We start from the raw sequence: 57,671 nt of genomic DNA, 5'->3' as shown, positions 1-57,671 counted from the left end.
ACAAGCAAAAGCATTTAATGTGATTCCTTGCTCCTTTGCAAGGTAAAATGGAGCAAGAGCTGTACCATATCGAGCTGTTGCAATACCACCTGCGTTACAATGTGTAAGAAGGGTATCTCCATCTTCAAATAAAGCTAAGCCATGTTCGCCAATCGCTCTACATACAGCTTCATCTTCTTCCTGTATAAGCTTTGCTTCATTTAATAGTAGTTGCTTTGCCTCTGATACAGTGCTGGCTGATTTAGTTACCTTAACAACCCGTCTAATAGCCCAAAATAAATTGACAGCAGTTGGTCTTGCTGATTCTAAGTAGGTGGCCTGTTCTTGGAGTGAAGCTAAATAGGTCTGGAAGTCATCTCCTTCAAATGCTTGAGACCATAAACATAACCCATAGGCAGCAGAAATACCAATGGCTGGAGCACCTCTTACTTTTAATTCAAAGATAGCATCCCAAATATCTTGTATCGCTGTTAACGTTAAAAATACGGTTTGCTGTGGTAATAGTCGTTGGTCTAGCAGTTTAACATGATTGTTATTCCATTCAACCGAACGAATCGGTTCTACTGCTTTTGTCATTGTGTCACAACCTTCTTTAGTTCATTAATGGATGTTATTTGTGATCGGTTCATAATAAGTGTTTTCCCTAATGTAATAGCAGAGCGTTTAACGTTCAAGCGTAATTCCTCATTTTCAATAGCTTCAACGTCTTCAACACCAGCTAATCCAATCATTCGACGAATCATTTTACAACCAGCAAAGCCAAGAGTATCTTGAAAAATTTGTTTAAGTACATCATCTAAGTAACCATCTACTTTCATAAATGAATCTTGACTATTGTCCTGCCATAATGCACCGAATTCTACATCAAATATGTTCCATGTTTCTATTAATACACTTAGTAAATAGTCTTGATACTCATTTCTTGTCTGATCATTTTCAATATGACCCTCTTGAGATAGATAGCTTAGTAGAATATTGGCAATAAAGGCGCCGATATCAAAACCCATTGGGCCGAAGTAAGCAAACTCAGGATCAATGACAACTGTTTCCTCAGTTGAAGCAAATATACTACCAGTATGAAGGTCTCCGTGAATGAGCGCTTCTCCTTTTGTTAAGAAAAGGTGTTTCAAAGAAGCAACTTCTCTTTTTAATGTCTTATCTGACCAAAGCGTTGTTTCGACAAACTCTCTTAATTTGCTCGGAATATTATTTGTGTCATGGTCAAAGAATGGGTCTGTAAAGACAAGATCTTCTGTAATTTTACAAAGCTCAGGGTTGTTGAAATGTAACGTTAATTTCTTCTTCTCTTGTTGATTCATCCCAAAATCAGAATGATAAAATAAAGTATGCGCTAAAAAAGTCCCGATATCCCGTGCAAGACGAGGATAAACTTTTCCTTCAATTAATCCTTTTCGTACTATTTGTAGATGAGATAAGTCATCCATGACAGTGACAGCCAATGTATGATCAGAATGATAAACGCGAGGCGTAAACTCTGGTACAACTTCATAGGCGTGTTTTAATGCTTCGCTTTCGATACGCGCACGATCAAGTGTTAATGGCCAACTAGAACCGACCACCTTTGCGTATGGTAAGGCTTGCTTCAATATAATTGATTTATTCGTTTCTTTATTTTGGATGCGAAAAACAAGATTGAGATTACCATCCCCAATTTCCTCAGCTTCTAAAACATCATTTTGTGTAAATAGACCGATTTGTTTACTATAGGCTATTGCCGTTTCAATTGTAAAAGGTTCATATCTAACAGTATCTATAGTCATCATCTTTCCTCCCTTTCGCTCATTCAAATGAAAAATCCTCTTGATTTATCAAGAGGATTGAAACAGAACTGTTCGTTCCTCTCATCTTTCAGAATGGATTTCATTCTGTTGGAAGTAGCACCTTCGCGTAATGCAGGTTGCCGGGCGTCATCGGTCCAAATCCCTCAGCCTTCTCATGATAAGAGTGTTATTCATAGTCATTTAATATACGGTCATGTTACACTTTTTCAATATAGTTTGTCAATTCAGATTGTTTGAAAAGTAAAAAGATTGACGAAAAAATAGAATACTGTCATAATTTTTAATTAATGAACGAATACATATCTGTTGATATATAGGTGGTGGCAAATATGGGTGAGGTACTAGCAACCTACCTAATAGATGGAACAACGAATATTGAAAAAAAAGCCGATTCGATTGCGGTTGGATTAACGGTTGGATCATGGACAAACCTTCCTTCAGTCGAACAAGAACAATTAAAAAAGCATAAAGGGCGAGTTGTTAAAACAGAAATCTTAGATGAAAAATCAGTCATAACGATTGGGTACCCAAGTTTGAATTTCACGAATGATATTCCGGCTATTTTGACAACGGTATTTGGAAAGCTCTCTTTGGATGGTAAAGTAAAATTAGTGGATCTTTCCTTTAGTGAAAATTTAAAGAAAGAATATCCTGGACCAAAAGTAGGGCTAGAAGGGATTCGTAAGCTTTCTGGAGCTTATGATCGTCCATTGTTGATGAGCATTTTCAAAGGGGTAATCGGCCGAGATTTATCTTCTTTGAAGGAACAGATGAAAGGTCAAGCACTTGGTGGTGTTGATATCGTCAAAGACGATGAAATACTGTTTGAAAATGAACGGACACCTTTAACTGAGCGAATTAGAGTCTGCAAAGAAGCACTCACGGAAAGTGAAGTGGAAACAGGAAAAAGAACACTATATGCAGCAAATATTACAGGCCGTACGTTTCAGTTGAAGGAGCAAGCAAAACGGGCTGTAGATGCAGGCGCAGATTTACTTCTATTCAACGTCTTTTCATATGGGTTAGACGTGCTACAAGAATTAACAGAGGACCCGGACATTCCACTGCCTATAATGGCACATCCTGCATTTTCAGGTGCGATGATTTCATCAACGGATTACGGTTTATCACCTTCTCTTCTTCTTGGAAAACTTTCGCGTATGGCTGGTGCGGATCTTGTCTTATTCCCATCTCCTTATGGATCTGTCGCGATGGCCAAGGAAGAAACGATTAAAATTGCTCGTGAATTGACCGATAAAGATCTGTTTCATCGGGCCTTTCCCGTGCCATCTGCTGGTATTCATCCTGGTCTAACACCGAAGTTATACGAAGACTTTGGGATCGATAGTGTGATTAATGCTGGCGGAGGAATTCATGGTCACCCTGGAGGGGCACCTGCTGGTGGAAAAGCATTTCGACAAGCAATTAATGCGGTTATGCAAGGTCAATCATTAAAGGATGCAGCCTTACATTCAGCGGAACTCCGTCAAGCAATTGAGCTTTGGGGAGGAGCGTAAAAAGAATGAAGCCTGTTATTTTTTGTGACTTTGATGGGACGATTACAACGAACGATAATATTATTGCAATTATGAAAGAATTTGCTCCTCCTGAGTGGAATGAAATCAAGGATCAAATTTTAGAAGAGACAATCTCGATCCAGCAAGGTGTCGGGCAGCTCTTCCGCTTACTACCATCTTCTTCGAAGCAACAGCTGATCGATTTTATTTTAGCTGATGCAAAGATTCGCGAAGGCTTTGACGATTTTGTCGCTTATACAAAGGAGCAAGGAATAGAATTGATCATTGTAAGTGGTGGCATTGATTTCTTTGTTTATCCTTTATTAAAGGCATATGAATTACCGGTTTATTGTAATTCGGCAAGCTTTGATGAGGAGACAATCAAAATTGAATGGCCTCATGAATGTGACGCTTTTTGTGAGAATGATTGCGGTTGCTGCAAGCCTTCTATTATTCGTAAGGAAGCAAAAGGTAGAGATATTATTGTCATTGGCGATTCGATAACCGATTTACAAGCGGCAAAACAAGCTGATTTCGTTTTAGCACGAGATTTATTATTAGAAAAATGTCAACAATTGAATCTGAAACATGCACCATTTGTTACGTTTCATGATTGTATAGAAATGTTGAACGAAAGGGGGCTCGAATCTTGATTCTGCATTGGAATGAACTTGCAAGTATTAAAAGAGAACTAGCAGTAAGAGATTGGTTTCCAGGAACGAGTGGAAATTTATCAATTAAAGTACAGGATGAGCCACTTCAATGTTTAGTAACGGTAAGTGGCAAGGATAAGTACAAAGAAACAAATGAGGATTTTGTTCTAGTTAATGAAGATGCGGAGCCTTTAACCGATGAAGGTAAGCCATCGGCTGAAACCGTCATACATTTAGAAGTGTATAAAAAGACAGATGCTGGTTGCAGCCTGCACGTACATACGCTAGATAATAACTTAATATCTGAGCTCTATTTTGAACAAGGATTTATTACATTCAAAGGAGTCGAGCTTATTAAAGCATTTGGAATTTGGGCGGAAGATGGTCAATTAACGATCCCTATCGTTGAAAATTATAGTGACCTTCCTACGCTGGGTAAGGCTATTAGTCACGTGATTGAACCCGACACAAAGGCCGTCCTGATTCGTAATCATGGTATTACTGTGTGGGGACGTAATGCGTTTGAGGCCAAGCGTCATCTAGAGGCTTGTGAATTTTTATTTTCATATCAAATGAAGCTGCTTCATGCAAAAGCAGCAAATTTAAAGGAGGTTATTAAAAATGGCAGTTATTAAAATTCGTAACACGAATGAAGTGATTCAAGGAACAGAAGAGGTGAAAGCATTTCTCGAAAGTCAAGAAGTATTGTATGAAAAATGGGATATGTCTAAGCTACCAGATCATTTAAAGGAACGCTTTGATTTATCAGATGAAGATAAGCAGGAAATTTTAAATAACTTTGATGACGATATTCGCTCATTAGGTGAACGTAGAGGCTATGTGAACTGGGATGTCATTTCGTTATCTGAAAGTACTCCTAATTTAGAGGAACTTTTGAAAAAGTTTGAGAACGTTCATACTCATACTGATGATGAAGTTCGTGCTATTACAGCAGGTCATGGTATTTTCATTGTAAAAGGTGAAAATGGTTATTTTGACATTGAACTAGAAGCTGGTGATGTGATTTCTGTTCCAGAGTACACACCTCACTTTTTCACGTTAATGGATGATCGTCAAGTTGTTGCTGTTCGTCTATTTATTGATACTGAAGGTTGGGTTGCTCATCCTTATGAGGAAAAAGAATATAAGCTTTAATCAGACCGTAGAATAAAACGCCTTTGAGAAAAAATCTCAAAGGCGTTTTTACCTATGACCATGCAGAAAAGATTTGTAGTGATGTAACCTTTATCGAGTTCTATTCGTTTTATGATCAAATGACGCTTTCGATGAAGAAGGGAAGATGCACATGTGTGGTTTTGTTGTTCGAATTAGTGGACAAGCTGAAAAAGGCTCCTATAAAAAGATGATGGGGTGTAATCGCTATATTCATCATCGTGGTCCAGATCAGGTTGGTTACTTAAAAGGAGATTATATGGAGATGGCTTTTTCAAGATTGAGCATTATTGATGTAGAAGGGGGAAATCAACCACTCACTTATGAGGATCACCGCTATTCAATTGTATTTAATGGTGAGATCTATAATTATATTGAGTTACGTGACGAATTAAAGGAAAAAGGAAAAGAATTTCAAACATCTTCAGATACCGAGGTTATACTTGCTCTCTATAGTGAGATTGGAATGCAGTTTGTGGAGAAGCTAAGAGGTATGTTCGCATTTGTTATTTGGGATAAGATGAAGAATCAGGCGATTATTAGCCGAGATCGTTTTGGTATCAAGCCGCTCTATTATCATGAAGATGAAAAGAGCATTATTTTTTCTTCAGAAAAAAAATGTATAACTCAACGAATTAAGGATGGCAACCTTAATAAACAAGCTCTTCATCATTATTTTTCATTCCAATATGTACCAGAGCCTTATACGATGACTGACTCGATTCTACGTGTAGAGCCTGGTATGGTTGCGATAAAAGAAATTGGTAAACCTTTGCAAAAAGAGTTTTATTGGAAACCTATTTTGACTACGTCATATAAAACGGAAGATGACTGGATAAAAGATATAAAAAATGTTGTTTGTGATTCAGTTGAGAAGCATATGAGAAGTGATGTAGCAGTAGGATGTTTTTTATCTGGTGGAATTGATTCTACGATTATCACAACTTTGGCAAGTGAACATCACCCTGGTATTAAAGCTTTCTCAATAGGTTTTGAAGAAGATGGTTATAGTGAAGTGGATGTAGCAGAAAAAACAGCAAAGGAGCTTGATATCGAACATCACGTTTCATATTTATCAGCACATTCCTATAAAGAGGAGCTTCCAAAACTTCTTTGGCATTTAGATGATCCGTTTGCTGATCCTGCTGCTGTTCCGCTATACTTTGTTGCGAAAGAGGCAAGTCAACATGTCAAAGTGGTCCTTTCTGGTGAAGGAGCGGATGAACTATTTGGAGGATATACGATTTACAGGGAACCAATTAGTCTATCTCCATTTAACAAGGTTCCAACAGCTTTGAAGCCTGTATTGGCCAAATTGGCTTACCTAATACCAGAAGGAGTAAAAGGGAAAAGTTGGATAGAACGAGGGATTACTCCGTTAGAGAATCGTTATATTGGTAATGCGTTTATTTTTAAAGAAACAGAAAAAATGAAATTATTAAAATCATATAACTCAATATATACAAATGGAAGGATAACAGATGCTATTTACCAAGAAAGTGTTGGAGAAGACCCGATACAAAGAATGCAGCATATAGATTTAATGACTTGGTTACGTGGTGATATTCTAATGAAAGCTGATAAAATGACGATGGCCCATTCATTGGAATTGAGAGTACCCTTTCTTGATTCATATGTATTTGAGGTAGCCTCGCAATTGCCACCCGAAGCTAAAACAGCTAAAGGTACAACGAAGTATCTGTTACGAAAGGCATTTGCTGATCGTATTCCTGCACATGTAGTTGCTCGTAGAAAGCTTGGCTTTCCTGTTCCTTTACGTGTGTGGTTACGCAATGAGTGGTTTGATTGGGTAGAGGAACTCATTCGAGAAAGTGAGGCATCTTATTTACTTAATAAATCGTTTGTTCGAGAACTTCTTTATGAACACGCTCGTGAAGAGGCTGATCATAGTCGAAAATTATGGACCGTTATTTGTTTTATTATTTGGCATCAAGTTTTCATAGAAAAGAAATATGACATTGAAAAGTGGTTAACAGATGTTAAGGATGAAGATCAGCAACCATTTTGTAGTATTAGTTAAAAAGGAAGGGTAAAGAAGGTGAATGCAACCTTTTTTATTCTTCTTTTTTTTAAAAGGTAAAAATAAAAAAGTTCTAAGAAGATTAATCAAAATGGGTGTAAGTCGATTCAGGGGGGATAGGCTCCGTACGTAATTGCGTTTAGAAATGAAGATTAACAATTTAATGTATGTTCTTAAAATAATTTTATCATACTAACATTACTATTTAATTGATCGAAGGTAAGGGGGAACTGTATGTGCTAACAGAAGGAGAAAAGAAACAGTATAAAAAAAACATAACATTATACCAGCCTAAAAAGCACGTTTTAAAAAATGGATTAAAAGCATTCATTATAGGCGGTCTCATTTGTACATTTGGTCAATGGTTGAGTAAGGTTTACATGACTTATTTACCTTTTACAGAAGAAGAGGCAATGAGTTCCATGCTGGCAACGTTAATATTATTAGCTGCACTCGCAACAGGGGTAGGTGTGTATGATCGTTTAGGGCAATTTGCCGGTGCAGGCTCACTTGTTCCAGTTACTGGATTTTCTAATGCGATGACAAGTTCAGCACTTGAACACAAAAGTGAAGGCCTCGTATTCGGGATTGGGGCAAATATGTTTAAACTAACCGGTGCTGTTATAGCATTTGGAGTAGTTTCAGCGTATGTGGTTGCCTTAACAAGGTTGTTGGTTTCAATGTTGATTAATTCGTAAGGAGCGTGTTTACTTGCAAAGAAAAGGGAAAAATACGTGGTTATTTAATGCTCCTGTTTATGTTCAGTCTACTGGTACAGCAGTAGGACCCCAAGAAGGTAAAGGACCCATTCAAGATAGCTTTGACAAAGTGTATGAAAACTTGTATGCCGGTCAAGATAATTGGGAATTAGCTGAAAGACAACTTATGAAAGATGCGATTGACTATGCATTAAAAAAAGCAGAAAAGAAAAAAGAAGATATTGACTATTTTTTAGCCGGAGATTTACTGAATCAAATTGTTACTTCTAATTATATTGCTCGTGAATTAGAGATTCCTTACTTCGGGTTGTTTTCAGCGTGTGCAACGGTAGCTGAAGCGATTGCGTTGGGAGCATTGTTTGTGGATACGAACGTAGCTGACAGAGTACTAGTCGCTGTCAGTAGTCATAATGCTACAGCTGAGAGACAATTTAGAAACCCTACTGAATTCGGTGGGCAACGTCCTGATACAGCTACTTTTACTGTAACAGGAGCTGGTGCGATGGTCATCGGTTCAGTTAAAAGTCAAATTCGAATTACGAGTGCGACAGTTGGAGAAGTTGTTGATTTAGGTATGAAAAACCCATATGATTTGGGATCTGCTATGGCTCCGGCAGCGGCCAACACTATTCTTAAGCATTCTAAGGAAATGAAGCGTGATCCATCTTATTACGATGTTATTGTAACAGGTGATTTATCACGAGTAGGAAGTGGAATTTTGCACAGACTATTGGAAGAAGATCATATTTCACTAAATAACCATGAAGATTGTGGCATTATGATATTTGATCAAGAGCAGCCTGTTTTTTCTGGTGGTAGTGGAGCAGCGTGTGCAGCAGTTGTTACGTTTGGTCATTTACTCAGTGAAATGAAACGAGGTGCGATTAGAAAAATGCTTGTTGTGGCAACAGGTGCATTATTAAGTCCGCTTATGATGCAGCAAAGTGAGTCCATACCTAGTATTGCACATGCTGTCTCCTTTGAATGGGAGGATTGACATGTTTGAGTATGTTGCTGCATTTCTTGTCGGTGGAACGATATGTTTTATTGGTCAAATGTTAATGGATATAGGAAAACTTTCACCAACACACACATTGAGCACGTTAGTAGTAGCAGGAGCTTTGTTGGATGGTTATCATCTATATGATCGATTGATTGACTTTGCAGGTGCTGGAGCGACAGTACCGATTACAAGCTTTGGGCACTCACTCGTACATGGAGCTATGTCTGAAGGAGGACGATATGGATTCTTCGGAGTTGGGATGGGCGTTTTTGAAGTAACGTCGGTCGGGATTTCTTCAACTATTCTATTTAGTTTTTTAGTCGCTCTTTTCTTTAAACCGAGAGGATGAATGGACATGGTATTGAAGCGGAAAGTCATCTTTATTACTGATGGGGATGAAGCAGCTCGTAAAGCGGTTGAGTGTGTCGCTTCAGATTTAGGTGGGCGCTGTATTAGTCGATCAGCAGGAAATCCGAGCACGCTTAATGGTGAGCAATTGCTTTCCTACATATTTGAAACGCCAGTTGACCCTGTTTTGGTCATGTTTGATGATTGCGGTTATCGAGAATTAGGACCGGGAGAGAAAGCGATGAAAGCTGTTGCCGAGCACCCAAACATTGAAGTCATTGGAGCAATTGCGGTAGCTTCATCGACACATTGTTCAGAGTGGTCAGACGTAAATGTGAGCATAGATCGGTTTGGCTATTTAACAGAGTTCGGAGTAGATAAGGAGGGTCTCCCTGATTTAGAAAAAGGAAGAATAAATGGAGATACCGTATATGTGTTGGATCAATTAAATATTCCGATTATTATCGGTATCGGTGATATAGGAAAGATGGCTGGACGTGATTCAGTTGAAAAAGGAGCACCTATAACAAAGAAAGCAGTAGAGATTATTTTAGAACGGAGCGGATATCATGAGTCAAACAAAGGAAAAGCAAACACCGATATCACCCGAAATTAGGAAAAATGAAGAACTACTAAAGCAACGTCTAGGTTTTGATCAATCATTTGATGTAGGTGTTAGGAAGCTTACTGTATTTGATAAAGAGTTGCAAATCTATTTTGTCAATGGTCTTTGTGATAACCTGTTCATTATTGAAATTTTACGTGAGCTAATGCTACTCGATTCACGTGGGAAAAAATCTGATGTTATAGATTATAAGCAAACAGTTATTAATCATTTGCCTCATGTTCAAGTTGAATTTGTCGATACACTTGAAGATGCGGCAACACAAATGTTATCAGGTTTAATTTCTATTTTAGTTGAAGGTGAAAAGCAAGCGATCGTAATAGATGTCCGTGATTATCCAGGTCGTGGTCCTGAAGAACCTGATACTGAACGAGTTGTACGTGGAGCGCGAGATGGCTATACGGAAAATATCATCTTGAATACAGGTTTAACAAGAAGAAGAATTCGTGATGAGCGCTTACGAAATGAAATTTTGAAGGTTGGAACTCGTTCAAAGACGGATGTGTGTATATCCTATATAGAGGGCATCGCTGATCCAAAAATGGTTAAAATAGTAAAAAAAGAACTTGAGGCTATCCAAATTGATGGCATTTCAATGGCAGATAAGATTGTTGAAGAATATATGGTTAAGCAGGGGATGAACCCATTTCCTCTTGTGCGGTATACAGAGAGACCAGATGTTGCAGCTGACCATTTATTGGAGGGGCATATCATTATATTGGTTGATACGTCCCCAAGTGTTATTATAACTCCAACTACTTTATTTCATCATGTACAACATGCAGAAGAGTATCGTCAAGCACCTATGATCGGAACGGTATTGAGGTGGGTCCGATTTATTGGAATTATGTTTTCGTTACTTATTTTGCCTTTCTGGTTATTATTGGTTATGCAGCCGTCGCTTTTGCCTGCTGGTTTAGACTTTATTGGGCCTGAAGAAATGAATAATATACCGGTTGTTGTACAAATCTTATTTGCAGAATTAGGAATCGAGCTTTTAAGAATGGCTGCGGTTCATACACCATCACCATTGGCGACTGCACTTGGGTTAGTTGCTGCCATACTAATAGGGGAATTAGCTGTTGAGGTCGGTTATTTTACACCAGAAGTTATACTCTACATTGCTTTAGGCGCGATTGGGATGTTTGCAACGCCAAGCTATGAATTGGGGATTGCTTTTAGAATGGTTAGAGTGTTACTTATTCTAATAGTTGCGTTCTTTAAGTTGCCAGGGTTTGTCATTGGTTTAACGGTCTTTATGATAGCATTAACGATCATTAAGACATTTAATAAACCATATTTATGGCCATTTCTCCCATTCGATCCACCTGCGATGTGGCACATTCTAGTCAGGTCATCTGTACCAACATTACGCTTTAGACCGTCAATTGTTCATCCACAGAATGTTGTGAAGCAACGGTCGGAATGAAGTACTTCAATTAGTTTACTCACGCAGGAAGAGAATCACTAAAGGGGCATGCCTTCTTTAGTGATGTTTTTTTGCTTAGACATTACTAATTGAGTAGAAGCATAATCAAGTTGAGTCTAAGCGAATTAAGAGAAGTGCGGCAACTTCGTAAGTTACATGATTGGTTGTGTACTAAGTACTTTCATCTAACCTTAAAACTATTGTAGCGACTGCGAATGAAACTTTTGCGGAAAGATTGCTAATGATTCTTTCTTATTTGAATATTCTACTTTTCTGTGATAAAGTTGAGGTCGATATTTCGATCGTTTTTGATAATAAGGAGAGAACTGTATGTATAGACATGGTACGAGTCAAGTGAATGAAAAAGGTCATTTAGAAGTCGGTGGCGTCGATATGGTTGATTTAGCTGATGAATATGGAACACCGTTGTTTGTCTATGATGTTGCTCTTATTCGTGAACGGGCTCATCAGTTTCAGGAGGCTTTTCGTCAAGCCAATATTCCGTATCAAGTTGCTTATGCTAGTAAAGCGTTTAGTTCAATTGCAATGTTCGAATTGGCTAATCATTTAGGCTTGAGCTTGGATGTCGTTTCAGGTGGTGAGTTATATACAGCAATTGAAGCTGAATTCCCAATGGAACGTGTCCATTTTCATGGCAATAATAAAAGTATAGAAGAATTAGAAATGGCAGTTGAGGCTAAAATTGGTTGTGTGGTCGTTGATAACTTTTATGAATTGGAGGAGTTAAGTCGAATTTGTAAGCTTCGAAAAGCACACATGCAAATTTTACTAAGAATTACTCCAGGTGTTGAGGCACATACTCATGATTATATTTCAACTGGTCAGGAAGATTCTAAATTCGGTTTTGATCTTACTAGTGGGCAAATTCATGAAGCGGTTAAACGTTCTCAAGACGATGAATCTCTAACATTACTAGGGTTGCATAGTCATATTGGTTCGCAAATTTTCGAAACATCAGGATTTGTCATGGCTGTTGAGAAAATGTTTGATTTACTAGAAGATTTAAAGGAGCAGTATAATTTTGTTCCTTCGGTTATGAATGTTGGAGGTGGGTTTGGCATTCGCTATGTGGATGGTGACAAACCATTACCACCCGGAAGTTATGTAAAAGAAATGGCTACTATTGTGAAGGAAAAAGCTAAAAATGCTGGTATGGTGATCCCGGAAATATGGATTGAGCCAGGACGTTCATTAGTCGGTGATGCTGGTACTACTTTATATTCAATTGGTTCACAAAAACAAATTCCAAACGTTCGACACTATTTAGCTGTAGATGGTGGAATGAGTGATAATTTACGACCTGCGCTATACCAAGCTGAGTATGAAGGTGTGTTAGCTAATCGAGCAAATGAAGACGCGACTGATACTTTTTCAATTGCTGGTAAATGCTGTGAGAGTGGTGATATGCTCATTTGGGATTTACCACTGCCTAAAGCAAAGCATGAAGACATTTTAGCTGTTTTTTGTACAGGTGCCTATGGTTATTCGATGGCTAACAATTATAATCGTATCCCACGACCTGCTGTTGTATTTGTTGAGAATGGAGAAGCGGTAGAAGTTATTGAGCGAGAAAGTTATCCAGATCTTGTGAGGAATGACCTTTCGTTACCTAATCATATGTTGAAATAGTGAATTTAAAAATGAAGGAGATGAAAAAGAATGACGTTTTCACCTCCTTTTCTCTTTAATAGGTCAAATACTGATTAGTCGCTTTTCTTATTTAAATCATGTAAAATAAGATGAACAATATTTGAGGAGGATTTTACATATGAAAAAAGGAAGTATTACTTTTGAGAATGGCGAAAAAATTGTCATTGAATTTTACGATAATGAAGCGCCAAAAACGGTTGAAAACTTTGAAAAGCTTGCGAATGAAGGATATTATAATGGATTAACCTTTCATAGAGTCATTCCTGGTTTTGTGGCACAAGGAGGCTGTCCAACTGGAAATGGAACGGGTGGTCCAGGATATACAATTAAATGTGAAACAGAAGGAAACCCTCATAAACACGTGGCAGGCTCGTTATCTATGGCACATGCGGGGAAAGATACGGGTGGTAGTCAGTTTTTTATCGTTCATGAGCCTCAGCCTCACTTAGACGGAGTACATACTGTGTTCGGACAAGTTGTAGAAGGTTTAGAGTCTGTTTATCGCATTAAACAAGGTGATGTAATGGCAGAAGTTAAAGTGTGGGAAGAATAATTTAGTTTAGGTTTGTTTCATATGATCGATCTCGATCGTATGGAACAAACCTTTTTTTGTTGGGCAAAATGTATATGATAAAACTGTAGCCTAACCTATTGAGGTGAAAACGTATCCCATCACGTAGGAGAGTACTGAAAAAGTATATGACGTAATAGTTACTTATGGTTTATCTTTATAATGGAAATACTTCTTATATGCTGATTTTAAGGAGTGATGGCAATCATATGTTTGATGTTATGATTATTGGAGGGGGTCCGAGTGGACTTTCAGCTGCTCTAGTTTTAGGCAGAGCTAAACGTTCTGTTTTAGTTATAGATAATGAACAAGCACGAAATTTAGTCGTTCAATCGTCACATGGTTTTTTAACACGAGATGCTATTTCACCAAAAGAATTACGCCAATTAGCTAAAAAAGAATTGAAGAAATACAAGACAGTCCAATTCTGTTACGGAACGGCTATTAACCTACAGCAAAGCCATTCAACTTTTACAATTGAGGTCGGAAGTCTTCAGTTTAGTGCAAAGAAGGTAATTGTAGCAAGCGGTTTAAAGGAGCAGCTTCCTAACATTAATGGGTTAAAGGATTTGTATGGAAAATATGTGTTTTCATGTCCGTATTGTGATGGATGGGAGCTTAGAGACCAGAAATTAACGGTTATAGGTAACGGGGATAAATTAATTGAGTATGTAAAATTAATCCGGCAATGGAGTAACGAAATTGAAATATTAACTGGCGGGCCAAGAACCTTCACTAATAAAGATTATGATGAGCTTAAACATAGACGAATACCGATCATGGAGGAGGAGATTTCGGGATTTTTTAGAGAACGAAATGAATTGCAAATAGCTCTTTCAAACGGAGTGGTGATTACTTGTGATGCGGCGTTTTTGCTGAAAACCAACGCAAAACAGCAGATGATCCTTCCCGAACATCTACAAGTTAAATTGAAGAAAAATGGCTCCTATGAGACGAGCCTGCACGGACAAACGATACAAAGAGGTCTTTATATCATTGGTGATGCTGCCAAACGTTTTACCGGTTTAGTTGGTGCAGCGAGTGAAGGCTATGAAGCTGGCGTGCATTTAAATAAAGAGCTCGTAGAAGAAGAGTGGTAGTCTTCAAGCCCACTTTAGTCACCAAATATTTGTAATATTCATTGAACGTTTATTTAGTCGAACCTGTTTATCATTTATGCATATGCTAGTATGAGCAGAAAAATCAATACACCTTAAATTGGTTTTCTGACATTCAATTTAGGAGGAGATTCGAATGGGTTACGGCTATGATTGCTATGGCTATGGTGCGCCAGTTGCTGGAACATCTCATGGTAAAGGCAGTGGATTTGTATTAATCGTTGTCTTGTTCATCTTGCTAATTATTGTTGGTTCAGCATGGTGCTAATGAATGATAACGTGTGCTTGGCGTTTATCGCCAAGCACTTTTTTGAATGGTCAAAAAATAGTGTGATTTAATTGTTATTCATTATTTTAGTTATGAGATGAAAGTTAATTCTATAATGGATTCTCGAATAAGATACCCATTATTTGGAGAGTATAGATTTAACTTAACATTTAAGGAATGATGAATGATGTGTGGATTTGTTGGTGTAATAGGGACAAACCTCCCTACGGATGAACAATTAAAGAAAATGGCAACTGTGATCACACATCGTGGTCCAGATGAAGTCGGCTATTATCGAGATCAATATATTAAATTAGGCTTTAGACGCTTAAGCATCATTGACTTAGAAAAAGGGCAACAGCCACTTACATTTGAAAATGGTCGTTACACGATAGTGTTTAATGGTGAAATTTATAATCATATAGAAATACGAAACGATTTAAAGCAACAGGGCATTACGTTTAGAACGGATTCTGATACTGAAACAATTGTAGCTTTATATAGTTTAAAAGAAGAAGAGGCTGTAAAAGAGCTACGAGGTATGTTTTCCTTTGTTATTTGGGATAAAGTAAAAAAAGAAATGTTTGCTGCGCGTGACCATTTTGGTATTAAGCCTTTTTTTTATTTAGAGAATCAAGGAAACATATATATGGCTTCTGAAATGAAATCTATAGTAGAAGTTTTTAAGGATGTTCAAGTACACACGCAGTCATTACAGCATTATTTAACCTTTCAGTACTCACCTGAGCCGCACACTTTAATTAAGAACATCATGAAATTAGAACCTGGTCACTACATGAAAAAGACATGGCAAGGAAAAGTAGATGTACAAGCGTATTGGAAACCTACCTTTGCACCCTCTAATGACTCGTATGAAAAGCAAAAGAAAAAAGTATTGGATGTGTTAAGGGAATCTGTACAATTTCATATGCGTAGTGATGTCCCAGTAGGATCTTTTTTATCTGGAGGCATTGATTCGACTGCAATCGTTGCATTAGCTAAGGAAGTGAATCCGTTCATTAAAACATTTAGTGTCGGTTTTGAAATTGAAGGTTTTAGTGAGGTTCATGTGGCAAAGAAAACGGCTGAAGCATTAAATGTAGAAAATATTGATTATGTGATTACTCCTGAAGAATATTTACAGCAATTGCCTAAGATTTTATGGCATATGGATGAGCCTGTTGCTGATCCAGCTGCTGTACCTCTTTACTTTGTTGCTAGAGAAGCAAGTAAGCATGTGAAGGTGGTACTTTCAGGTGAAGGAGCTGATGAATTATTTGCTGGCTACAATATATACAGAGAACCAGAATCATTGAAGCTGTTTTCATATATTCCTAAGAAGGGCAAGCTGTTATTACAGCAAATCGCGAAAATGCTACCAGAAGGGGTAAAGGGACGCGGTTTTATTGAACGTGGAACAACAGAATTAGAGCGTCGCTTCTTAGGAAATGCACATATTATGAGTGAATCTGAGAAAAAAGCCGTATTACGTTCTTATCAGAGAGAGAACGAATCGATTGATCATATTCAACCGATTTATGAACGGGCACATCACTATGATGAGGTGGCAAAAATGCAATACGTTGACCTTCATACTTGGTTAAGAGGCGATATTTTAGTGAAGGCTGATAAGATGACAATGGCTCATTCAGTAGAGTTAAGAGTACCATTTTTAGATAAGCAAGTGTTTGATGTGGCAAGACAAATTCAAACGAAGTATAAAATCTCTAATCATACGACGAAATACATTCTTCGTGATGCGATGAAGGAGATCATTCCAGAGCACATATTTATGCGTAGGAAATTAGGCTTTCCTGTACCGATTCGGTATTGGCTAAAAAATGAATGGTACGGTTGGGTATTACATCTAGTTAAGAAAAGTGAGACGGATTACTTGTTTGAAAAGGATGTTATTATTCGAATGCTTGAACTACATAGAAAGGGTGAGGGAGATTTCAGTCGAAAGCTGTGGGCTGTGATCGTGTTCATGGTTTGGCATCAATTGTATGTTGAAGGAGTAGAAGCATTTTCTGATGTGAGCATGAGTGATTCAGAAGAAGCACTTTTCTTATAAAGGAGAGATAAGCGCACTGAGCAGAGAGAATGTCCCAGGCAGTGCGCTTTTTTCATACCTTATGTTATTGATGGAGAAATTTCACACAAACAGGATTTGGTGCTTTCACCTGAACATTAGCTGACGTTAGTGAACCAGTTTGGTCATTAATATTGAAAAGGACAATATTACTCGTATCTCTATTCGCTGCTAAGAGGTATCTACCGCTTGGGTCAATGGTAAAGTCTCGAGGGTGTTCTCCACCTGTTGATGTAATCGCATTTCTTTTAACCTTACCTGTATGTTCATCAATCGTAAAGTGAGCAATACTATCGTGTCCACGGTTGGAAGCATAAATGAAACGGCCATTTTTTGATAAATGAATAGCTCCTCCTGTATTTTCACCGGTAAAGCCTTCAGGTAATGTGGATACGGTTTGGATTTCTTCTAGTAACCCTTGCTCGCTATCGTATGAAAATACAATGAGCTCTGAGCTTAACTCAGCATTTACGTATGCAAATTTTCCATCGTTTGAGAAACGAATGTGTCTAGGTCCAGATCCAGGTTTAACACTCATTTCTTTATGTAATTCTAACGTTTGGTTACGTAATTTGTATAAAGCAATTGTATCTGTTCCTAAGTCAACGACGGTGACATATTTTCCATCAGGAGTTAAACCAGCAAAATGAGCATGTGCCTTTTCTTGTCTAGCTTCGTTAGGTCCGTGACCTTCATGAGTTACTGTAGAATAGGAAGGCTGTAAAGAACCATCTGATAGAATAGGGTAAACATCTGCTTGTCCTTTATGATAATTTGCAGAAAATAATAAGTCATCTTTTTCATTTAATTGAACATGACAAGGAGAGCTCCCAACACTTAACTGTCGGTTCAACTCTGTTAATGAATGATCCTCATTAATCGAATATGCTACAACTCCGCCTTGTTCTCCTTCTTTTCCAACTGCATATAGATGTGAATTCGTTGAACTTAGCGTTAAGTATGTTGGGCCTTCTATTTCAGCAGCAACTTGTAAATTTTGAATAGTTGCTTCCTTAGGATTAAGCGATAAGCGATAAATTCCTTTGCTCTCTCCATTTGTGTATGTACCAACGTATGCTACAAAGGTTGTCTCGTTTGACACAATATCATCCTCCTTAGAAATTCTACTTTTACTATACCATTTACAACTTGAATTTGCCTAATAATTGATCCTATTCTACAATAAATGTATCTGTTGTAGATAACAATTGGAATGTGGAGGTTTAACATGGCAGAGAAGGCTGAGAAAGAAGTAAATATTAAATTAATTGCAATTGATATGGATGGAACACTATTGAATAAGGAGCATCAAATCTCTAATGAAAACCGAAATGCAATCAAGGCTGCGCAAGATCAAGGGATTCATGTAGTCATTAGTACAGGAAGAACGAGAATGACTCTGGATCCATTAATTGAAAATTTATCATTAAATTCTTATTTAATTACGGTTAATGGAAGTGAGGTTTGGGACGATTCACTTGAGCTCATTGAACGAAAAACCCTCGATTCAGATTTAGTTGAATATATGTGGCGTTTAAAGGAGAAGCACCAAACATATTGTTGGGCCGCTTCAGTGGATAATGTGTGGCGCGAGGTATTTCCGGCAGAAGATATTCATTCCCATGAATGGATGAAATTTGGGTTTGACATTGAAGATGATAGAATCAGAGAACTAATATATGAAGATTTATCAAAATTAGGTACGCTAGAAATTACAAATTCCAGCCCGACTAATTTAGAAATTAATGCAATCGGTGTTAACAAGGCAAAGGCTATAGAATTTGTGTGTCATAAGTTAGGGTTCACTTTGGAAAATGTTATGGCAATAGGTGATAGTATTAATGATTTAGCGATGATTCAAGAGGCTAGAATGGGTGTGGCTATGGGAAATGCACAAGAGGTAGTAAAGGAAGCTGCAAATTGGATTTCATCAAGTCATGAAGAAGATGGTGTTGCGAAAGCGATTCAAACGTGGTGCTTGTAGAAAAGTTTAAAAAAGTTTAGTAATAGAAAAGCCAACCTTATTCTTCACTTAAAATATGAAAAAGGTAAAGGCACTTAAAAAGGTTAAAACCAAACTTTTTCAGTGCCTTTACGCTTGTATTTTGACTTTTAACTATTCTTTTAAAAAATGATGAATATGATTAGTGAATGGTTCTTTTGGATAGGCTTGATAAAGCGCCGAAGCGAGTCGTATAGGGTCTCCAAAAAAGTACCTTTCATATTGCGTTTGTCTTGAACCAAAGGCACTCATCGTTAAGTCCCACGCTAATCTTGAAAGCTGAACCTTCTTTTTTCCATCCGATGTTTGAGAACGTAAATAATGCTCAAGGGATAACGTTGGATCTAGTTCGAAATCAGCCTCAGTAGGAAGAGAAATCAGTCCGCTTGCTCCTATTTGCTGGAGGAAGTCAGTCATTTTAGGGTACATTTTTTGATAAAATGTTGAAGCGGTCATAAGTGGAGTTGCTAATGGTACCATCATGCCATAAGCATTAGGCGATGCTTTTTGTTCAGCACGAAAGAGTAGAGCTTTCATGATTTCTAACGTTACAATTATTTCGCTTATTTTTTCTTGGATATGCTGGTATTGGGTAATGGCTATAGACGAAGCTAGTGCTTCACTGATTCCTAGTAAAAATTCAGTTTTAATAATTTGTCGAGATACTGCTTGGAAAAGAAGCATCATATTGAGATCCGTTTGTTGAAAAACTGTTTTAGCTCGTTCGCAATCATTGTAAAAGAATATACGATCCCAAGGGATCAGAACATGATCAAAGACAACGACCGTATCAATTTCATCAAACCTTGAGCTAAGTGGATAGTTATATGAATTGTTATTTGTTGAAGTCGAGTAAGGCTCTCGACAATAAAAACGCACGCCTTTTGTGTTGGAAGAAATGGTGAACGCAAATGCATACCACGGTTCCATTATTGTACTTGCTGCAGGGAGTACGAGAATCTCATCCGTTATACCACCCTGTGTTGCAAGCAATCTAGCTCCATGAATGATAATCCCTTCCTCTGTTTCATGCAGCATTCGAGCTGCAACAATCTCTTCCTCTTTTAAATCATTTAAGTATTCAGTATAGTGTGTTGATCTATTTGTTTGTGGATTTACGAATGAATGAGTATATGATAGGTCATTTTCGATTGCACGTTCTAATGCAGAAGAAAGGTTTTTTTGAAATCGAGTATCAAAGAAAGACTTGGACTGACTTAATGTCATAATAGCAGTGTGAATATAATCAGGAGAACGGCCGATCGTTCCTCCATTTGTTCGAGCGATTAATTGAGTTGCTTGCCTTCTTTTTTGTAAATCGTCAATCGTTTTTGGTGTCTGAAAAGATATTTTATTGTATATACCATTGTTGAAGTAGGTCAATTTCGCCTGGTACGCTTCATCGTGATACATATTATAGATGTGTTCTTTAGTTCCTAAAATTCCTTTAAATGCTGGATGTTCTGAGATTTTCCCTAGGATTCTTTCACCTGCAACCCAAACGTCATTATTCATTTGATCTAAGCGGTTAATAAATTGTTTACCTGATAAGAGAGTCATTTTACCCACACCTTTACTTTTGATGTGCTTTATTATATTTAGACAAAAAGGATTCAGCTATTTATATGTTGTTAACCACTAACACATGCAATCAATTTCCTTGAAATGACCCATGTTTCCATAGTTAAGTTGAAAATTTGTTAATTTAATTAGGTTAATACTAAAGTTTTTATAGTTCGAAAACCCTTTAAATTGATTATAATAATTTGTACATATTTTTTTATGATTACTCTTCACTTGCAAACGATTACATTTGAAGAAATTGTCACTAAATAGTTAAGAAAATGATAAAACCTCTTAAGGAGCCTTGCTTCATAGGAGGTTTTGCTTCCATTTAAGGAAACTGGATGCTGTAACATTATTTATGGAATCGTTTTCAATCAGCCTGAAAAGTAATACAATAGAGACATAGTTGTTTTAAGTCTTCCTGCGTGAAAGGGGTCAAAAAAATGCTAAATAAAGTAATTTTAGTAGATGATGAACAGTTTGTAAGAATTGGTTTAAAGAACCTTATTAATTGGGAGGACTGTGGGTATGAAGTATGTGCAGAAGCAGATAATGGTGAAGGAGCACTACAAAAAATAGAAGAATACGAACCAGATGTTGTTATAACAGATATAAGAATGCCTGTTTTGGATGGATTAGAATTGATACGATCAGTTATCGAAGAAAAACGATTAAATACAAAATTTATTATACTAAGTGGATATAGTGATTTTAAATATGCACAAAAAGCAGTTCGGTATGGGGTATATGATTTCATTTTAAAACCAATAGAAAAGGAAGAATTAGAAGATACATTAAAGCAGCTAGCAACAACACTAAAAGAAGAGAAAGTGATGAAACAAAATAATGAAAAAGTACAAATTTCAACGAAATTAGAAGAATTAATAAGTGGAAAAAGCGAATATGTCCATGACTTTCATGATATTTTACAGTCACAAAAAGCAAGTTGTTTTTATTATTTAATTGTAGAAGTAAATACAGCATCGCTTGAAGAGGAAGAAGATATATGGTTTCAAAATGAACAAATTAAAATCGAGCATGTCATAGGAGAGCTATTATCAGATAAGATACCTTTACCTATAAGGAATCATCAACGTCATAGCTATGGAATGGTGATTTCTGATGCTTTATTTTATCGTTGCATGAACTCACTCGATATTTTTATTGAAAAATTACAAGAATTATTGGAACGACGTTTAGAGAAAGCGATATCACTTTATATTGGACAACGAGTAGAAAATCTTGAAAATGTATCGATTTCATTTGAAACAGCCAATGTTACGATGCAATATAAATATACGATATTAAATCATCGTCCACTTTTTTTCAAAGACATAGAAGAGAAAGCGATTAATCATACTGAAATGGAGACGTCGATTTATCACACTCTATTGGCAGCAATTGAGGAGAACAATCAAGGTGAGGCTCTATCAGCGGTCGATATCATGTTTGAAGAGTTTCAGTCAAAGTTATTTGCTCCAGAAGCGATTAAGACATCGATTAATAGATGTATTCATAGTGTGATAAAAACAATTCGAAGCATGGAAGGTGATGAGAGTGAATTAACAAAATTACCATTCATGTTAAGGTGGCATCACTACTCACTTACTTTTGAACAACTAAAGGAAATGTTTATTCATTTTGTCGTAGAAACATCCAATTATTTAATAGAGTTAAGAAAGCAGAATGGAAAGGGCGATATTCAAAAGGTCAAAAAATACATTGAAGCCAATTTCCATAAAAATATTAGTTTAAAAAGTATAGCGACTCAGTTTTTTATGAATCCAGTTTATATGGGACAATTATTTAAGAAAGCTTACGGAATGTATTTCAAGGAATATTTACTAGAAGTGAGGATAGAGGAAGCAAAGAGGCTATTACGACAAACGAATTTACGGGTGTATGAAATTGCTGAGAAGGTTGGTTTCCAAAGTCCAGATTATTTTGTAACACAGTTTGAGAAAATTAAGAAAATGACACCTACTGAATATCGAAATCAAATTCTTAAAGAAAGTGATACGAAATAAAAGAGGGTTATCCATGAAGAAATTTCATCTGAATAATATTAACTTAAAAAATAAATTGTTAATCATTTATTTTTTCTCCGTTTTTATTCCGATATTATTAACGAATATTATTTTTTATCATGTGACAATTAGTAATGTGAAGAAGCAAAAGGAGGCAGATTTAACATTAGCAGTAGAGCATATGGCTGATAGCTTTGAACGAGTTGTGAATGATGCTATAGGTATTTCGTCGACATTATATACGGATAAGCTATTACATGACTTCCTTGAAAAAGATTATGAATCGATCGTTGAGTATGTTCAGGATTATGATAATGTCTGGCGGAATTATAAGTACAGTGCTCTATATAATTCCATCCAGAATATATTATTATATACTGATAATCCAACGGTTTTGTATGCAGGTGGTGTACGGAACGTAACTGAAAGTGCTGCTACTAAGGAATGGATTCATGACGTGTTACAGTCGACATCTTATATGCCTAGAGTTATACGAACAGTTGACGAAAATAGCCCTGAAACGAATGTTTTTAGTATTGTAAGGATACTTAATCACTTTCACAGTAATACAAAAGTCAAAATTGTTAAAATAGACTTAAATACAGAAATGATCAGAAAAGCGTTTGAAAATGCAACGTTTCAAGGAGACGTGTATTTAGTTAATAAGCAAAATGAAATCCTTTACAGTACGGAGTTAAATGAAATTGAAACAGACAATCGTATTTTCTCGGAAAAGTATGTTTCAGCGGATTCGTTGCTTTTTTCTGAAACGTACCATGATCATTATATGGAAAATTGGCAAGTCATTGGTGTGGTTTCTGAAAGTGTAGCGCTTGAGGAGGCGCACAATTCTAGACGGTTTATTTTTATTATGGCCTCGATTAATTTCTTTGTACCATCCTTTATTATTATTTATATAACAAGCTCACTTCATGTTCGTTTACTACGAATTCTTCGAAAGATGAAAAGAGTAAAAAATCAAAAGTTTGATATTATTGAAGGAGTTGAGTACAAAGATGAGATAGGTCAATTAACATCAGAGTTTAATCATATGTCTAAGAAGATAAAAGACTTAATCAATGATGTATACATTGCCAATATTCAAAAGAAAGATTTGGAGTTAAAAAGTAAGCAGGCGCAGTTAAGCGCATTACAAAGTCAAATTAATCCGCATTTCTTATTTAATTCGTTAGAGACAATTCGTATGCGAAGTATGTTAAAAGATGAAAACGAAACGGCTCATATCATAAAGAACATGGCTAAGATATTGCGAAATTCAATTTCTTGGGGCAAGGAGTGGGTTCGTGTAGAAGAGGAAGTAAAAATGCTTGAGTACTTCTTAGAAATACAGCAGTATCGTTTCGGTGAAAAGCTAAGCTATCATGTTCAATTGGATGAGAATGTTAAAGGTTGTATGGTACCAAATATGGCTTTCACTCCATTTGTAGAAAATGCAAGTATTCATGGAGTTGAACCGAAGTTAGGGAATGGTTTTATCACGGTTAAGATTATGAAATCCCAGGATTACATCGTATGTACGGTGACAGATAATGGTGTAGGAATGGAGCAATCATTTCTTAAGGATTATTTACATTCATTAGAAGCTGATGAATCAATGGGAGATCGGGTTGGTATTCGAAACGTATATTATCGGATGAAATTACTATATGGCGATCAGTTTTCATTCAAAATGGTAAGTGAATTAGGGAAAGGAACTACAGTAGAAATCATATGCCCAGCTAGTAATGAAATGAAACCCTCGTAGTTTGTATAAGCTACTTTGAGAGTCAACCTTACTCAAAGTAGCTTATTTGTATGTTTAATGTGACAGTCTCCAACGGCGTAGAGAACGATTTGCTAAAGCAATGTGATTTGTGAGCGGACGGGACGGTGTGGCCGAATCCAGCAGGAGGAGAGAGCAAGCTAAAATCCACTGGCTTAGCATGTTAGTTCAGTGCCCACCTCGCCTGCAGGAGCTTTCCCCCCATCCCGGTAGAGGGAGCGTGGTTTTTTTTAACTTTTTGTAAACATTTATTCTGTAATGAATATTTTCAGGATTTCCTAAGTATGAAGTGGATGAAAAAGAAAAATTATTGTCGGATGGAGTACTAAATTAATTTTTCAAAGTAAGAACTATAGTTTTAATGGTCGTTGAAATGAATTGTAAGCGGTAAAATAACAGTATTAGTTGAAATCGCTTACAGATGGAGCTTTAGATTAAAAGGGGGAAATGAAGTAGAGAATTAGTAAGTTAAGGATGAAATGTAAGAAGGAGTTTAAGGAGGGATAGCATTGAGTTTACAAAGTCAGCCATCACCTGAAATACCAACCATTCAGAAGAAAGAATCAAAGCTAAAACAAACATTAAGGCTATGTTCTAAACAAAAAGCGCTTTTAGTTATGACAGTCCCATTTATTATTTGGGTTTTAATATTTCGCTACTTACCGGTTTGGGGCTGGACGATGGCCTTCCAAGACTACCGACCTGCTAGAAGTTTTACAGAACAGGAATGGGTAGGTCTAGATCATTTTATGTTTTTGTTTCAAGATAATGCGTTTTTAATCGTATTACGAAATACGTTTGCGATGAGTTTTATTAATATGGTTTTAGGATTTGTTACAGCAATTGGCTTAGCTGTTCTTTTAAATGAAATTCGAAATGTAGGATTTAGACGAATTGTACAAACTATTAGTTACATGCCTCACTTCTTATCGTGGGTGGTAGCGGCTAGTATTGTATCTTATACACTATCGTTAGAAAATGGTATCGTGAATATCCTCTTGACAAATTTACGTATTATTGACGAACCTATTTTGTGGCTTGGAGTAGGAGAGTATTTCTGGGGGATTATTGGTGCAGCGGAAACATGGAAAAATGTAGGATGGAATACAATTATTTATTTAGCTGCTATAGCAATGATTGATCAATCACAGTATGAAGCAGCTGAAATAGATGGTGCATCGCGTATCCAAAGAATTATGCATATTACGATTCCAGCTATGAAACCAGTTATTATTATTTTAGTTATCATGAACTTAGGTTACATTCTTGAGTCTGGGTTCGAACCGCAATATTTATTAGGAAACCCGATGAACTATCATTATTCTGAGAACATTGATATTTTTGTATTGAAATATGGTATTTCAATGGGGAACTTCTCGCTTGCAACTGCGGCTGGTATCTTCAAAACAGTTGTAGCCTTTGTCTTCTTATTTGCAGCGAATGGGTTAGCGAAAAAATTTGGTCAGGCGAGATTATTCTAAAGGAGGTGCGCCATGGGTCTGTTTAATAAAAAGAAAAGAAATATTCGTAGAACACGAGAAGATTATATATTTGATACATTGAATACGATATTCATGATTTTACTATGTGTCGTGATGCTTTATCCATTTTTAAATACGCTGGCGATCTCACTGAATGATGCGTCTGATTCCATTCGGGGTGGCATTTACCTTTGGCCAAGGGAGTTCTCATTTAAGAGTTATGAGCATGTTTTCGGTCAAACAGCTATTTATCAGGCAACATTCATTAGTGTGTTGCGTACAGTGGTGGGTACTGTTTTATCTTTACTATTTACAGCGATGGTTGCGTATGCAATTAGTCGAAAAGAATTTGTATTTAGAAGATCATTTACGATTATCTTTGTATTAACCATGTATTTTAACGGTGGCTTAATTCCAACATTTTTGTTAATGCGTGACTTACACTTAATTGGGAGTTTTTGGGTATATATTTTACCTGGATTAATTAGTGCATTTAATTTGATTGTTATGCGCTCCTTCATTGATGGATTACCTGAGAGTTTATTTGAATCAGCTCGAATTGATGGCGGTGGTGATTTTACGATCTTTTTCCGAATTGTGCTGCCTCTTTCGTTACCAGTTCTTGCGACAGTTGCTTTGTTCGTAGCCGTTTTCCAATGGAATCAATGGTTTGATGTTTTCTTGTATAACTCAAGTATTCAATCTCTAAGTACATTGCAATATGAATTAATGAAAATCTTACAAACGTCATCGATGTCAATGGGTGGAGGTTCTGCTACGAGTGGATTCGCTGATTCTCAATCAGGACAATCTGAGCGTGTTACACCAACATCCATTCGTGCTACGATGACGATTGTAGCAAGTGTTCCAATTATTATGGTCTATCCATTTTTACAAAAATATTTTGTTAAAGGTTTAACTTTAGGTGGGGTAAAGGAATAAGTAACGTGAAGTAAGGATGTCTCACTAAAAACGTTCTAGTAACGGTGAGGCATTCTTCTATTTGTTGGAGGAGATTATGATGAAAAAGGAAATACCACGATTAAAAGAAGTGTTTAAAGACGACTTTAAAATTGGAGCAGCGGTTAACAAATGGACGTTGCACTCGGCAAAGGATTTAGTAACAACACAGTTTAATAGCATCACAGCAGAAAATGAAATGAAACCAGAAATGCTACAGCCCGAAGAAGGAGAATTTGATTTTGATTATAGTGATCAACTTGTCTCCTTTGCAAACGAACATAATTTAGGTGTAAGAGGACATACACTTGTATGGCACAATCAATGTCCTAATTGGATGTTTAAGAATGAATCTGGACAAACGGTGGACCGGGAACGATTATTGAAGAGGATGGATCAACATATTGAAACAGTAGTAAGTCGTTATGTAAACCAGGTTTATAGCTGGGACGTAGTAAATGAGGTGATTGCAGATGAAGAGGATCGTTTTTTAAGACAATCTCAATGGCTTGAATTGGCAGGGGAAGAATTTATTGAGCGTGCTTTTCATACAGCAAATAAAGCCGATCCGAATGCAACACTTTTTTATAATGATTATAATGAATCTGATCCAATAAAACGAGATAAAATATATAAGCTTGTGAAATCATTGCTAGAAAAAAAAGTTCCTATTCATGGAGTAGGAATGCAAGCCCATTGGAATATTCACACTCCTTCCATTGAACATATACAACAAGCTATTGAATTGTATGCATCACTTGGTCTTGAAGTTCAGATAACTGAAATGGATCTTTCTGTTTTTTCTTGGGAGGATAAACGAACTGATTTATTGGCACCGACAAAGGAAATGCTCGCTTTACAGGAGAGACGTTATGAACAAATGTTCAACTTGTTTAGAGAGTATAGGGATGTCATAAGCTCTGTTACTTTTTGGGGAGGTGCAGATGATTATACTTGGTTATCTAACTTTCCAGTGAAAGGGAGAAAAAACTGGCCATTTTTATTTGATGAATATTTTAATCCTAAGCAATCTTTTTGGAAGGTCGTGCAGAAATCAGAGGGATGAATGTGAAAGAATCTATTTTTAAAGAAATAAAAAATGAATTCAATAGTGAAATCACTGAACTTGCTTTTTTACCTGTTTTACTCATAAGTGATAGATAGTTTATTCATTTGATCTATGATATAATGAAAAGGGATACATGGGAGGTGGTTTTATGAACAATCAAGAAGGTATGTGGGGGAGTTTTTATCGTATTTCAGAGAAAATCATGTATGCCTGCTATTTGAATTTTTTATGGATCATTTTCACGGTACTAGGCTTAGGTGTTTTTGGTTTTATGCCAGCAACAGTAGCTATGTATACCGTTTATCGAAAATTTTTAATGGGCGAATCTCATGTTAGAGTATTTAAACTATTTGCAACAACGTATAAAAATGAATTTATAAAGTCAAACCTATTTGGCCTCTTGTTAATCGTAGTTGGCTATGTCCTATATGTAGACTTTGTTTTTCTTTCCACTCTTAGTGGATTTGTTGGGACATTGTTAACAGGCGTGTTTTTAATTGCTGCACTTTTATATTTAATTTTGGTTCTTTATTTAATACCTGTTTATGTACACTTTGATTTGAAATTTTTTCAATATATTAAGCAATCGATATTAATTGGATTTATTAGTCCGTTCATAACTATATCTATGCTATTAGGTCTGTTTCTATTGTATTTGTTGTTTGATTTTATTCAAGGTTTAATACCTCTCTTTTTCTTTAGCGTGATCGGTTTCTGTATTATGGGGAATGCTCATGTTGCGTTTATGCGCTTAGAACGTAAAAAGGAAGCGTTGGAGGAAAAAACAGCAGAAAATGCATCTTAACATATGTATGTTTTAGTTGATTTTGAATAGTCTAATTTCATAATGCATTACCTAATGAGGAGAATAAGTAAGGGCACTGAAAAAGTTGACTTGTCAGTGTCAGTGCCCACGAAAGCTTCTTGTTAGGTTTTTATAATGGCTATTATTCACACCACGCATAGTTTTCATACGTTCTCTTAGTACGATAGAAAGAGCAAATGAAGAAGACTTATCCTACCTTAACACGCCCCTTTCCAACATCATGAAGAACATTCTTCACCTGTGCCATCTGCCTCACCGACGTTTTCTCATCCCGGGATTGGAGAAAGTATCGTTTATAGTTCGAGCTCACGTATTAAGCCGTATTTTACGATCTTGAATAATGAAAAAAGAAAAACCCGAACGAATTCGAATTTTTCCTTGAAACTAATTTCCATTAAGAGCCTTGCTTTGGAAAGTACATATTAAATTGTCCACTTAATGCAAGCATAGCAAATAGGTATAGGCAGTTATCATAATAACGCCTTTCTCCTTTTCTAACAGGAGTATTCCAAAAAAGCTCAACTGATGATTTAGCATCAGGGCCATCTGGTGATGCGAGCGCTGCCATTGCATTTGTTGCAAGTAAGCCTACTGGATGAAGCGACTTCTCTTCGAAAGGTTCTCCTTCAATTGTATAACGACGATAATCATCGGGTTCTATATTAGCAAAAAAGGATTGGATTTTTTCCGCTTCTTCCTGTGCCCAGTCGTTCTCGCCAAACCATTCACTATCAAGTCCAATATTTGCGGCAACACGATAGGAATCACTGAAAAAGTGGCCAAAGCCCCGAATATGATTTGGTTTGCCATCATAAAATGAGTATTCAGGTGCTAATCCTGTTATAGGATGGCAGGCTTTTGGTAAGTAGTGACGACTAGCTGTTGCAGCATTTTTCCAAAAGGAGCGATCTTCTTTATTAGCCCATAAGCTAAATAACTCATAGAAATGGGGGAGGTGATAAGAAGGATCAGTAAATTCACAGTTCGGTATAAATTTGATTAAATAATTATCTGGGTTCCACATCGGATATCCGTCATTATTTTCCCCTTTATGAATGCAGTCATGTAAAAGCTTTCTAGCTTGTTCTCCGTAATTAAACGGATTGGTTCGGTCACCCCAACGATGTGAAGCAAAAAATAATGCCATTGCAAAATATTCTTCACCATCTGACGCAGGTCCATAAGCAAGTTTTGTCCCATCTGGTTTACAAGACCAAGCAAAGTACCCTGCATTTTCACCACTATCCATATACATATAAGTCATGGTCCAGTTCCACAGTTTATCGAACATTGCTTGATCATTCATTTGAACAGCCATCATCATGCCGTACGACATTCCTTCAGTACGTACATCAACGTTACCTGTATCTAACATATAGGCGAGTGTATCATTGACCTCATAGTAAATTCTTGTGTCGTCATCTCCATGAAAAAGCTGATTCCATGTGACTGCAATACGTTGATTAATCTCTTCTGTAGAATATCCATAGTATTGAAAAAGATTACGGTATTCCCCAGAATAATAAGCACCTTTATGTGTTGTCATCTTTTTCCTCCTTATTCTCTTATTCCAAGCATTATAACAAAGGTTGTCCATAAGAAAACTAGTGAAAATATAGAACTCTCTTTGGAAAGTTTAGCTCATGATTAATCTAACTACTTGGTTAAACTCGTGTTGATCGTTTGACTTGTATACTTTTGAGTGTATAGTTTGAAAGAAAAGAGGATTTAGGAGGGAAGAGATGATGAACGATATTCAATTAGGATCACTTAATATACCAATAATATGGTTGTATATGGTAATGGCTCTTATTGTCGCAAATGTCGTTATGTACATGTTTGTGAAGTATAGAAACTATGATGAAAAATGGAAAATAGATGCGATATTTAATGCGTTATTTTATAGCTTCTTAACGTGGAAGTTTAGTTATGTTCTTTTCTATTTTAGCTATGTTTGGGACAACCCCCTTAGTGTGCTGTATTTTGACGGAGGACGAAGAGGTATCATTTTGGCTGTGATTGTATCTATTGTGTATCTTTATATTCAATCGAAGAAAAATAATGAATTAATGCGCGGTTATGTAAGGCTTTTGTTTATTTGTATGATTAGTGGATTAGCTGTTTTTGAGATTAGACACATACTAGAATTACCTTTTTATAGTATAGGGCAAATGATAGTAGCGAGTTTTGTTTTGATGTTTCTCTGGAATGATCGATTGTATTTAAGATTTTTATCCATCATCTATAGCTTATCCCAAGTACTCCTCGGTTTTTTCTATCCAGGTGATACATTGTTTTTAGTTTATCAATCACGTCAGTTGCTTTTTCTGATCATCAGTGTCTGCATACTTATTTCAATGTATCTACAATCGAGAGACAAAACCACTTCAAGGAAAAGGCTATCGACTTCTGTAACCCTTTTACTTGTTAGTGCTTTAAGCGTTGGTGTTATAGGGGATCATCTATTTGAAGAAGAGCATGAGAATCTGTTCGTTGCAGATGAAATCGAAATAGGTATTCAAATCGGTCAATATGCACCCGACATTCAGTTAGCCCAATTTGACGGAGAGAATAAAAGCTTATCTGATTTTCAAGGTGAGAAGGTTATTCTTAATTTTTGGGCGACATGGTGCCCGCCTTGTAGAGTTGAAATGCCACACATGCAAGAGTTCTATCAAGACTACGATGAGAAAGGGGTTAAGATTATTGCTGTTAATTTAACAACGCAAGAAGAAAACGTACACGTTGTTGAGCAAATTGTTCATAATGAACAGAAATTAACCTTTCCTGTTTTATTAGATAAAGAAGGAGAAGCAAGGCACTTATATGAAGCATATTATACTCCTACTACTTATTTTATTGATGAACATGGAGTGATTCGAGATAAAGTGATTGGTGCCGTTTCCTATGAAAGTTTAGAGACGATCATAAATAGAATGAAATAAGTAGGTAAATCTGTTGCTACTTTTCAATCTTCACCACACTAGGTCAATCGTTTATTTTCACTACGAAATAGAATAGCGCGAATAATCGGTTTAAAGACCCCTGATTAGAAGAAAGGTTTCGTTTTTATTTCGTATAATCGGCCATCAATATAGAGAGCATTAAAAAAAGATAGTTCTCTGAAAAAATGACTGTAAAACAGGAGATTTTCTTTCTTTCTTCATACTAGTATGGTAGTATGGTAATCAGAAAGGGGGTAGTCATATGATCATAGATCAAGGTATACGACAATCATTTTCATCAACGAGGGATTATGTCTACCATGTGCTTCGCGATAATATTATTACACTAAAGCTAGAACCAGGTACAAATATATCAGAAAAAGACATATCTGAACGGTTAAATGTAAGTAGAACCCCTGTAAGAGAAGCATTTTTAAAGCTTGTGCAAGATCAGTTACTTGAAGTGTACCCACAAAGGGGGTCATTTGTTACATTCATTGATTTAAATCATGTAGAAGAGGCTCGATTTATTCGTGAACATCTTGAACGTGCTGTACTTGAAACGGCTTGTGACGAGTTTGATCAATCAGCACTTGCTAAGCTAGAAGTTAACATACATATGCAAAGAAAATGTGTCGAAATGAAAGACTATGAACAGTTTTTTCAATTGGATGAACAATTTCATCAAACCATTGCTAGCGGTTGTAACAAAAATAGAGTCTGGAACATCATTCAACATGTGAATGTTCACTTGAATCGTGTTAGGCTTTTAAGCTTAGTTGAAAATTATGATTGGGACCCTATATTAGAGCAACATGAAATTTTATTAAAGGGTATTAAGCAAAAAAATAAATCAATAGTAAAAGAAATGATTATTAAGCATCTTTCAATAGTAAAAGAAGAACAAAAACGCTTATTCAAAGAATACCCTCATTATTTTGAGAAATAAGCAGAATAAGACAAAGCTAACATGTGTCAATAACGATATTATAGATGCATATCAACATTATTGTCGATTGCGTTGAAAACGTTTTTAAAATATTTATCGGTTGAAGGAGATGATGTGTGATGAGGATGGTATTTCGCTGGTTTGGTGAAGGGAATGATTTCATTCCGTTAGAACATATTAAGCAAGTTCCGGGAGTGGAGGGGCTCGTTTGGGCATTACATGATATTCCAGCTGGGGAAGCTTGGCCACTTGAAAGAATAAAGGAAGTGAAGCGACAAGCCAATCAATACGGATTCCATATTGATGTTGTTGAAAGTGTAAATATCCATGAAGATATTAAATTAGGCTTACCATCAAGAGATCAATATATTGAAAATTATATACAAACGATTGAACGATTAGCAGAGGTAGGAGTAAAAGTGATTTGCTACAACTTCATGCCAGTATTTGATTGGACTAGAACCGATTTATTCAAGGAGATGTCAGATGGTTCAACGGCTCTCTTTTTTGAAAACGCTAAAATTACTAATACTGATCCGATGGAACTTGTAAAGGAAATCGCTGAAAATTCGCATTTGACGATGCCAGGCTGGGAACCAGAACGCCTAAAGCACTTAACGAATTTGTTCAGACAATATGAAGGTGTAACAGAAGAAGATCTATGGAAGCATCTACACTATTTTCTTGAAAAAATTATTCCAGTAGCACGTAAACATGACATTAAGATGGCCATTCACCCTGATGATCCACCGTTTTCCGTTTTTGGACTACCAAGAATTATGACAAGTAAAAAAAATATTGAACGCTTCTTAAAACTAGTCGATGATCAATACAATGGATTGACGTTATGTAGTGGGTCTTTGGGAGCTAATCTTGAGAATAATGTAGCTGATATGGTCCGTTCATTTGCAGATCGTATCCATTTTGCACATATCCGTAACGTGAAAACCTTTGAAAATGGTGATTTTATTGAAACATCCCATCGGTCAGAAGATGGAACCGTTCATATTCTCGATATTATGAAAGCATATCATGATATTGATTTTACAGGGTATGCAAGGCCTGATCATGGTCGACATATTTGGGATGAAAAGTGTCGTCCAGGATATGGCTTATATGACCGTGCGTTAGGAATTATGTATTTATGGGGCATATGGGATGCATTAAATAAAGAAAAGGAGGCTTAATGTTCATGTTGGCTTACAATGAAAATTTAAAAGGAAAAGTAGCGGTCATTACAGGTGGGAGTGGAGTTCTTTGCGGGGCAATGGCTAGAGAGTTAGGTCGACAAGGGGTTAAAGTAGCGATTCTAAATAGAACCGCAGAAAAAGGAAAACGAGTAGAAGAAGATATCGTTCGTGAAGGTGGGACGGCACTAGCGATTGCATGTGATGTGTTGAGTATGGATAGTGTTCAAAAAGCAGAAGAGATGATATCTAGTCAATTAGGTGTTTGTGACATCTTAATCAACGGTGCAGGTGGTAATCATCCAGAGGGTACAACGACAAATGAAACGTTAAAGCGAGAAGATTTGAATAATCATGAGCTAAAAACGTTTTTTGATATGACGACTGAGGGATTTCAATTTGTTTTTAATTTAAATTTAATTGGAACGATTATTCCGACGCAAGTATTTGCCCAAAAAATGATGAATCAACCTGGCGCGACGATCATCAATATGTCATCAATGAGCGCACCTTCGCCTATGACAAAAGTGCCAGCCTATAGTGCTGCTAAAGCAGGTATCGAAAACTTTACCCAATGGCTAGCCGTTCACATGGCCGATGTAGGGATTAGAGTGAATGCAATCGCTCCGGGATTCTTTTTAACGGAGCAAAATCGGAAGCTATTAACGAATGAAGATGGCTCATTAACACCTCGTTCTGATAAGATTATCAGTCATACTCCGATGCGTCGCTTTGGTAAGCCTGAAGATTTGTTAGGAACGTTACTCTGGCTAGCGGATGAAAATATGTCAGGGTTCGTAACGGGTATTACAGTACCCGTAGATGGAGGATTTTTAGCCTATTCAGGTGTATAACGAGAGGAGAATAGAGAAAATGAAAAAATATGAAGTGTTAAAAGCAATTGAGCAAGCAGGAATTGTTGCAGTTGTAAGAGGTGATTCAGCAGAGGAAGCAGAACGGATATCTAGAGCATGTGTCAAAGGTGGAGTGAACATCATTGAACTGACGTATACAACGCCAAATGCCTCCAATGTGATTGAATCTTTATCAGGTACAGAAGGTTGTTTAGCTGGTGCGGGAACCGTGCTAGATGCAACAACTGCTCGTTTGGCCATTTTAGCAGGAGCAACGTTCATAGTCTCACCGGCATTTGATGAAGAGACTGCGAAGCTATGCAATTTGTATAAAGTTCCGTACATGCCTGGATGTATGACGATTACAGAAATCACACATGCGTTACAGGCTGGCGTTGATGTCATTAAGCTCTTTCCTGGACGAATGGCAGCACCAGCAATTGTGAAAGATATTAAGGCACCGTTACCACATGTTGATATCATGCCAACAGGCGGCGTAAGTTTAGAGAATGTTCAAGATTGGATTCAAGCAGGAGTGTGTGCGGTTGGAGTTGGTGGCCAATTAACGAAGGGAAGTTCTAATGACATTATTGAAACGGCTCAACAATTTGTCAATAAAATAAAAGAAATACGTTCTTGATGAAGGAGGAAGCTAAATGAAAAAGGTAGTTACTTTAGGAGAAATTTTGTTGAGGTTATCTCCTCCGGGGCATGATCGTATTTCAGGAAGTCAGTCGTTCGATGCGATTTACGGTGGAAGTGAAGGGAATGTTGCGGTCGCATTACAATCATTTGGTTTGCAAACATCGCTCGTATCGAAAATACCAGCACATGCAATTGGTGACGCGGCGATTCAATCATTTAACGCCTATGGAGTCGATACGTCTCACATTATTCGTGGTGGAGAACGACTTGGAACGTATTTCCTTGAAAATGGTTACTCCATTCGTTCGAGTAAAGTTGTTTATGATCGTAAGCACTCTGCTATTTCAGAGGCTCAGATTGAAGAATTTGATTTGGATGCTGTTTTTGATGGGGCTGAGCTTTTTCATGTATCAGGTATAACATTAGGTATTAGTGAACAAGCTTTTCGACTATCACAAGCATTTATGGAAGAAGCAGCTCGCCGTAAGATCCCTGTAAGCTTTGATTTTAATTATCGAGCTAAATTATGGTCAACCAATGAAGCGAAAAGTAAATTTCTACAAGTTCTCCCATACGTAGATGTAGCATTCGCAGGATTTCTCGATTTTACTACATTCCTAGGGTTAGATCACGCGTTAATAGAAGTTGCAGAAATAGAAGACTATCAAAAGATCTATAAGACTATTAATGAAACATTTGGTTTTCAATATATTGTTTCATCATTTCGAGATGTCATATCAGCCTCAAAAAATGACTATCAAGGACTTGTGTATAATGGCACATCGGAAGAAGTAAGCCTTTCTAAGAAATATAGTATCGACATTATTGATCGTGTTGGTGCGGGTGATGCCTTCACAGCTGGCTTCTTATATTCTTACTTGCTCAATAAGGATGATTTATACAAAGTAGAATTTTCTACTGCTGCTGCTGCGATTAAGCATACGATATTCGGTGATTCGTTGAAAGTGAACGTAGAAGAAGTAGAGAGCGTCTTTCAATCTGGAGCTTTTCACGTCCAACGCTAATGGTCAGTTAAGCCACACTCCTGTGTTTGTTAAAGGTAAAATCCGGGTAGGATAAAGTTAATCACGTTCTCAATTAGGAGGTTAACGATGTCTACTGAAGGAAATACAGGTAAAGTAGCTATAATAACTGGAGGTTCTTCAGGAATTGGCCGCGCTAGTGCAATTGCATTAGCAAGACAAGGGTTGAAAGTAGCGCTTGTGGATATTAAGGAAGAGAAGGCGTTAGAAGTGAAACAGGAAATTGAGCATGTAGGTGGTAGCGCTTTAGTACTTGATACGGATGTTTCTGATGAGCAGCGAATGAAAGAGAGCTATCAAGCAGTCATTGATCAATGGGAAAGGTTAGATGTTGTTTATGCGAATGCTGGTATAAATGGTAAAGTCGAGCCAATTGAAGATTTAAGCGCGAATGATTGGGATAGGACGCTAGCGACTAACCTAAGAAGTACATTTCTTGCAACCAAATACGCCATTCCTCATATGAAGAAGGATGGTGGCAGCATTATTATCACGAGCTCTATTAATGGTACGAGAAAATATCGAGGTTTTGGTATGTCAGCATATAGTGCTTCGAAAGCAGGTCAGGTTGCATTTGGTAAAATGGCAGCCTTAGAATTAGCACGTTATAAAATTAGAGTAAATATCGTTTGTCCTGGAGCAATAAAGACAAACATTGGTGAAAACACGTTTAAAGAGGACGATGAACTAGATAAAATTCGTATTCCGATTGAATACCCTGAAGGCTCACAGCCGTTAGAACATAAGCCAGGTTCGCCCGATCAAGTAGCAGATCTAGTCTCTTTCTTAGCTTCAGAGCAATCTAATCATATAACAGGAAGTGTTATTCACATCGATGGTGCGGAGTCTTTACTCTAACTCTCCTAATTTCGCTGAAGCCTATCAATATACAATGGGAAAAGCCCTAAAAGAATGAATTTCTTTTTAGGGCTTTTCCATTAGAGAAACTATTTCTATTGCTTCATATAATGATTCAGACAATAATGAATAGAAAAAGGGGGAGATGAACAATGAGGAATTATCATATATTTCATATTGATACATTTACAGACCAAGCTTTTAGTGGTAATCCGGCCGGTGTCGTTCCGAATGCTGAAGGGTTAACGAGTAGCGAAATGCAACAGATTGCTAATGAAATGAACCTTTCAGAAACGGCATTTCTTTTTTCCAGTAAACTTGATCAGTCGGATTATCAGATCAAATTTTTCACCCCTTTTTGCGAAGTTGATTTTTGTGGACATGCAACGTTAGCAGCAGCTTGGGTTATAGCTCAGAAGTTCGATTTAAAGTCAAGTTCAGCTGTTGTGACGTTTGCAACAAATGTTGGAAGTGTTCCGGTGGAAATTAAACAAAAAGAAGATCATTTATTGATGATCATGACACAAGTGGAGCCAAAAGTTAAACAAGTGGATATAGAAAATGATCATTTAGCGAGTATGCTGGGTGTTACTGTTACGGATTTCGATTTACAATTACCAATAAAATTAGCTTATACGGGAAATTGGCACTTAGTTGTTCCGATGAAGAACCAAGCTTCTATTGATCAAGCATCTCCTTTATTCGAAGATTTAAAAATGTGGAACAAGGATTTTGGAATTGTCACAAATCATTTATTCACACGGCATACAAATGACCATAATGTCGATATTTACACACGTGATTTTGCTCCAGCTGTTGGTGTAAATGAAGATCCAGTTACAGGTTCGGCTAATGGTGCTTTAATCGGTTATTTATATATGGAAGGTCAATTAAGAGAATCTAAACAATATCGCATAATACAAGGGAATTCGATGAATCGACCGGGTACTGTATTGGCAACAATAACAAAACGAGCAGGCCATATACAGGTAAAGGTTGGAGGTTCTGCTGTTACGACGATTAAGGGCATGATAACTTTATAGAACAGCGATCAGAAGTCTATATGAGGCTTATTTTTAAATCTTTTGAATCACTTTGTGTGGCCTGTCATGATTGAATAAGGGACGTATTTTATTTGTCGAGGATGAAAAAATATCTCAAAGTACTTCAGCTTGAACTAGAGCATGAGAGGTATGAAACAACTATTTTTATGGACGTAATAATGGCTTTGAGTCGAGTTGAGGAACAGTCATGGCCTCTGATCTTATTAGACTTTATGCTGCCTACATTAAGTGGGATGGAAGTGTTGCGAACAAAACTAGCTTTAACTGCAGAGATACAGGAGACATATTAAGTGTAGAGCGGGATGATTAATTCTTAGAAGTCATTCATTGATTTTAAAGGTGTTCTTAATCATATTTGTTGAGTTTTTTATTGAAATTATGTTTAGATAATATATGAAAGGTTCATTTATAATTTTGTTTAAGGAGGAACGATTATGCCAAAAAGCTTGCAGGATACAACGACGTTACATAACGGTGTCAAAATGCCTTGGTTTGGTTTGGGTGTATTTAAAGTCGAAGAGGGTACAGAAGTTGTAGAAGTAGTAAAAGCGGCTATTCAACACGGTTATCGTAGTATAGATACAGCTGCCGTATATAAAAACGAAGAAGGCGTAGGCCGAGGTATTGAAGATTCAGGCATACCACGAGATGAGTTATTTGTTACTTCTAAAGTGTGGAATTCAAATCAAGGATACGAAGAGACTTTACATGCTTTTGATGAAACACTAAATAAATTAAAATTAGATTATTTAGATTTGTATTTAATTCATTGGCCAGGAAAAGATAAATACAAAGAAACATGGAAGGCGTTAGAAAAGCTTTACAAAGCTGGACGCATTCGGGCAATTGGCGTTAGTAATTTTCAAGTCCATCATTTAAAGGATTTAATAAGTGACGCGGAAATTAAGCCGATGGTTAATCAAGTAGAATATCATCCTCATTTAGCTCAACTTGAGTTAAGAGAATATTGTGAACAAGAGAATATTCAACTTGAGGCGTGGTCTCCATTGAAGCAAGGACAATTGTTAGCGGACCCTACCTTGAACGAGATTGCGAATAAATATAATAAAACCGTGGCGCAGGTGATTTTAAGATGGGATTTACAAAATGGTGTTGTAACCATTCCTAAATCAGTTAAGGAATCACGTATTATAGCAAATGCTGCCATTTTTGATTTTGAACTTTCTGCAAATGATATGAAGATCATTAACGACTTAAATAAGGATGAACGAATTGGTCCAAATCCAGATGAATTTATGGTAGGATTTGAATAAGTTTAATTGAGAAAAGAGTGTAACATGAGTTATTGTTGTTACACTCTTTTCTCATTCTAAATGGCTCGTGAAATGGTTGTCTAATGTCCGAAAAAGGAAAAAGGTGAGAAGATGAAGGTTGGTGTTATTGGTACAGGTATTTTAGGCGCTTCGACTGCGTATCATTTAGCTAAATCTGGTGTTGATGTCATTATGGTTGACCGAGACGATATCGGTAAGGCAACGGATGCAGGAGCTGGTATTATTTGTCCATGGCTATCGCAAAGACGTAATCAAAGATGGTACGAGCTCGTACGACGAGGAGCACGTTTTTACCGCACATTAATTCCAGAATTACAGCAATTAGGTGTGTTAAATACAGGTTATGAGCAAGTTGGGGCAATAAGTGTTCATACCGACTTAAATAAATTAGAGAAAATGAGAGAGCGTGTTCTTCTAAAAAAAGCGGATGCTCCAGAAATTGGTAATATTCAGATGCTTCATTCAAACGAATTGAAGAGATTATTTCCTTTCTTAAATGATTCCTATAATGGATTATTTATTAGTGGAGCAGCTCGTGTAAATGGAAAAGAAGTATGTCAGGCACTTGTTAATGGAGCCATTCAATATGGCGCTCAATTTATTGAGGGTGATGGTTCTATTTTAACTAAAGATAATGTTGTGACAGGTGTAAAGGTGAATGATGAAGTGACGTACTGTGATAAAGTAATTGTTACAGCAGGGGCATGGGCGAGAGAGCTGTTAAAGCCGTTAGGTCTGTCATTTCAAGTGAAACCGCAACGTGCTCAAATTGTTCATTTGAAGTTTTCTCATACAGAAGTAGACCAGTGGCCTGTTATTATCACACCAACAAGTAAATACATACTAGGCTTTCAAGATGGACGCGTCGTTGTCGGCAGCACATATGAAGATAGCAACAATTACGAACCGATCATATCCACGAAAGGGCAGAATGAACTTTTGAACGTCTTAGAGGAAGTGACTCCACAGTTACTTGATAGTCATTTGTTAGAAACTAAAATTGGTTTTCGCCCAGTCGTTCCAGATTTTTTGCCAGTGTTTGGCGACGTTAAGCAATTTCGAGGTCTCTATGCGGGAAATGGTTTAGGTGCGACTGGGTTGACGGCAGGTCCATTTTTAGGTTCTGAGCTAGCCCAATACGTTCAAGAGAAGGAAACGACGGTGGATGTAGAGCAATATTATTTAAGTGAGACTGTCATTGACGAGACTAATGGCTCAATATGAAAAGAAGAAGATTCCTATGAAAAATCATAAAAAAGGGTGCAAATTACCTTTTTAAAACTGAAAATCATCATAGGAATCTTTGTTACATAGACTTACAGAAAAAATATTTGAAGTCACACGTAGTATTAAATTATTTCTTTTCGAATAAGCCAGTATTTAATAAAGCTGTAAAAGCTTCCTCGTTATCACCTTCGCGGATTTCGATATCAACCTCTTGATCAGGCTGTAACGATACAGCTAAAAGTCCTAACAAGCTTTTTGCATCAATTACCCAATGGTCCTTTTTAATTAAGATCGTTTCAGGAAATGCACTTGCAGTGTTCACTAATGTTGTGGCAGTTTCAGCAAAAATTGGTTTTAATACTTTCACACGCATGTTTGTCACTCTCCTTTTTATTTTCTCTTATTATACTATAGGTTAAGCGTTATTCGTTTGGACCTTTTCAATAATAAAAAAAATTTGTATCGTTTAACCCTTAACAACTTAATTAAAACGAATCATGTAAACGTTGTCAATAGAGTCATAGAAATTCTTCTTTAAATGAAAATAATTTATTTTCATACAAATTAATAAGGTGTTAAAACAGACGAGTATACGAATGGCCACTCGTTTATTTTTATCTCTATTACAATTGTACTAAAGTATAATAAAAAGTTTTGTTGTAATAAATAAAAAATTCAGTCTTTGGGCAAAAGACTAGACATAGCTCGTCTAAAAGTAGACAATATCCTAATGAACATTCAACAGTTTGGAGGTTAAGCTATGTATCATGCCAAGAATTGGAAAGAGAAATGCTCGTTATTATTACAAATTCTTTGGCCAATTATGGTCACACAAGTAAGCTTATATGCCATGAATTTAGTAGATACAATGATGTCTGGGCGTGTTGGCACTGACGATTTAGCAGGTGTCGCAATCGGTTCTAGCTTATGGTTGCCAGTCTTTTCGGGTATTAACGGGATATTACTTGCCGTGACACCAATTATTGCTTATTTAATAGGAAAGGGAAAACGAGATGAAATTGCTGGTTCTGTTACACAATCATTATATGTGTCAGGACTATTAGCTATATTGATTATCGTATTGGGAGCTCTATTTTTAAAACCGATACTAGCGATTATGAACTTAGAGCCAGATGTTTATTATATTGCCTATCATTATTTAATCGGATTATCGATTGGTATTTTACCGTTATTTGCTTCAAGTGTTTTACGCTATTTCTTTGACGCACAAGGATTTACGAGGCTTACAATGTTCATTACAGTACTAGCTGTTCCATTTAATGTCCTTTTAAATTATGGATTTATATTTGGAAAGTTTGGACTACCAGCATTAGGAGGGATTGGAGCTGGTTATGCAACGGCTGTTACGTATTGGATTATTTTGCTATTTAGCATTTGGACAACTTTTAAAGTAGATGCCTTACGTCATTATCGCTTGTTTGTTCAATGGGCTAAACCATCGCTACTAGCTTGGAAGGAACAATTAGCTATTGGAGTTCCTATTGGCTTGTCTATTTTTTTTGAGGCAAGTATCTTTGCTGTCGTAACACTTCTAATGGGAATAATGTTTTCAACCGTCACCGTTGCAGCTCATCAAATTGCTTTAAGCTTTACTTCGCTTATTTTTATGATTCCTTTAAGCATTTCGATGGCGCTAACAATCGTAGTTGGTTTCTCAGTTGGTGGAGGACAAATAAGAAATGCCAAACAATATGGCTACCTCGGCGTATGGGGAGGAATGCTTATCTTAGCATTTGGTGCTATTTTCCTTTATTTATTCAGGGAGCCAATTTCCTATTTATACACATCTGATTATAATGTTGTGAAAATAGCGGGACAATTCTTTATTATCGCTATTTTTTATCAGCTATCCGACGCTGCACAATCTGGTCTACAAGGTGTATTAAGAGGTTATAAAGATGTAAAAGTACCTTTTATTACGGCCTTTATTTCGTATTGGTTGATTGGTATGCCAGTAGGGTACATATTAGCTGCGAATACTAATTTAGGTCCATTCGGCTTTTGGATTGGAATTACAATAGGCTTAACCTGTGCAGCAGTCGGATTTCTCATTCGTTTATGGATTGTACAAAAAAGAGTCGAATCACTACTCGTACAGACAAATTAGGATCAAGGTGAATGTTAAGCTTTTTATACAAAGTGCTATTTGTTTTTGAATCCGCATTTCGGGCAAGAGTTAATCCAAGACTCGAATTCATATTGACAGTTTGTACATTGAATAGTGTTTGTCGGAATAAGCTCTTTGAGTAGTGAAGAATGCTGCCTGTTTAGACTTATTATCTGCTCTTGCTTATCAATAATTGTGCCGAAAGAAAAAAGAATAGATGATAGCAAAATAGACATAAATGTGTATGTGAGAAAGCCTAAAAAAGTACCCGAGAAAAAACCAATAATGAGACCTATTAATATATTTAGCACTCCTAGACCAAAAAGAAAAAGAGTCATTTTGTTCATCTCCTAAACTATCTGTGAAAGTAGTTGTCATTCTATCATATAATTAGGAATATGATTTCTGGTATTTATGATTGTTTGTACAAAAAGAAGCATTTCTATATATGGAAGGACGTCTTATTAAGATGCTTACCATTAATTATTAAACAAATGAAAAAGCTGTTTTGAAACAATTGAAAAAGGTTCTGTCGATTGATTCGCAATTGATAGTGTAACAGCACCTTCCATTAAGACAATGGTTGTAACACTTTTCTCAGCAGCAACCTTTTTGGATAGCCCACACTTGATAAATTTCTGTTCAAGAATGGATTGCCACTCATAATAAGTGTCACGACAAACGGATCTTAATTCTTGACTCATCGATGCTGTCTCTAATGTCAGTAATCCAATTGGGGCTGGACCACCTTCCTTTATATAATCGATATCAAGCTCTTTTTCAAAATGGCGAAATAGAGCTTGGATGGCTTCAACCGGACATTGATAGGGCTCTATCGTTTTCTTCAAATGCTCAGAAGAAGATTTTCTTGTCATAAGGACGGCTTCAATTGCAAGCTCTTCTTTTCCATTTGGAAAGAAATGATAGAGCGAACCTTTGGGCTTTTTACTTTCTTTTATGATCTGATTCATACCCGTAGCATGATAGCCTTGGTGCCTGAATAGCCTTGATGCTGTTTTAAGAAAAATATCTTTAGTGTCTTTTTTTGGTTCCATCTTTATTTCCCCCTTGATCGTTAATCTCTTATTTTAGTTATAAGATTCAAATCGAATTCTGTCAATTGTTATCGAAGCGCAGAGAGGTGAAAAGCGGAATCGCAGCAATTTTTCATTAACCATAAAAAGCCTATCGACAGTTTCGCTTTTACGAGACTTTGTCGACAGGCTGAGAGGCTGGGACATAAAAATATAAAAAACTTATATCCCAGCCTCTTTCTGTTTTTATCGGCTAATAAACATTTGTGTCCAATAGTTTCCTTGTTCAATGTATCCAACGCCTATATGAGTAAAATCATTGCTTAAAATATTGGCACGATGACCTTCGCTGTTCATCCATGCTTGAACAACTTCCTGAGCAGAACGTTGGCCTTGAGCAATATTTTCTCCTGCTGAATTATAGGAAACGCCATAATCACGCATCATGTCAAATGGAGATCCGTATGTTGGACTTGTGTGCGAGAAGTAATTATTTTGTTGCATATCTCTTGATTTTTCCCTTGCAACATGACTCAATGATGAATCAGCTTGTAGTTCTGGGAGTCCATTATTACGCCTTTCTTGATTCGTTAAATCAATAACTTGTTGCTCGACCTCGCTAATTCCTTCTGTTTGTTGTTCGGTATCCTCTTGCTCTGGCTGCTCAGTTTCTTGATCTGGTTGTTGTTCAGTTGTTTCATCGGGCGCCTCAGGTCGTTGCTGATCAGGACCTTGTTGTGGTCTCTCGGGTTGAGTAGGCTGTTGGACATGACCATGTCCTCCCCCTTGTTGGATTCGTTCCATTATCTGTTCAGGAGATAGCTGTGTTGCTCCTTCTGGAATAAATCGTTCTAAGTCTTCAACGGTAATATGACGAATGTTTTGGGGGAGCTGTTGTAAGACATCTGTTGGCAGCACCTTTTCGATTTCAGCGCGAGTAATTTCTTGGGAATTTTGAACCGTATAATCATATTTTGCGTGCTGTAATTGAATTGGTTTTGTATGAGGGAACTCTTCACTTGACTCCGTTGTATAATCGCTTGAGAGTTGACCAATCGTCCCTCTATTTTGCATGTTGCCATTACGTGCTTCATCAGCCTGGTTACAAGCAGTGAATAATAACAATGTCAATACAATCGTTATCCATTTCATTTTTTTCATAGCTGTGTGTACTCCTTTATGAATAGTGTTATTTCTATTTGTAGTATTATGAAATTTGTTAAAAAAAATGGTGGTAATTATTTGAAATATTTACTGGTGTAAAAAAACCAACATTTTAAGCGTTATATTAGAAATAAGTTTGAGATTCGTGTACGCTATTGAAGTTGAACTTATATATTGATTGAATGGAATAGGAGAGGGGAAGCTATGAGCATACCAGCATATAACAGAAAAACAATTGTCGCTTTATTATTAGCAGGGTCATTTATTGCAATTTTAAATCAAACGTTAATGATAACGGCAATTCCACCTATCATGACTGAAATGGGTGTGACAGAAAACAGTGCTCAATGGTTGACGACTGTTTTTATGCTTGTTAATGGTATTATGATTCCAATAAGTGCTTTTTTAATTGAACGATTTACGACTAGACAGCTTTTCATAAGTGCGATGAGTATCTTTGCATTTGGGACTCTTTTTGCAGGTGTTGCACCGAACTTTGAGATGCTATTAGTGGGGAGGATGATCCAGTCGGCGGGAGCTGGAATCATGTTACCTTTAATGACAACCGTTTTTCTGCTCATTTTTCCCGTTCGCAAGCGGGGAGCAATAATGGGCTTAATTGGCTTAGTAATTTCATTTGCCCCTGCTATTGGGCCTGCTCTTTCGGGGTGGGTGACGAGTCATTATTCATGGCGTGTATTATTTTATATCATATTGCCTATCGCTATTATTGACATTTTTATTGCAGTGTTTGCATTAAAAAATGTAACTGAACAAAAAAAATCGAAAGTAGACATACTTTCCATCATTTTCTCGTCGTTTGGCTTTGGTGGATTATTATATGGATTTACGAGTGCAGGTAATAATGGTTGGCTCGATCCCATGACCATTATCATCCTAATTATCGGTCTTATTTTCATTATATTATTTGTAACAAGACAGCTGAAACTAACATATCCAATGTTAGAGTTTCGTGTTTTTACATTTAAGATTTTTCCTTACGCCGTTCTTATTGGTATGGTTGGTTTTATGGGGTTAATTGGTACAGAAACATTAATACCTTTGTATATGCAAAATATGAGAGATTTTACTGCCTTTGAATCAGGACTGGCTCTCTTACCAGGAGCGCTCATAATGGGGATGATGTCACCAATTACAGGGAGAATATTTGATAAATACGGAGCGAAATGGTTAGTATATATCGGCCTTACGATATTAACAGTATCGACATTTGCCTTTGCAATTTTAGGTCCTGAAACGTCGTTTACTTATTTGACTGTTATGTTCGCTATTCGAATGTTTGGTCTGTCTATGGTGATGATGCCTGTAGCAACTGCTGCATTAAATCAAATTCCTAAGCGGTTAATACCACACGGGGCTGCGATGGATAACACGATGAAAATGATCGCCTCTTCTGTAGGTACGGCATTGTTAGTATCAGTCATGACAACAACAAAGGAAAGTGTATCAAGTAATGCAGGAATTTCAAATCCAGATATCTTTGGTGCAAATGTTTCCTTTTTGCTCTTAGCTATTTTAACATTATTCACATTTATTCTGGCATTTTTCATTAAATATGATAAGCCTGCTCATATTAATGATGAGGATGCATTAAATGAAAAAGCTAGTGAGGAGTCTTACAAATAAAGATCGAACATTCAATGAGGTGATAGAATGTCTAAGAAAATCTTTGCATATTTAGGTGATTATTATCATGAATTGGACCTAATGAAAGAATCGTTGTCATTAGTTATGAAGCAATTGAAGGTAGAGACGGATGTTACATTTGTTATCCGATCTGTTGACACATTAATAGAAGATCTCAAAATGGAGCCAGATGTTGTCATTCTTTCAAAGGAAAATCGTTTAAACCCTGAAGATGGTAAAGTGATTTATTGGATGGATGATGAGGTGGCCAAGAGTATTGCATCATATGCTGAGGGGGGCGGAAGTTGGTTTGCATGGCATTCGGGATTAGCTTCATATGATAACATTGACACCTATATAAAAATGCTACGTGGGTATTTTACATACCATCCACCACAAGCAAATGTGACGTATGAGCCGGTTAGTCATCATCCTTTTACAAAAGGTTTGGCGAGCTATGAAGTTTGGGATGAACATTATTTCGTATCATTTGTAGAGAATGATACGACTGTTTTCCTTCGTAGTGTTTCTGACGATGGTGAAGCAGTAGCCGGTTGGCATCATCGATATGGGAAAGGACGTGTTGCTTGTTTCACACCTTCTCATTGTCGTGAAGCTTTGTTACATCCTTACATGCAACAAATGATGAAGAACATTATCGTTTGGTGTTTAGGTGAAAACGGTTGATAGGGTAGAAGGACACTGAAATTAATTGTTTTCATGCCCCTGAAAAAAATAAAACAAACTTTTTCAGGGGCATTTTCATAAAGACTCAATCCCGCATAATACTACGCAAATAAGAAAAGGCCGATACGCGTTTTTTTATGAGAGCATTTCCTCAATCGCATGTGCGACGCCATTTTCAATATTTGTCTTTGTTACATAGTTACTAATTTCTTTAATTCCATCCTCGGCGTTCCCCATAGCAACACCCCATCCAGCCATTGAAATCATTGATTCATCGTTAAAGTTATCTCCAATCGCCATCACATCACTCATGTTCATTCCTTTTTGATTGGCATAATAGGACAATGCAATTCCTTTTTGAGCTTTCGGATGATTAAACTCTAAATTAGAGAAACCTGAGGAGGTAATCGTTAGTTGATCATGGTCTTTCAATTGATTACGAACAGCTTCTAGCTCATGATCAAATATAGAGAATGCTAAAATTTTGTACGGAATAATTTCAGTGTTATTAAATAATTTTTCAAAGTTTTGGATCACTTCAATTTCTTCATCTTGAAAACGTTGCTTAGCTAATGTTTCCACATCTTCACGCTTTAATTCAGGGTTTGCAGATAGCGTAATATCAACCATAACCTGGACAAATTTATCACGGCTATCGGAATATCCACCTTTGTTTGTAAATACTTCAAAATACATTCCTTCTTCATGGCAAGCTTTTTGAATTTGAAAGCAGGAAGATCGTTCTAATGGAGCATTGTAAATTAACTCTTGCTCTAAAGTATAAATTTGAGCCCCATTTAAACAAATAATTGGACAATTTAATTCGGCTTGTTGTAGAGGTTTATAAGCGGCACTAAAAGAACGCCCTGTTGCAACAACGACTTCAATCCCTGATTTTTGGGCTTTTCGAATTGCAGCGGCATTTTCCTCGCTAATCATATGCTTCTCGTTTAATAAAGTACCGTCTAAATCAGTTGCAATGATTTTCATTTTCGTAGACTCCTAACTGTCTTTATATATATTGTAATCAATCCTTTTTACATCATAACGATAAAATATAGAAATTTCACGCTGCATGCACTTATTTTTATTTCAAAAAATCTGTTAGCGTTTACAATTATGATCGAAAAGGTACTATCTTCTTTTACTTATTGGGTGAATGCACAAGAAATAGAATTTGTTTATGAATATAATGCCGTATAGACATTCATGGACATTTATTTCGGAAGGCTGGTGAGATTAATGAGCAAAAGGTATTATAAGCGTCCTCAAATCGGCGATTGGGTACGAGGCAAAACAATGATTGGTGAATTAGTTCATGGATATGTCGAGCATGAAGAGGTGTATCAGACATTCATAAAAGTGCGGGTATTAATATCTGACAACAAGAAGTTAATAGGGAAAATTGTGCGTATTGATGAAAAAGAGTTGCAAATTTACTCAATGACGGACCGTTGGACAAAAGATGAGATGACAAATTTAATTGATTTAGCATTAAGCACTCGAGATCGAGAGTGGTTTGACAAACTTTCATCAAAAGTGAAAAAAGGAGAATTTTTGGATGTAATAAAAAATCAAGAGACTTTTTCTAGGTTTGCGAAGAAGTAATAATAAGATAGGAGTATAGAAATTGGCAATTGAAAGAAGGATGCTTATATATTGTTGTTACGTCCAATTAAAAGTATTCTTATTAATTGGACGTAACGACATTGAAACTAGTGAAGAGTTACATATCGATCAAAATAGAATATTTCCATGAATAATTAAGGAAACGGTTATGTTTGATACGTGTAAGGAAAGATCTTTCATTTATTAATCAATCGACTATTAAGTAGGCAATCATTGGACCATGATGATCAATCGTTGAATGTGCTGTGCAAATTAAACGATAAATACCTTCTTCTTCAAAGTGCAATTGTAGGACGGTCTCTTCTCCTTTTCTTATCGTACCTGAAACATTCGTTCCTTCAATTTGGAAAGGGTGCTCTTTCCCGTTTACACCGTAAATTCGAAGAGTAATATCTTTTCCTTTTGGGATATAAACGGTTCCGGGATCCCACCGATATGACTCAATTTCTCTACCATCCTCTGTGGTCGTTTTGAATTCAGTTGTAACCATATGAAGCTCAAATTCATCACCAATCGGTTTAACTGTTGTGATCGCACCTAAGCTTGTTTGAAAATAAAAGTAAGCCCCAACGAGTGTACACAGGAAAACAATGGCGATATACAACCAACTTTTTTTGATTAATACTAACGTCAATTTATTCCTCCTCCTTTCTTCATCTATTTCATCTATATGCATGTCCGCTATAAATACTTGTCTAAAATGATAAAATTCCCATCAGAAAAATGATATAATTTGACAGGGTCGCATAAAGAGAACAACGACAATTCGAACATAAGGGGAAGAGACGATGAAGGAGCTAGTAGAAAAGCAGTTAAATGTGTCGGTATTGATGAATGAACTAAAGAAAGATAATCAGGAAATGGAACATGTTATGAGAGATATCCAAGACATTTCGATGAAATCGAACATACTTGCATTAAATTCAGGGATTGAAGCTGCTCGAGCTGGTGAAGCAGGACGAGGATTTTCAGTTGTAGCTACTGAGATCAAGAAATTTGCTGAGCATAGTTTGAAGGCTAGTCAAAAAAGCGAAGAGCTCATTCAGAGAATTCAGCAAAAGGCGAACGAAATTATTGCGATTCGAACGGTAGATATTGCTTTTGATACAATTGATAAAATTGATAGAAATTTATTTGAACGGAATTGTGATGTTCAAGCATGGGCAAGCTTTAATGTCGTAAAAAATTGCTTACTTAATCCGTCAAAAGAAGGTAAACAGCTTGCTGAAGGGTTATTGCAAAAAATCCATCAGATTTATGAAGTGTATTACGATTTACTTGTACTCGATTTAGAAGGCAATATTGTTGCAACAGCTCAAAACAATCATCAAATAGGTAAAAATATGGCTGATCGTGAATGGTTCCAACAAACTGTAAAAACCAAAGATGTGTTTGTAACAGATATGTACTATTCGTCTGTAGTCGATGGCTATACGATGAATTACTCGAGTCCTGTATTAGATGATGAAGGAGAAGTGATTGGTGTTTTCACGACACGCTTTAATTGGGAATATATTTACGATATTATTGATTCAGTCAAAATTGATGAAAATAGTAAATTATACGTAATTAATTCAAAAGGTGAAGTCATAGCATCAAAGAATCGAACGGATGTATTCCAAGCTAATTTAGGCGAAATTAAAGCGGTACAAAAGGTCCTTTCACGTACTGAGAAACAAGGGTTTACAGTTGAAGGCACAAACATATATGCATATAGCTTAACAAAGGGCTACAATGCTTATAAAGGAAAAGGCTGGGCTGTAATCGTTGAAGAATCAATCGTGTGATGACTAAGAAGAAGTTAACTGAAAAGAGGTTAGCTTCTTTTTATTAGTATAGATCCTTTCTACTCATAAACAGAATTGTTCTATGATATAATGAAGGAGAAAATTGTACATAATCGTTTTGTATCGTATTTGTTAGAATGAGGAGGACATATCGTACATGTCAGAGGAATATATTACGAGGTTAACCGTCAATGGAAAAGAGATTATACTTGTAGGGACTGCACATATATCCAAGAAAAGCGTAGAACAAGTGAAAGAGGTAATAGAGCTTGAGCGACCAGATTCCGTTTGTGTGGAGCTTGATGAACAGCGCTACCACTCAGTTATGAAAGGTAATTCATGGAAGGATATGGATGTATTTAAAGTGATCAAAGAGAAAAAATCAACACTTCTCCTTATGAATTTAATTGTTTCATCCTTTCAGAGAAGAATGGCTAAACAATTTGGGATTAAGCCAGGTCAGGAAATGATTCAAGGTATAGAATCTGCAAAGGAAGTTGATGCCAAGCTTGTCTTAGCCGATCGTAATATACAAATTACGTTCGCTCGTATTTGGCATGGGGTCGGTTTTTGGGGGAGAGCTAAGCTGTTAACTCAATTAGTGTACAGTATTTTTAGTAAAGATGAGATCTCCGAACAAGAGCTTGAAAAGATGAAATCGAAAGACATGTTAAATTCAATGTTAACGGAATTTACCGAAACGTTTCCACGCCTGAAAGTTCCATTAATAGATGAGCGTGATCAGTACTTAGCTCAAAAGATAAAACAAGCTCCGGGTGAAAAGGTTGTGGCTGTATTAGGTGCAGCTCATGTTCCTGGTATAAAAGAAGAAATACGACATGATCATGACATTAAAACGTTAATGAAACGACCTCCTAAATCGATAGCGCCTAAAGTTATCGCATGGATGATTCCAATTTTGATTTTAAGTATGATTGGGTATGCCTTTTTCTCTAATCCTGAAATAGGAATGAACTTAACATGGAGCTGGATCCTGTGGAATGGAACATTTGCTGCAATAGGTGCGGCTATAGCGTTTGGTCATCCTTTATCCATTTTAACGGCTTTTCTAGTTGCACCAATTAGTTCTCTGTATCCATTGCTAGCAGCAGGTTGGTTTTCTGGGTTAGTCGAAGCGATTAAACGAAAGCCTAAAGTATCTGATTTTGAATCCTTGACGGACGATGTTTTTACTGTAAAAGGATTTTGGCGTAATAATGTGACACGCATTCTGTTAATGGTCGTATTAACGAATTTAGGTAGTACGTTAGGAACGATTATAGGTGGGGCTGATGTAGTTCGCTTATTTTTACAAAATATATTTGGATAAGGCAAGGAAGACTACTTTCGTGTGAAATGCACGAAAGTATTTTTTTCCAAGCACGTAGTCTAACTCCACTATCTTTAGTCGTAGATATTTTCTATCCTAGGCTGGTTCAAAGTTGTTTTAATAAAGGAGAAACTGAATATGTAAATTACCACTCCGAAATATACTTCGCCTTCCGCGGGAAGCAAGTGAGCCTCCTCGTGCTCTTGTGGTTGCTACGATTGAATATGTTCATTAATCCATTGATCATTAGGCAAAAAGAAGGAGCAGAAACCGACAATGGGTATAGCAACTGTTATGAAAATGGTATTGTTTAAACCAATGACATCTGCAAGAATCCCGAGCATAACTGAGCCAATAGCGCCCATTCCAAATGCTAATCCGACAATGAGACCGGAGACGAGTCCGATTCGACCAGGAACGAGTTCTTGTGCATAGACGACCGCGACCGAAAAGCTAGATAAAATAATAAAGCCTATAATAGAGATTAAAGGAAAAGCAACTATTGGCGTAACATGTGGCAATAGTAAACTTAACGGTGCTGAGCCTAGCATAGATATCATCAAAATTGTTTTCTTACCAAAACGATCTGCTAGTGGACCACCGGCAAATGTCCCGATTGCTCCGAAAGCCAAAAATAAAAATAAATAGATTTGCGCTTGTTGAATCGATATACCGTACGTTTCAATAGCAAAAAATGCGTAGAAATTAGTAAGACCAGCATGAAAAAGAGAGCGAGCGAATACGAGAAAAATGAGAAGGATCATCGCTAGTGATACGATCTTTCTCGTAGTAATTGGGATATTCTTTTGTGGCAACTTTTTATTTTGACTAAAGCTTTTCACTCTTTTCGTTATTTCAGCAGAATACCATTTGGCGATATAAATGAGTAATGCAATGGCTATCGCTGCAACAAGTGTAAACCAAATAGAGCCAAATTGCCCTAGTGGGACTAACACTAATGCTGTGATTAACGGTGCTAATGCTTGACCGCTATTTCCACCTACTTGGTAAATGGACTGCGCTAGTCCGCGTCTTCCTCCTGCGGCCATGTATGCGACACGTGAACCTTCAGGATGGAAAGTTGCAGAACCAATACCTATAAATATGACAGAAACGATGACAATAGAAAATGATGGAGCAAACGCAAGACCGAATACACCGCATAATGTAAATGTTAACCCGATTGGTAGAGCATAGGGGGATGCTTTACGATCTGTGTAGGTTCCAACAACTGGTTGAATAACAGAAGCCGTTAAATTAAGAGCAAATGCGATCATTCCTAGTTGTGTAAATGTTAGACCCATTGATTGTTGAAGAATAGGGAACATTGCTGGTACTAGTGCTTGAATGGCATCATTAAGCAAATGAACAAACCCAATGATAAATAAGATATGATATAACGTTTTTGATTCGTTCTTTGAACTTGTTTTAGTTTGATCTAAGACTTGTGCTTGCATGTGTGTCCTTCTCCCTAGGATTGATGTTTATTTTCGTTTATGTTTCCACATTAAGAAACGATAACGGATTACACAGCCAATACAAAACCCTCCAAGGGCTAATGCAGAAGCAATAATAACCATAATTGAGAATAGATAACCGAATATAAGTTGGTTACTTAAGAAACTGATAAGAGATAGAGCTATACATATTGTCGCAATCCATTGGTTAAAATATTGCTGATCAGGATCCTCTTGTACATACTTTTCATGAGGATGCTTAAGAAAGCGATAACTGTTTTTTATTATAGGGTTTTGCCTAGAGTAGAGTGTATATAGACCAATGGTTAATGGTACGAGTAATAACCAAATGCTTGTTATTAATGATAACGTTACAGTTAATAAAATAAATATTTGATTCGTCTGAACGAGTGGCTTTGGAATTCCCATTTAAATGCCTCCTTTCCCTTTATTATAACGTGATTATGATAGAAAATCTTGCTTTTTAAGAAACTTATATTTTCACATGAATGGTAGATTATTTCTATGTGTTTCACACATAGCTGATGATCTTCTCCAGCCTCTAATACGACTTTAATCTGTTACAATCGTCAGCCATTAAAAAATCGGTTAAATGTGAATAAATAGGAATGTTTTTCTATTTATTGCTCATAATAAAAGGCAAAAGGGGGGTGATTAGATTGGCTAAGCGTAACAAAAATAAAAATAATCCAGCTCAACAACAGGAACAACCTAATAATGTTGAGATGGCTCAGGAAACAGAAGCACAAGAATTAAATCGTAAGGAAAAAAAGAATCGTAAAAACAAACAATAACATACTTAAGTAGCATGATGAAGACCAACCTTTTCTTTGCATTAGGTTGGTCTTCACACATGTTTGATGGAAGCCACTGAAAAAGTGAAAATCGCACTTTTTCAGTGGACTTTAAGTAATAAACGTAGCCGTTGCCCGATTTTGAAAGCCTTGCAATGAGTCAGTTTCTCATAGCAAGGCGCGCAACGAGTGGAGCTATTACTCTTTTTGAGTTCTCCAGAGTGACATTGCTTTGGAATTATGATCGATGCTCGTGCTCTGAAATGCTCGAAAGGGTTTGTCCAGCTTCATTGACTAACTGATGATCAAGTGCTAAATCACCGATTGAGACCATTCCGACTAGTTGATTATTTTCAACAATAGGTAATCTGCGAATTTGATGCTCACTCATTAAATTAGCTGCCTCGTGGATGTCGGTATTAGGTGAAGCTACAGTGATATTTGTAGTCATACAATCCTTCACTGGAACGTGTGCATCAGCTCCACTTGCAGTAGAACGAAGAGTAATATCACGATCTGTCACAATACCAATTAGCTGATCTGCTTCAACAACAGGGATCGATCCGATGTCATACTGTTTCATTAAATCAGCTGCTTCTTGAATCGTTTGATCGGGATTGATTGTCACAATGTTCGTTGACATGCATTCTGAAATCGTGTTCATTTTATTCCCTCCTTCCATGTCAGTATGTTTCAATTGGTTAACAATATTCCATCCTTTTACAAGTAAAAATATCCAATGAGAAAAGCTTATAAAACGGTAAATATTCACACATAATAAGACGAAGAAAGGGTGAGAACATGAACTATTCAAGTGATTCGAGAGGAACGATTTTTTTCCCAATTGTCGGTCTGTTTAATGCAAATCCTCAGTCATTAAAAAATAATCATGATACGTATGATGTGTATGTAGAAGAGGATTATATTGGAAAAAAGGAGTTATTGACAGAAAATGATACAATTGAGGATGTGTTGAAATTTATCGAAAGTCAAGGCATCTCAGATGTTGAAGCTCATTTGAAAGGCGATCATTATATCATTGAAGCTCATAAAAATGATTTAGAGAGAGTTAAAGCAGTTATTGAGACGTATTTACAAAATCGCTAAAAAATTTGTGGGTGTTTTAAAAGGTTTCGGTCTTTTTAAAACACCCACTTTTAATCTGATATAAAAGAGTATATGTCGTTTAACTATTCTATTTATCTAGTTACTGAACTATCATATTATTAAATAAATTTTAGCTGTAAGTGTGACTTTTTGTGTTAAAGCTTCGTTATATATGTAGAGTTGCTAATTGAGTAGACGGAGGGAACGACGATGGAGGAGCAGTTGTTGTTACGGGCAAAAAGAGGGGATGACGATGCATTTAGTCAATTAGTTGAAATGCATGTTAAAACAGTTGAAAAATTTGCCTTTCAAATTGGTGTGTCGCCGACTCATATTGATGATGTGACGCAAGAAGTGTTTTTAAAAGTATATCGTTTTCTCCATAAGCATAATCGTGGGAAATTTACGACATGGCTTTATACAGTGACGATGAATGTTGTTCGAGATTTTTATCGTAAGGAACAGCAAATGAAACGAAAAACGATTGAGTTTCAACGTTTTGCAAAAGAGCAAATGTTTATTGAAGATTATTTTGATGAGGAATCGAAAGAGTTACACGGCATGATTCAGCAATTAGATGAGAAATATAGGGTACCGATTATTTTGCATTACTTTCACGGTCAAAATTATCAAGAAATTGCCTCTGTTTTAGGAGTGACTGAAGGGGCGGTTAAGACGAGAATGTTAAGAGCAAAGCAAAAGCTAAAGGCGGAATATGAGAAGGTAGGTGAACAACTATGACAGACCAATTAGAAAAGAAACTACATCAGCTAAAGGAACAATATGATGAAATTCCGACACATTCAAACACAAGATCAATCATGGATCATATAAAAAAGGAAGAAAGAAAGTCACGTCGCTTTTATGTTCCTAAGCAAATTCAAGTAGCATCGTTAGTTGTGTTAATGATAGGAATTGGCTATATTTTAGGGATGAACCAATTTGCAGGAGATGAAGAACTAGCTACTACGGAAATGGCTGAAACGTTTTCTAGTGAATCAGATACGGCAATGAGTGGTTCCGATGGTGAAATTCATATGTCAATGGCCGAAGAGGGTTATGATGAGGCAGAAAGCTATTCAGAAAATAATAATGAAGCACGAATGGAGAATGAAGTAGAAGTAACAACATTTCATCTAGAAGGGATAGAGGAGAAGAGAGCTTTCCCAATGAACGATGCTTATTTTTCGACTTCCTATGATGTTAACTTTCATTATAATCAACGAAGCTCCCTAGATATGACGAGACATCAAGTTTATACGGATTTCATCGGTGATAATGAAGAGCCAGTCGTATTTGAACTAAGTTATTTTCATCAACTGCATGAAGTGGAGCACTTAATTGACGACTACCAAAACATTTTAAGGCAAGAAGGGTTTTTACAATTCGAAGAGGGTTCCTATTTTTCAAATCACACCTCTCTAGGTGATCAGGCTGCGATTGTGAGCGAGTTTACGTCAGTATCGAAGGACATTCATACGTCTGTCGCTATAATTGAGCACAATGAGCGATATTTGTTCATACGTACGAGTCAGTTCGATGGTTATGCAGAAGAAAATGAAAGATTAGGGGCTGAAATTAAGTTTATGATTGATCGATTATCGTTACATTAAACAAATAGGCAGCTACCACTTATCTATCGTGGTAGCTGTCTATTACGTATGGTGTGAATTTATATGCATGATTCTGAGGAGATTGTAGCACCTTAAATAAGAAGCTATTCGTTATATCTAAATGTAGAAGAGAGGGGTTAGTGTGCAAATTTATTTTTCACCTGAATATTTCAATGAGCAATCGCATGTGTTAAATATTGTTACGGATCGAAACAAGCCTGTTGGATATTTAGCTTTTCTGTTAGATGAAACAAGTAACAAAATGTATGTTTACGGTCATTTGGAGGAAGAGGGGGTTAGTGAGGATTTTAAGGATTTAGTGAAGCCTTATTTACAAGGGTTGAAAAAGATAAAAGCAGAGATAGAGGTGTATTCCTATCTTTCATTAGGAGGAAAGCAAGTAACTATTGAATTAGATGAATAGTGTTATTGCATGTACTGATCGAGGTAAATAAAGGAAAA

General features: G+C 36.7%; 57 protein-coding genes and 1 riboswitch (1 of these 58 only partly in view). Of the genes, 44 read left to right on the top strand and 13 right to left on the bottom strand.

The features are described 5' to 3' along the window. Together mtnA and mtnK are read right to left on the bottom strand one after the other, a co-directional pair. Window positions 1-576, bottom strand: the 5' portion of a protein-coding gene (gene mtnA / locus MW695_RS17610) for an S-methyl-5-thioribose-1-phosphate isomerase (RefSeq protein WP_247106765.1). It extends 471 nt beyond the left edge of the window; the window shows 576 of its 1,047 coding nt (coding positions 1-576); the start codon lies at window positions 574-576; the stop codon falls past the left edge of the window. Then, a complete protein-coding gene (gene mtnK, locus MW695_RS17605) occupies window positions 573-1,784 on the bottom strand; it encodes an S-methyl-5-thioribose kinase (RefSeq protein WP_247106764.1) in 1,212 nt (403 codons plus the stop codon). The genes mtnA and mtnK overlap by 4 nt, the downstream gene beginning before the upstream one ends. A gap of 75 nt (window positions 1,785-1,859) precedes the next feature. Continuing rightward, window positions 1,860-1,966, bottom strand: a riboswitch (SAM riboswitch). Window positions 1,967-2,131: 165 nt separating this feature from the next. Between mtnK and MW695_RS17600 the strand changes: the two genes are divergently transcribed. The 15 genes from MW695_RS17600 (at window position 2,132) to asnB (MW695_RS17530) (ending at window position 17,012) form a co-directional block, all read left to right on the top strand. Next, entirely contained in the window at window positions 2,132-3,319 is a 1,188-nt protein-coding gene (locus MW695_RS17600) for a 2,3-diketo-5-methylthiopentyl-1-phosphate enolase (protein WP_247106763.1), read from the top strand. A 5-nt stretch (window positions 3,320-3,324) separates the two neighbouring features. Continuing rightward, complete coding sequence (locus MW695_RS17595) at window positions 3,325-3,972, top strand: 2-hydroxy-3-keto-5-methylthiopentenyl-1-phosphate phosphatase (RefSeq protein ID WP_247106762.1); 648 nt, start codon at window positions 3,325-3,327, stop codon at window positions 3,970-3,972. After that, window positions 3,966-4,607, top strand: a complete 642-nt coding sequence (locus MW695_RS17590; protein ID WP_247106775.1) for a methylthioribulose 1-phosphate dehydratase — start codon at window positions 3,966-3,968, stop codon at window positions 4,605-4,607. The genes MW695_RS17595 and MW695_RS17590 overlap by 7 nt, the downstream gene beginning before the upstream one ends. After that, window positions 4,594-5,127, top strand: a complete 534-nt coding sequence (locus MW695_RS17585) for a 1,2-dihydroxy-3-keto-5-methylthiopentene dioxygenase (RefSeq protein WP_247106761.1) — start codon at window positions 4,594-4,596, stop codon at window positions 5,125-5,127. Before MW695_RS17590 ends, MW695_RS17585 begins: the two co-directional genes overlap by 14 nt. A 151-nt stretch (window positions 5,128-5,278) precedes the next feature. Beyond that, window positions 5,279-7,186: an asparagine synthase (glutamine-hydrolyzing) gene (gene asnB / locus MW695_RS17580; protein WP_483299870.1), complete on the top strand. Its 1,908-nt coding sequence runs from the start codon at window positions 5,279-5,281 to the stop codon at window positions 7,184-7,186. A gap of 236 nt (window positions 7,187-7,422) precedes the next feature. After that, entirely contained in the window at window positions 7,423-7,884 is a 462-nt protein-coding gene (spoVAC, locus tag MW695_RS17575; protein ID WP_247106759.1) for a stage V sporulation protein AC, read from the top strand. A 13-nt stretch (window positions 7,885-7,897) separates the two neighbouring features. Continuing rightward, window positions 7,898-8,902 carry a stage V sporulation protein AD gene (gene spoVAD, locus MW695_RS17570; protein WP_247106758.1) on the top strand — a complete coding sequence of 335 codons (1,005 nt, stop codon included), beginning with the start codon at window positions 7,898-7,900 and terminating at the stop codon, window positions 8,900-8,902. A 1-nt stretch (window position 8,903) separates the two neighbouring features. Then, window positions 8,904-9,257, top strand: coding sequence for a stage V sporulation protein AE (gene spoVAE / locus MW695_RS17565; RefSeq protein WP_247106757.1), 354 nt, complete (start codon window positions 8,904-8,906; stop codon window positions 9,255-9,257). Window positions 9,258-9,263: 6 nt separating this feature from the next. Beyond that, a complete protein-coding gene (gene spoVAEA / locus MW695_RS17560; RefSeq protein WP_247106756.1) occupies window positions 9,264-9,872 on the top strand; it encodes a stage V sporulation protein SpoVABEA in 609 nt (202 codons plus the stop codon). After that, window positions 9,826-11,310 carry a spore germination protein gene (locus tag MW695_RS17555; protein WP_247106755.1) on the top strand — a complete coding sequence of 495 codons (1,485 nt, stop codon included), beginning with the start codon at window positions 9,826-9,828 and terminating at the stop codon, window positions 11,308-11,310. Before spoVAEA ends, MW695_RS17555 begins: the two co-directional genes overlap by 47 nt. A 330-nt stretch (window positions 11,311-11,640) precedes the next feature. Next, the gene (lysA, locus tag MW695_RS17550; RefSeq protein ID WP_247106754.1) at window positions 11,641-12,960 is read left to right on the top strand and encodes a diaminopimelate decarboxylase; all 1,320 of its coding nucleotides are present in this window, start codon (window positions 11,641-11,643) and stop codon (window positions 12,958-12,960) included. A 139-nt stretch (window positions 12,961-13,099) separates the two neighbouring features. After that, window positions 13,100-13,534 carry a peptidylprolyl isomerase gene (locus tag MW695_RS17545; protein WP_247106753.1) on the top strand — a complete coding sequence of 145 codons (435 nt, stop codon included), beginning with the start codon at window positions 13,100-13,102 and terminating at the stop codon, window positions 13,532-13,534. A 197-nt stretch (window positions 13,535-13,731) separates the two neighbouring features. Continuing rightward, on the top strand, window positions 13,732-14,652 hold the full coding sequence (locus MW695_RS17540) for an NAD(P)/FAD-dependent oxidoreductase (RefSeq protein ID WP_247106752.1): 921 nt from the start codon (window positions 13,732-13,734) through the stop codon (window positions 14,650-14,652). 154 nt (window positions 14,653-14,806) lie between these two features. Then, window positions 14,807-14,938 (top strand): YjcZ family sporulation protein, encoded by a 132-nt coding sequence (locus MW695_RS17535; protein WP_247106751.1) that lies wholly within the window; start codon window positions 14,807-14,809, stop codon window positions 14,936-14,938. Window positions 14,939-15,125: 187 nt separating this feature from the next. Further along, complete coding sequence (gene asnB / locus MW695_RS17530; protein WP_247106774.1) at window positions 15,126-17,012, top strand: asparagine synthase (glutamine-hydrolyzing); 1,887 nt, start codon at window positions 15,126-15,128, stop codon at window positions 17,010-17,012. A gap of 64 nt (window positions 17,013-17,076) precedes the next feature. Here the strand turns inward: asnB (MW695_RS17530) and MW695_RS17525 are convergent, their stop codons facing one another. Then, window positions 17,077-18,132, bottom strand: coding sequence for a lactonase family protein (locus MW695_RS17525; RefSeq protein WP_247106750.1), 1,056 nt, complete (start codon window positions 18,130-18,132; stop codon window positions 17,077-17,079). Window positions 18,133-18,258: 126 nt separating this feature from the next. On the opposite strand from MW695_RS17525, the gene MW695_RS17520 reads away from it, so the two are divergent. After that, a complete protein-coding gene (locus MW695_RS17520; protein WP_247106749.1) occupies window positions 18,259-19,014 on the top strand; it encodes a Cof-type HAD-IIB family hydrolase in 756 nt (251 codons plus the stop codon). Window positions 19,015-19,146: 132 nt separating this feature from the next. Here MW695_RS17520 and hpaB read toward each other — a convergent pair whose 3' ends face one another. After that, window positions 19,147-20,592: a 4-hydroxyphenylacetate 3-monooxygenase, oxygenase component gene (hpaB, locus tag MW695_RS17515; RefSeq protein WP_247106748.1), complete on the bottom strand. Its 1,446-nt coding sequence runs from the start codon at window positions 20,590-20,592 to the stop codon at window positions 19,147-19,149. Between the two features lie 449 nt (window positions 20,593-21,041). Between hpaB and MW695_RS17510 the strand changes: the two genes are divergently transcribed. From MW695_RS17510 to MW695_RS17485, 6 genes are all read left to right on the top strand, one after another. Next, window positions 21,042-22,625, top strand: coding sequence for a response regulator transcription factor (locus MW695_RS17510; protein WP_247106747.1), 1,584 nt, complete (start codon window positions 21,042-21,044; stop codon window positions 22,623-22,625). 13 nt (window positions 22,626-22,638) lie between these two features. Continuing rightward, entirely contained in the window at window positions 22,639-24,390 is a 1,752-nt protein-coding gene (locus tag MW695_RS17505; RefSeq protein ID WP_247106746.1) for a cache domain-containing sensor histidine kinase, read from the top strand. Between the two features lie 635 nt (window positions 24,391-25,025). After that, window positions 25,026-25,889 carry an ABC transporter permease gene (locus tag MW695_RS17500; RefSeq protein WP_081728007.1) on the top strand — a complete coding sequence of 288 codons (864 nt, stop codon included), beginning with the start codon at window positions 25,026-25,028 and terminating at the stop codon, window positions 25,887-25,889. 12 nt (window positions 25,890-25,901) lie between these two features. Further along, window positions 25,902-26,831: a carbohydrate ABC transporter permease gene (locus MW695_RS17495; protein ID WP_247106745.1), complete on the top strand. Its 930-nt coding sequence runs from the start codon at window positions 25,902-25,904 to the stop codon at window positions 26,829-26,831. 79 nt (window positions 26,832-26,910) lie between these two features. Beyond that, entirely contained in the window at window positions 26,911-27,915 is a 1,005-nt protein-coding gene (locus tag MW695_RS17490; RefSeq protein WP_247106744.1) for an endo-1,4-beta-xylanase, read from the top strand. A gap of 151 nt (window positions 27,916-28,066) precedes the next feature. After that, complete coding sequence (locus MW695_RS17485) at window positions 28,067-28,723, top strand: YesL family protein (RefSeq protein ID WP_247106743.1); 657 nt, start codon at window positions 28,067-28,069, stop codon at window positions 28,721-28,723. Window positions 28,724-29,138: 415 nt separating this feature from the next. On the opposite strand, the gene MW695_RS17480 is transcribed toward MW695_RS17485, so the two are convergent. Beyond that, a complete protein-coding gene (locus MW695_RS17480) occupies window positions 29,139-30,290 on the bottom strand; it encodes a family 8 glycosyl hydrolase (RefSeq protein WP_247106742.1) in 1,152 nt (383 codons plus the stop codon). A gap of 196 nt (window positions 30,291-30,486) precedes the next feature. On the opposite strand from MW695_RS17480, the gene MW695_RS17475 reads away from it, so the two are divergent. The 11 genes from MW695_RS17475 (at window position 30,487) to MW695_RS17425 (ending at window position 40,808) form a co-directional block, all read left to right on the top strand. Next, window positions 30,487-31,689 (top strand): redoxin domain-containing protein, encoded by a 1,203-nt coding sequence (locus MW695_RS17475; protein WP_247106741.1) that lies wholly within the window; start codon window positions 30,487-30,489, stop codon window positions 31,687-31,689. Window positions 31,690-31,951: 262 nt separating this feature from the next. Then, entirely contained in the window at window positions 31,952-32,638 is a 687-nt protein-coding gene (locus MW695_RS17470; protein ID WP_247106740.1) for a GntR family transcriptional regulator, read from the top strand. A 119-nt stretch (window positions 32,639-32,757) separates the two neighbouring features. Next, window positions 32,758-33,825 (top strand): mannonate dehydratase, encoded by a 1,068-nt coding sequence (gene uxuA / locus MW695_RS17465; RefSeq protein ID WP_247106739.1) that lies wholly within the window; start codon window positions 32,758-32,760, stop codon window positions 33,823-33,825. A gap of 5 nt (window positions 33,826-33,830) precedes the next feature. Next, window positions 33,831-34,679 (top strand): SDR family oxidoreductase, encoded by an 849-nt coding sequence (locus MW695_RS17460; RefSeq protein ID WP_247106738.1) that lies wholly within the window; start codon window positions 33,831-33,833, stop codon window positions 34,677-34,679. A 19-nt stretch (window positions 34,680-34,698) separates the two neighbouring features. Continuing rightward, a complete protein-coding gene (locus MW695_RS17455) occupies window positions 34,699-35,319 on the top strand; it encodes a bifunctional 2-keto-4-hydroxyglutarate aldolase/2-keto-3-deoxy-6-phosphogluconate aldolase (protein ID WP_247106737.1) in 621 nt (206 codons plus the stop codon). Window positions 35,320-35,335: 16 nt separating this feature from the next. Further along, the gene (locus MW695_RS17450; protein ID WP_247106736.1) at window positions 35,336-36,349 is read left to right on the top strand and encodes a sugar kinase; all 1,014 of its coding nucleotides are present in this window, start codon (window positions 35,336-35,338) and stop codon (window positions 36,347-36,349) included. A gap of 87 nt (window positions 36,350-36,436) precedes the next feature. After that, window positions 36,437-37,225 carry an SDR family oxidoreductase gene (locus MW695_RS17445; protein WP_247106735.1) on the top strand — a complete coding sequence of 263 codons (789 nt, stop codon included), beginning with the start codon at window positions 36,437-36,439 and terminating at the stop codon, window positions 37,223-37,225. Window positions 37,226-37,377: 152 nt separating this feature from the next. Beyond that, a complete protein-coding gene (locus MW695_RS17440) occupies window positions 37,378-38,268 on the top strand; it encodes a PhzF family phenazine biosynthesis protein (protein WP_247106734.1) in 891 nt (296 codons plus the stop codon). Between the two features lie 101 nt (window positions 38,269-38,369). Then, entirely contained in the window at window positions 38,370-38,579 is a 210-nt protein-coding gene (locus tag MW695_RS17435) for a response regulator (protein ID WP_247106733.1), read from the top strand. Between the two features lie 144 nt (window positions 38,580-38,723). After that, on the top strand, window positions 38,724-39,563 hold the full coding sequence (locus tag MW695_RS17430; protein ID WP_247106732.1) for an aldo/keto reductase: 840 nt from the start codon (window positions 38,724-38,726) through the stop codon (window positions 39,561-39,563). 111 nt (window positions 39,564-39,674) lie between these two features. After that, window positions 39,675-40,808, top strand: a complete 1,134-nt coding sequence (locus MW695_RS17425; RefSeq protein WP_247106731.1) for an NAD(P)/FAD-dependent oxidoreductase — start codon at window positions 39,675-39,677, stop codon at window positions 40,806-40,808. A 130-nt stretch (window positions 40,809-40,938) separates the two neighbouring features. Here MW695_RS17425 and MW695_RS17420 read toward each other — a convergent pair whose 3' ends face one another. Then, complete coding sequence (locus tag MW695_RS17420; RefSeq protein WP_247106730.1) at window positions 40,939-41,184, bottom strand: HPr family phosphocarrier protein; 246 nt, start codon at window positions 41,182-41,184, stop codon at window positions 40,939-40,941. Window positions 41,185-41,571: 387 nt separating this feature from the next. Between MW695_RS17420 and MW695_RS17415 the strand changes: the two genes are divergently transcribed. Next, on the top strand, window positions 41,572-42,939 hold the full coding sequence (locus tag MW695_RS17415) for an MATE family efflux transporter (protein WP_247106729.1): 1,368 nt from the start codon (window positions 41,572-41,574) through the stop codon (window positions 42,937-42,939). Window positions 42,940-43,418: 479 nt separating this feature from the next. On the opposite strand, the gene MW695_RS17410 is transcribed toward MW695_RS17415, so the two are convergent. Both MW695_RS17410 and MW695_RS17405 read right to left on the bottom strand, forming a co-directional pair. Next, window positions 43,419-43,994 carry a TetR/AcrR family transcriptional regulator gene (locus MW695_RS17410; RefSeq protein ID WP_247106728.1) on the bottom strand — a complete coding sequence of 192 codons (576 nt, stop codon included), beginning with the start codon at window positions 43,992-43,994 and terminating at the stop codon, window positions 43,419-43,421. 225 nt (window positions 43,995-44,219) lie between these two features. Beyond that, on the bottom strand, window positions 44,220-45,134 hold the full coding sequence (locus MW695_RS17405) for a CAP domain-containing protein (protein WP_247106727.1): 915 nt from the start codon (window positions 45,132-45,134) through the stop codon (window positions 44,220-44,222). A 207-nt stretch (window positions 45,135-45,341) separates the two neighbouring features. On the opposite strand from MW695_RS17405, the gene MW695_RS17400 reads away from it, so the two are divergent. Both MW695_RS17400 and MW695_RS17395 read left to right on the top strand, forming a co-directional pair. Further along, a complete protein-coding gene (locus MW695_RS17400; protein WP_247106726.1) occupies window positions 45,342-46,784 on the top strand; it encodes an MDR family MFS transporter in 1,443 nt (480 codons plus the stop codon). A 27-nt stretch (window positions 46,785-46,811) separates the two neighbouring features. Further along, window positions 46,812-47,471, top strand: coding sequence for a ThuA domain-containing protein (locus MW695_RS17395; RefSeq protein WP_247106725.1), 660 nt, complete (start codon window positions 46,812-46,814; stop codon window positions 47,469-47,471). Between the two features lie 135 nt (window positions 47,472-47,606). Here the strand turns inward: MW695_RS17395 and MW695_RS17390 are convergent, their stop codons facing one another. After that, entirely contained in the window at window positions 47,607-48,461 is an 855-nt protein-coding gene (locus tag MW695_RS17390) for a Cof-type HAD-IIB family hydrolase (protein ID WP_247106724.1), read from the bottom strand. Between the two features lie 309 nt (window positions 48,462-48,770). Between MW695_RS17390 and MW695_RS17385 the strand changes: the two genes are divergently transcribed. Continuing rightward, window positions 48,771-49,079 (top strand): IDEAL domain-containing protein, encoded by a 309-nt coding sequence (locus MW695_RS17385; protein ID WP_247106723.1) that lies wholly within the window; start codon window positions 48,771-48,773, stop codon window positions 49,077-49,079. Between the two features lie 208 nt (window positions 49,080-49,287). Here MW695_RS17385 and MW695_RS17380 read toward each other — a convergent pair whose 3' ends face one another. Further along, complete coding sequence (locus tag MW695_RS17380) at window positions 49,288-49,734, bottom strand: cupredoxin domain-containing protein (RefSeq protein ID WP_247106722.1); 447 nt, start codon at window positions 49,732-49,734, stop codon at window positions 49,288-49,290. A gap of 154 nt (window positions 49,735-49,888) precedes the next feature. On the opposite strand from MW695_RS17380, the gene MW695_RS17375 reads away from it, so the two are divergent. Further along, window positions 49,889-50,887 carry a methyl-accepting chemotaxis protein gene (locus tag MW695_RS17375; RefSeq protein ID WP_247106721.1) on the top strand — a complete coding sequence of 333 codons (999 nt, stop codon included), beginning with the start codon at window positions 49,889-49,891 and terminating at the stop codon, window positions 50,885-50,887. 157 nt (window positions 50,888-51,044) lie between these two features. Next, window positions 51,045-52,217: a TraB/GumN family protein gene (locus MW695_RS17370; protein ID WP_247106720.1), complete on the top strand. Its 1,173-nt coding sequence runs from the start codon at window positions 51,045-51,047 to the stop codon at window positions 52,215-52,217. A gap of 212 nt (window positions 52,218-52,429) precedes the next feature. On the opposite strand, the gene MW695_RS17365 is transcribed toward MW695_RS17370, so the two are convergent. Next, complete coding sequence (locus MW695_RS17365) at window positions 52,430-53,674, bottom strand: MFS transporter (RefSeq protein ID WP_247106719.1); 1,245 nt, start codon at window positions 53,672-53,674, stop codon at window positions 52,430-52,432. Window positions 53,675-53,701: 27 nt separating this feature from the next. Next, entirely contained in the window at window positions 53,702-54,103 is a 402-nt protein-coding gene (locus MW695_RS17360) for a DUF4395 domain-containing protein (RefSeq protein ID WP_247106718.1), read from the bottom strand. Window positions 54,104-54,354: 251 nt separating this feature from the next. Between MW695_RS17360 and MW695_RS22735 the strand changes: the two genes are divergently transcribed. Continuing rightward, the gene (locus MW695_RS22735; RefSeq protein ID WP_260505923.1) at window positions 54,355-54,489 is read left to right on the top strand and encodes a hypothetical protein; all 135 of its coding nucleotides are present in this window, start codon (window positions 54,355-54,357) and stop codon (window positions 54,487-54,489) included. Window positions 54,490-54,727: 238 nt separating this feature from the next. Here MW695_RS22735 and MW695_RS17355 read toward each other — a convergent pair whose 3' ends face one another. Further along, entirely contained in the window at window positions 54,728-55,153 is a 426-nt protein-coding gene (locus MW695_RS17355) for a CBS domain-containing protein (RefSeq protein ID WP_247106717.1), read from the bottom strand. A 137-nt stretch (window positions 55,154-55,290) separates the two neighbouring features. Between MW695_RS17355 and MW695_RS17350 the strand changes: the two genes are divergently transcribed. The 4 genes from MW695_RS17350 (at window position 55,291) to MW695_RS17335 (ending at window position 57,633) form a co-directional block, all read left to right on the top strand. Then, entirely contained in the window at window positions 55,291-55,596 is a 306-nt protein-coding gene (locus tag MW695_RS17350) for a hypothetical protein (protein WP_247106716.1), read from the top strand. 210 nt (window positions 55,597-55,806) lie between these two features. Next, window positions 55,807-56,337 (top strand): RNA polymerase sigma factor, encoded by a 531-nt coding sequence (locus MW695_RS17345; protein ID WP_247106715.1) that lies wholly within the window; start codon window positions 55,807-55,809, stop codon window positions 56,335-56,337. Next, the gene (locus MW695_RS17340) at window positions 56,334-57,209 is read left to right on the top strand and encodes a hypothetical protein (protein WP_247106714.1); all 876 of its coding nucleotides are present in this window, start codon (window positions 56,334-56,336) and stop codon (window positions 57,207-57,209) included. The genes MW695_RS17345 and MW695_RS17340 overlap by 4 nt, the downstream gene beginning before the upstream one ends. Window positions 57,210-57,351: 142 nt before the next feature. Then, window positions 57,352-57,633 (top strand): hypothetical protein, encoded by a 282-nt coding sequence (locus MW695_RS17335; protein ID WP_247106713.1) that lies wholly within the window; start codon window positions 57,352-57,354, stop codon window positions 57,631-57,633. Window positions 57,634-57,671: the final 38 nt, after the last annotated feature.

This window comes from Halalkalibacter sp. APA_J-10(15) (genome assembly GCF_023017105.1).
Classification (GTDB): Bacteria; Bacillota; Bacilli; order Bacillales; family Bacillaceae_D; genus Halalkalibacter.
This window is presented reverse-complemented; position numbering and strand designations above follow the sequence as displayed.

Excerpts from the sequence above, each read along its gene's own strand:
- mtnK (WP_247106764.1), bottom strand. The coding sequence starts at position 1,784 with ATGATGACTATAGATACTGTTAGATATGAACCTTTTACAATTGAAACG.
- MW695_RS17600 (WP_247106763.1), top strand. The coding sequence starts at position 2,132 with ATGGGTGAGGTACTAGCAACCTACCTAATAGATGGAACAACGAATATT.
- MW695_RS17595 (WP_247106762.1), top strand. The coding sequence starts at position 3,325 with ATGAAGCCTGTTATTTTTTGTGACTTTGATGGGACGATTACAACGAAC.
- MW695_RS17585 (WP_247106761.1), top strand. The coding sequence starts at position 4,594 with ATGGCAGTTATTAAAATTCGTAACACGAATGAAGTGATTCAAGGAACA.
- asnB (WP_483299870.1), top strand. The coding sequence starts at position 5,279 with ATGTGTGGTTTTGTTGTTCGAATTAGTGGACAAGCTGAAAAAGGCTCC.
- spoVAE (WP_247106757.1), top strand. The coding sequence starts at position 8,904 with ATGTTTGAGTATGTTGCTGCATTTCTTGTCGGTGGAACGATATGTTTT.
- spoVAEA (WP_247106756.1), top strand. The coding sequence starts at position 9,264 with ATGGTATTGAAGCGGAAAGTCATCTTTATTACTGATGGGGATGAAGCA.
- MW695_RS17555 (WP_247106755.1), top strand. The coding sequence starts at position 9,826 with ATGAGTCAAACAAAGGAAAAGCAAACACCGATATCACCCGAAATTAGG.
- lysA (WP_247106754.1), top strand. The coding sequence starts at position 11,641 with ATGTATAGACATGGTACGAGTCAAGTGAATGAAAAAGGTCATTTAGAA.
- MW695_RS17545 (WP_247106753.1), top strand. The coding sequence starts at position 13,100 with ATGAAAAAAGGAAGTATTACTTTTGAGAATGGCGAAAAAATTGTCATT.
- MW695_RS17540 (WP_247106752.1), top strand. The coding sequence starts at position 13,732 with ATGCTGATTTTAAGGAGTGATGGCAATCATATGTTTGATGTTATGATT.
- MW695_RS17535 (WP_247106751.1), top strand. The coding sequence starts at position 14,807 with ATGGGTTACGGCTATGATTGCTATGGCTATGGTGCGCCAGTTGCTGGA.
- asnB (WP_247106774.1), top strand. The coding sequence starts at position 15,126 with ATGTGTGGATTTGTTGGTGTAATAGGGACAAACCTCCCTACGGATGAA.
- MW695_RS17520 (WP_247106749.1), top strand. The coding sequence starts at position 18,259 with ATGGCAGAGAAGGCTGAGAAAGAAGTAAATATTAAATTAATTGCAATT.
- hpaB (WP_247106748.1), bottom strand. The coding sequence starts at position 20,592 with ATGACTCTCTTATCAGGTAAACAATTTATTAACCGCTTAGATCAAATG.
- MW695_RS17510 (WP_247106747.1), top strand. The coding sequence starts at position 21,042 with ATGCTAAATAAAGTAATTTTAGTAGATGATGAACAGTTTGTAAGAATT.
- MW695_RS17505 (WP_247106746.1), top strand. The coding sequence starts at position 22,639 with ATGAAGAAATTTCATCTGAATAATATTAACTTAAAAAATAAATTGTTA.
- MW695_RS17500 (WP_081728007.1), top strand. The coding sequence starts at position 25,026 with ATGACAGTCCCATTTATTATTTGGGTTTTAATATTTCGCTACTTACCG.
- MW695_RS17495 (WP_247106745.1), top strand. The coding sequence starts at position 25,902 with ATGGGTCTGTTTAATAAAAAGAAAAGAAATATTCGTAGAACACGAGAA.
- MW695_RS17490 (WP_247106744.1), top strand. The coding sequence starts at position 26,911 with ATGAAAAAGGAAATACCACGATTAAAAGAAGTGTTTAAAGACGACTTT.
- MW695_RS17485 (WP_247106743.1), top strand. The coding sequence starts at position 28,067 with ATGAACAATCAAGAAGGTATGTGGGGGAGTTTTTATCGTATTTCAGAG.
- MW695_RS17480 (WP_247106742.1), bottom strand. The coding sequence starts at position 30,290 with ATGACAACACATAAAGGTGCTTATTATTCTGGGGAATACCGTAATCTT.
- MW695_RS17475 (WP_247106741.1), top strand. The coding sequence starts at position 30,487 with ATGATGAACGATATTCAATTAGGATCACTTAATATACCAATAATATGG.
- MW695_RS17470 (WP_247106740.1), top strand. The coding sequence starts at position 31,952 with ATGATCATAGATCAAGGTATACGACAATCATTTTCATCAACGAGGGAT.
- uxuA (WP_247106739.1), top strand. The coding sequence starts at position 32,758 with ATGAGGATGGTATTTCGCTGGTTTGGTGAAGGGAATGATTTCATTCCG.
- MW695_RS17460 (WP_247106738.1), top strand. The coding sequence starts at position 33,831 with ATGTTGGCTTACAATGAAAATTTAAAAGGAAAAGTAGCGGTCATTACA.
- MW695_RS17455 (WP_247106737.1), top strand. The coding sequence starts at position 34,699 with ATGAAAAAATATGAAGTGTTAAAAGCAATTGAGCAAGCAGGAATTGTT.
- MW695_RS17450 (WP_247106736.1), top strand. The coding sequence starts at position 35,336 with ATGAAAAAGGTAGTTACTTTAGGAGAAATTTTGTTGAGGTTATCTCCT.
- MW695_RS17445 (WP_247106735.1), top strand. The coding sequence starts at position 36,437 with ATGTCTACTGAAGGAAATACAGGTAAAGTAGCTATAATAACTGGAGGT.
- MW695_RS17440 (WP_247106734.1), top strand. The coding sequence starts at position 37,378 with ATGAGGAATTATCATATATTTCATATTGATACATTTACAGACCAAGCT.
- MW695_RS17435 (WP_247106733.1), top strand. The coding sequence starts at position 38,370 with ATGAAAAAATATCTCAAAGTACTTCAGCTTGAACTAGAGCATGAGAGG.
- MW695_RS17430 (WP_247106732.1), top strand. The coding sequence starts at position 38,724 with ATGCCAAAAAGCTTGCAGGATACAACGACGTTACATAACGGTGTCAAA.
- MW695_RS17425 (WP_247106731.1), top strand. The coding sequence starts at position 39,675 with ATGAAGGTTGGTGTTATTGGTACAGGTATTTTAGGCGCTTCGACTGCG.
- MW695_RS17420 (WP_247106730.1), bottom strand. The coding sequence starts at position 41,184 with ATGCGTGTGAAAGTATTAAAACCAATTTTTGCTGAAACTGCCACAACA.
- MW695_RS17415 (WP_247106729.1), top strand. The coding sequence starts at position 41,572 with ATGTATCATGCCAAGAATTGGAAAGAGAAATGCTCGTTATTATTACAA.
- MW695_RS17410 (WP_247106728.1), bottom strand. The coding sequence starts at position 43,994 with ATGGAACCAAAAAAAGACACTAAAGATATTTTTCTTAAAACAGCATCA.
- MW695_RS17405 (WP_247106727.1), bottom strand. The coding sequence starts at position 45,134 with ATGAAAAAAATGAAATGGATAACGATTGTATTGACATTGTTATTATTC.
- MW695_RS17400 (WP_247106726.1), top strand. The coding sequence starts at position 45,342 with ATGAGCATACCAGCATATAACAGAAAAACAATTGTCGCTTTATTATTA.
- MW695_RS17395 (WP_247106725.1), top strand. The coding sequence starts at position 46,812 with ATGTCTAAGAAAATCTTTGCATATTTAGGTGATTATTATCATGAATTG.
- MW695_RS17390 (WP_247106724.1), bottom strand. The coding sequence starts at position 48,461 with ATGAAAATCATTGCAACTGATTTAGACGGTACTTTATTAAACGAGAAG.
- MW695_RS17385 (WP_247106723.1), top strand. The coding sequence starts at position 48,771 with ATGATTGGTGAATTAGTTCATGGATATGTCGAGCATGAAGAGGTGTAT.
- MW695_RS17375 (WP_247106721.1), top strand. The coding sequence starts at position 49,889 with ATGAAGGAGCTAGTAGAAAAGCAGTTAAATGTGTCGGTATTGATGAAT.
- MW695_RS17370 (WP_247106720.1), top strand. The coding sequence starts at position 51,045 with ATGTCAGAGGAATATATTACGAGGTTAACCGTCAATGGAAAAGAGATT.
- MW695_RS17365 (WP_247106719.1), bottom strand. The coding sequence starts at position 53,674 with ATGCAAGCACAAGTCTTAGATCAAACTAAAACAAGTTCAAAGAACGAA.
- MW695_RS17360 (WP_247106718.1), bottom strand. The coding sequence starts at position 54,103 with ATGGGAATTCCAAAGCCACTCGTTCAGACGAATCAAATATTTATTTTA.
- MW695_RS17355 (WP_247106717.1), bottom strand. The coding sequence starts at position 55,153 with ATGAACACGATTTCAGAATGCATGTCAACGAACATTGTGACAATCAAT.
- MW695_RS17350 (WP_247106716.1), top strand. The coding sequence starts at position 55,291 with ATGAACTATTCAAGTGATTCGAGAGGAACGATTTTTTTCCCAATTGTC.
- MW695_RS17345 (WP_247106715.1), top strand. The coding sequence starts at position 55,807 with ATGGAGGAGCAGTTGTTGTTACGGGCAAAAAGAGGGGATGACGATGCA.
- MW695_RS17340 (WP_247106714.1), top strand. The coding sequence starts at position 56,334 with ATGACAGACCAATTAGAAAAGAAACTACATCAGCTAAAGGAACAATAT.